Here is a 57,671-nt window from a genome sequence, read left to right as displayed (position 1 = left end):
AATGGTGGTTTTCGGAACGCCGGTCAAAGCATTTCCTGAAAAGTCAGTAGTTCCCTGGACATAATTTTTAAATTTAAAATCATAAATGCTACCCGAAAATCTGAATTTGAAATGGCTTAAAACATTATTCTTCAAATCAAATCTTTTCGATTCCAAGAGAAATTCCCAACCTTTCTGAACCGTGTTTCCTTGGTTCACAAAATATTCCTGTCCAGCTTCATTCTGCCTTCTCACAATCGCATCTTTCATTCGGAAATCAAAATAATTCAATTCCAAAAAAACGGTATTTCCAAATTGTTTCCGCACACCAATTTCCTTGTTCCAGCCATATTCCGGAACTAGATTGAAATTGAATTCCTGATTGGAAGAACGAATCTCCTCATTCGTTGGCGCCGAATTTCCTTTCCCGATTTTCCCTCGCACAGAAAATCCTTTATCCAAAACATAGGTCATCCCAAAATTGGGCAACCATTGGTTTTTGAACTTTACATTTCCCGTTTCAGAAGTTGGAAAAATCTTTTCCCATTTGTAAGCATTTGAATTTAAACTAATGGAAATATCAGTAAATAACCGCTCATTAAAATTCAATTTTTGCGACAGAAAATAGAATCCGGAATTGTTTCTCAGCTTATCAAAATTCTGTGGATTGCCTTCTGTTCCGCGATTATTATCAAAGTTTTTAATGAAGATTGGATTGGTTGCACCTTCGTAACCCAATCGCCATTCGGCAGAAACTCTGTCCCAATTTTTCTCATAATTCAAATGCGTTCTCAAGGCATAATTACTTTCAAAACGGTTTTCAAAATTGGTAATAAAAGGATTCTCAAAATCCACATAAGAACCCTGAACCAAAACGAAATGCGAAAGTCCATTTGTCAATTGATATTGATTGGAAAGTCCAGCCAAAACCATTTTATTTCGGATTCCTGCATTTTGTTCTTTCGCCCCGGGAAGCGTTGCGGTAGCTGGTCTGGCTTGTTTTCTGTTGGCGTCCATTTGTGCCAAAGTCAGTCCGCCAGGCGTTTCATAATCCAAATCGGAGAAGAGTAGCATCGCCTTCAGTTCGCCTTTGTCAGAATATTTGAAATTGTCCTTAATGAAAATCTGTTTTCGCTCCACCGCCGATTGTTCACGGTAAGAATCTGTTCTGTAATAATTTTGATAAACGTGGAAAAAGTGCTTCCCAAATTGCTTTGAGTAATTAATACTTTCATTAAAAGTCCCGTAACTTCCAGACGAAAGATTCAAAGACAAATCATCAGCATTCTTAGTTTGAAGCAACAAAGTTCCGCCCGTCACCGCGCCAAAATCGCCACTTTCCGGACCTTTGTAAATCTCGATTTTATGAATTAAATCCGGCGAAATCTGATTAAAATAAGTATTTCCCGAAGCATCAGACAAAATAAAATCATCCAAATAAACTTTCACATTCCGCACGCCAAACGGTGAACGCAAAGAACTGCCTCGCACCGCAATTCGGTAACTTCCAGGCGAACGTTCTTCCATCCTCGCACCAGCGATTTGATTCACAGACTCCAGCAAACGGTCTGGCGGATTCTGAGAAAGCAGATTTTCTGAAACTACAGAAACGGATTTGGTAGAAGCAATAAATGAAACCGGTTTTTTATAAGCATCAATTTTAACTTCCGAAATTAAAGCCACAGAATCGCTCTTCTGGGAAAAATAAAACACACTGGAAAGTAGGAATAAAAAGGAAAGTTTTTTCATTGTTCTCATCACAGAAATCATTGTGCCGAAACAAGACAATCGTTAAAAAATTCACAAAAAAGTAATTCTTAACTTACATCAATGTGAGGCGGAGCTCGGCGCTATAAATTTGCACTATAATTAATCAACAAAATATTAAAAATTATGGCAACTAAATGGTTATTAGACCCAACGCATAGCGAGATCACTTTCAAAGTAAAACACTTGATGATCTCCAACGTGAAGGGAGAATTCACAACTTTCAACGCAGAGATCGACGCAGAAGATGACACGTTCGCAAGTGCAAAAGTTTCCGCTTTCATTGACACAGATTCTATATTCACCAACAATACAGACAGAGACAATCACCTGAAATCAGCAGATTTCTTCAACGCAGAAGCTAACCCGAAAATCACTTTCGAAGCTTCCACTTTGAACGGTAACGTGACTGGAAACCTAACATTGAACGGCATTACCAAAGAAATTACTTTGGACGTGGACTTCGGAGGAATTAATTCTGATCCTTGGGGCAACACCAAAGCAGGTTTCTCATTCGAAGGGAAAATCAAAAGATCAGACTTCGGTCTTACTTGGAACGCAGCTTTGGAAACAGGCGGTGTGATGGTGAGCGAAGAAGTGAAAATTGCAGGAGAACTGCAGTTCGTAAAACAATAATACATCATAGTATTTTTATAGTTTGAGTTTTTTAAAGTGTGAACAAGGGCAACTTTGTTCACGCTTTTTTGATTTTATGAATTAGAATTATTATAATTTTGGCAGCTTAATCCGCCTTCCGTTCCCAATCTTTTTTGCCAGAGGATTTCAGTCTAAATAGAACTTGAGAAGACGCAAAAAAGGATTTCCACTCAAGTCGGGCTGCGGATTCTACATAAAAACAAGCTTTGTCAAAAACACGGAATGACAATATTGTGTCAATAAAAATCTGCTTAATCAGCCAAATCTGCGAGAAAAATTTCATTAAAATTATTTCCCCAACCCTCAAGGGAGTAATTTTAATAAAATTTTCAAATAATTTTCTCCCTTTAGGGTTGGGGTAAAAAATGGTTTGAAAATACATTTTACATCAATACATTTTACTTTTTACAAAACAAAAATGAACCTCAACGACCTTTCCAACATCTCCGATAACTTCAAAACCACACAAAAAATGCCCGTCCTTTTCCTGGGACACGGCTCTCCGATGAACGCCATCGAAGAAAATATTTTTGTGCAGGGTTTCCGAAACATCAGCAAAGAGATTCCAAAACCGAATGCCATCATTTGTATTTCTGCGCATTGGTTTACCAACGGCACATTCGTCACAGCGATGGAACTTCCGAAAACCATTCACGATTTTGGCGGTTTTCCGCAAGCCTTGTTTGATGTTCAATATCCCGCAAAAGGAAATCCAGAATTGGCAAAGGAAACTGCAGAATTATTATCTCCTATTTTGGTGGAAGAAGACCACAATTGGGGATTGGACCACGGCGCGTGGTCGGTTCTTCGGCATCTTTATCCCGATGCAGATATTCCGGTCATTCAGTTGAGTATTGATTACACAAAACCACCACAATATCATTTTGAGTTGGCGAAGAAATTATCCAAACTACGAGAAAAAGGAATCTTAATTATCGGAAGTGGAAACATCGTTCATAACCTCAGATTGATCGACTGGAAAAATATTGACACAGTTGGTGCCGGCTGGGATTGGGCGATAGAAGCGAGAGAAAAAACCAACAATTGGCTTCTGGATGGTGATTTCCAAAAACTCATCGATTATCAAAAACAAGGCACATTTTTGCAATACGCCGTTCCAACGCCCGACCATTATCTGCCATTGATCTATAATCTCGGATTGAAAGAAAAATCAGAAGAATTATCCTTGTTCAACGATTCGTTGATTGGCGGTTCATTGAGTATGACTTCGATAAAAATAGGATAAGTATTAAGAAAATTCGAAAAACCATTCCGATAAGACACGAAACCGTTTTGTTAGGGTTTTCAACCTGTTGGTTATGACAAGCAAGCATTTTGTTTATAGGAACAAGCGTTTAGTTGAGGCGTTCAACCATTTAGTTGGGGCAATCAAGTACTTAGTTGAAGCAATCAACCACTCAGTGAAGACGAACAACCGCTCCGTGAAGGTAATCAAGTACAATTTGTTAAATTTCAGTACTTTATGGATAGTTTTACATAGTAGCGAAAAGGGAAATTTTCCTTATTTAAACTTTCGAATGACTTAAAACGCACGACAACTTTTGTGACTATTGTGGTTTAATGCATATTTCGACGAAATCCTTTTTTTATTTATTAAATTCGGAGTTCAAAATATATCACGTGAGGTTTTTACAATTCTTAATATTCTTCTTCGGAACTTTTTTTCTGTATTCCCAAACCATTTCGGGGAAAATACAAACGGAAAGTGGTGCAGCCATTTCGAATGTGAATGTGTATCTGGATGGAACAAAGGTATCGTCCGTTTCCAATGGCGACGGAAGTTTTCAGTTGGATGTACAGGGACAGAAAAGTGGAAATATCATCTTTCAAAAAGATAATTATGAGACCAGTATCTTTCCATTAGAAAAGGCAATTGGGAAATCTGTGAAAGTCATCATCAATCCCGTCAGTGAAATCGAGGAAGTCGTTATCATTCCATATACAGAGCAGGCTTACAAAGATTTTATTAATTATTTCCTAGACCAGTTTATTGGATTTGATAGGGATGATGTGAGAATCAAAAACCAACGGACGCTTAAGTTTTCTTACGACAAGAAAAATCAATTTCTGAAAGTGAAAGCACCGCAAACGTTGGTCATCGAAAATAAGAAATTGGGTTATACGATCCAATATAATCTGATCAATTTCCAGGCTGATTTCAAAGCAAAAAGTACAAGTTATCTGGGGACATCATTCTTCAAAGAGACCAGTTTCAGAAAGGAGATCACTCTCAATCGGATGAATGCTTACAAAGGTAGTGTGATGCATTTTTTGAGAAGTCTCTATCAAAATGAGCTGGAAAAGGAAGGTTTCATCGTGAATCACGCCAAGCGGATCCCAAACCCAGAATATCCTTCTGAAGCCGAATTGCAGAAACTGAACGACCATTTTGCCATTAAGAAAACACAAAACTCGACCTTGCCTTGGACCGATGAGTTGGAAGCGATTGCGCAAAAGAAAAGTAGAAACTCCGAATTTCTGATGGCCATCCTGAAAACCAAAATGAAAGAGTCTGAATTTACGAAGCGTCAAGATGAACGCTTGTTCTTAGACTTTGAAGATCTGCTTCAGGTCAATTTTCAGAAATATTATTACGAGATCAAGAAAGGCGAATTTGTGAGATCTTCTGGCGTGGTGACGCAATCATCATTCGTGCATCCGGAAGCTATGCAATTCGAGATCTTTCCGGAAGGCAATATTTCTGAACCTGATCTGTTGATCTTGGAAGGCGATTTCTCCAGGCAGAATATTTCAAAAATGTTGCCTTTGGACTATCAGTTGGGGAATTGATTATAGGGTTTTCTCAAAACAAACGCTGTTTTCCACGCCTGCATATTGTCCGTAATTTGGGATAACTTTATAACCGCATTTTTGATAAAGTGCAACCGCTTCGGTTTGTCTTTTCCCCGTTTCGAGGATTGTTTTCTCGTAACCTAATTCCTTAGTCCAAGTTTCTAATTCTTTTAAAATAGCAGAAGCCAAACCTTTTCCTCGTTCCTCCGGAAGCGTGAACATTCTTTTGACTTCCATCGATTTTTCATCAAAAGCTTTTATTGCGCCACAAGCAAGGCCTCATCATTATCATAAATGACGATACAGTTTTTTAGCGAATCGATTTTGTTGTATTGATCATAAAAACCGTGTTCATCACCATCTATTATAGCGAGATAAGCGTCCAGTTGTTTTACGAGATTTTGGAAATCTTGGTTTTCGGAAGTCGTGCGGAGGATGTTCATTAATGATTATTTTGATGGCAGTGGAGGCGGCGGGTCTTGTAGATAATTTTCTTCTTTTAGCTTTTTAATTACTTTTTCAGCGATCTTTGATCCCCATTGCTTTCCAGCTTCTTGACTTTCTAGCATAATTTGCGGTAATATTTTCGTAGTTTTGATTCCAACGGGACTTTTGTAGAAGACAATTAAGTCATCAATATCTTTTTCTGTATAATATTTGTGATAAAGTGGCAAAATCAAATCTTCCAGATCTGAAGCTTTGATCTCATTAGAAAAATCAATCCAGACTTTCTCAGGTACCGATGGGTAAGCGGATTTGAAATGTGTCAAAATTTGTTTTGCATATGTAGCTCCCAAATTTCCTGCGCCAGTAAGTGTCAATAATTCTCTGATTTTTTCATTTTTTGCTTGTGCAAAAGATAATGAATACAAAAATAAGCTACCTATTAATAATAATTTTTTCATTGAATGATTTTTAATTGACAATTAGTTTTCTTTCTTTGATCAACTCGGCAATTTTCAAAATATCCTCACCAATCAATCTATCATTTTCCAACTTCGGAACCACAGAACGGATAATTGCATAATTCTTCTCAACAATTTCCGAGCAAACTGCAGGTCTTCTGAATTCCAGACCTTGAGCGCCAAACATCAATTCAATCGCCAAAATATTTTCAAGATTTCCAAGGATTTGATTGAATTTTCTTCCCGAAATACTTCCCATAGAAACGTGGTCTTCCTGACCTAAACTTGTCGGTATAGAATCTGCAGAAGCTGGAAAACAAAGCGTTTTGTTCTCTGTAACCAATGCTGCACTTGTGTATTGCGGGATCATAAAGCCGGAATTAAGGCCAGAACTTTCGATTAATAATTTAGGCAAACCATATTTTCCTTCCAGCAAGAGATAACTTCTTCGGTCAGAGATATTTCCAAGTTCAGCTGCTGCCAATGCACAATAATCTAAAGGCAAAGCCATTAATTGTCCGTGGAAATTCCCGCCTGAGATGGATTCTTCTGCACTTAGAATGATTGGATTGTCGGTTACAGAATTCAATTCTGTGTCTGCCATTTGTTTCAAATGTTCAAAAGCATTTCTGCTAGCGCCGTGAACTTGCGGTACACATCTCATAGAATATGGATCCTGAACGCGGTCGCAGAATTCGTGGGACTTCAGATTGTCAGAATCTTTCAGGAAGTTTCGCATTCTTTCTGCCACTTTTCGGCTTCCGTCAAACGGGCGAATGTCGTGCAATTCTTTTTTGAAAGGACTTGCAGAACCTCGATAAGCTTCAAGGCTCATTGCCGCAGTCAGGTCTGCTAAATCTAAAAGATATTCGAATTTTGATAATCCAATGATGGCGTGAGCGAGGATGAATTGCGTGCCATTGATCAATCCCAAACCTTCTTTTGGACCAAGTTTTAATGGCTGAATATTATGCTTTTCGAGAACTATAGATGTCTCAACCGTTTTATCATTTTCCCAAACCTGACCTAGTCCTAAAAGTGGCAAAACCAAATGTGCCAAAGGCGCCAGATCTCCAGAAGCTCCAACAGAACCTTGCTCTGGAACAACAGGAATGATGTCTTTCTCCAACATCATTATCAATCGCTCAATCACATCTAATGAAACACCCGAAAATCCTTTTGACAAAGCGTGCACCTTGGCAATCATCATTATTTTTGAAATATTCTTATCAATCGGTTTTCCAACACCAACGGCGTGAGAAATAATCAAATTGTGCTGAAGTTGCGCTGTTTCCGATTCTGATATTTTGGTGTCGCAAAGTGGTCCGAATCCTGTATTGATACCGTAAACCGTCCTGTCAGAAGCTACAATTTCTTGAACATTCTTTTGCGACTTTATAATTTGTTCTTTTGATTTTTCACTGAGTTTTGCAAGCGATGGATTTTTTGCTATTGCCAAAACATCCTGATATCCGAGCGTATCGATTCCGTAGATCATTACTAAAAAATTTTGCCTAAAAATACACTTTTCGGGAAGAATATGAGCGGGGTTCGAAAATAAAGAATTTGTCTGTAGATGATTTAGGAAACTTATAATATTTTGACCTCATCTGTTTTAGAATTGTATCTCATTTTTAAATGTCTATCCCAATTTAAAAATTCGTCACAGCTGAAATTTAGAAAGTTCCCATCCCACAACTCAAATTTAATCACGTCCATTTGAATTGGACTTTCAATGTGTTTTGTATTGCTTAATTTATCCAAGATTTTGGTAATATTATAGTAATCTGACACAAGAAAATTTCCATCATTAATGGCAATCAAATTTATATATCCAGGACTGTTATCAAATTCAATTAAATCACCATTATTTAAATCAATTGAAAATAAATAATCTGAAGTCAAAATTAAAACCCTTTTTGAAATTTCTGAAATTGCTACTCTTTTTCTTTCTCCCCGGAATTGTCCACACCATTGCTCATAATTCTCATCTGTAAATCTAACGAATGTCCAGGACTGTGAATTCCAGGCACTTTCAACATCATATATCCTTTCCATATATTCTCCAGAATCTGGTCGACTAATAATTTCTGCATTTATAATCATTAAATCAATTTTAGAAAATCAATAATCAAACTGCTCATCATATTCTTTAAGCTGTAAAGCCCTTTCCTTCACAATCTCCAATTTTTTATTTTCCGCGATGACGTAGAATAATGTTCCTTTCTTCACACCAAAATAATACTTGTCAATCAATTTGAATTCAGAATCTCGGAACTTCATCCAATTTCTCTGCGCTTCTACCAATTCGCTCTTTCCGGTTTTTGAAAGTTTTTGACTTAATGATAAATAAGATTTGTTAAGTTCCTTATCCCAAGAATCCCGAGCAGAAGAAACACAACTTACTTGACCAGCGGTAGAATTTCTCTGGCTTAGACATTTTTCCAGGTCTTGGTCAATTTTATTTTGAGCAAATGAAAAGGTAGTTGTGACGAGCAAAAACAAAATGGAAATAGACTGTTTCATAATTTCATTTAAAAAGTTTTTAATTAAATCTCAATTCCTTCGCTTGACGAATATGCGCCAAATGATGCTGACAATGCCAACTGTAAATTAAAATATTCTCTTTGAGCGAAATCTTTTCTGGCTGTTCAGGATGGATAAATTCTTTGTTCAAATCTTCCTCCGACAAACTCTTCAAAATAAAAACCCATCTTTCGTGCAACGCTTCCAGTAACTTCAAAGAAACAAAAGGCGAAAGTTTGCTATCCGGAAGTTCCGCCCAAAGACTTTCTTCATAAGGTTTTATCGTTGGAAGATTTTCCGTCAACGCCAATTTGAATCGCACATAACTGTTGATATGACTATCGGCACAATGGTGAACGACTTGAGTGATGGTCCAGCCTTCTGGTCTGTATTTTAACTTCAAATCGTTTTCATCCAAATTTTCAATTTCAGCTTTCACAAGATTTGGAAAGTTTTCAATTTCAGAAATAGCAGAATCGATGATTTCTTTGGTGATGGTTTCTGGTTTTACGAATTTTCCGACTGGGAATTTTAGTGCTTCAAGATTCATTACTTCAAATTTTTCAATAGAATTGCTTCCATTTTCTCATAACCCAATTTGTTCGGGTGGATTCCGTCTTCTGCGATTTCTTTAGGCAAACCATTTTTGTCGTCTTTCAATGGCGTGTGATAATCGATGTAGGTGATTTTGTTTTTCTGAGCGTAATCTTTTATCATTTGATTCAGTGCAATCACTTTGTCAGCGGGCATCATTCCTTTTCGCCAAGGGAAATCAGAAGCGGGAAGCGCCGAACACAAAACCACTTTGATGTTATTAGCTTTCGCCAGTTCAACCATCGAAACAATATTCCCGAAAATTTTATCCATCGAAATCGGACCTTGATTTTCCGCAATATCATTTGTTCCGGCGAGGATAATCACGCGTTTTGGTTTCAATAAAATCACATCTTCCCGAAATCTCAAAAGCATTTGAGAAGTCACCTGACCCCCAATTCCTCTCCCGACGAAATTGTTTTTGGTGAAAAATTCCGGGTCTGTGGCAAACCAGCCTTCTGTGATAGAATCGCCCATCAATACAGAGTTTGGTGTTGTGTTTTTGGATTTTACTTCTTGATTTTGTTTTTGATATCTGCCGAAATTGGCGAAGTCCTGAGCGTGAGACATTGTAGAAAATAAAAGGATAATAAAAGTTAGGATTTTCATTTTTTCTGATTTATAATCAAATATATGAAATAAGGAGAATTAAATGTTTGTACTTTTAATAATACTTAGCTGAGCGAAGCGCCTTTGCGAACCTTAAAAATATTTTCAATAATTATAAAGAAATCTTTGCGCGCTTTGCGTTCAAAATTATATTAAAATCAATAATTTTACAAAATGGAACAAACTTCGAAAGACCCTTTACACGGCAAAAGACTCGACGCGATTTTGGAAGAATTGGTGGATTATTACAATGGTTTCGAAGAATTGGGAAAGCAAATCAACATCCGATGTTTCAACGCCGACAATCCAAGTATTAATTCCTCACTGAAATTCCTTAGAAAAACCGACTGGGCAAGAGCGAAAGTCGAAAGTTTGTACCTCTATGTTTTGAGACAAAAAAAGAAAAGAGGTTTGCTTTAAATTTCTTAATCCAAAAATACTCCGCTCACATAATACCAACGATTCTGAATCGTCTTGAAGGTCGATAACTCGTGATGAACTTGCGGATTTCCATCTTCATCCGTATAAAACGCTTTGAATTCCACCTTGTTCATTGATGGTGTATCCACGATTTCCAACTTCGTCCAATCATTGATTTCGCCCCATTCTTGAAGACTTTTCTTACTATGAAATTTCCGTTTTCCAGGCGACGTGGTTTCCCAAAGATATTCACCGTTCGGAATCGCAAACGCCGAAAATCTGGAACGCATCAAAGCTTCCGAAGTCGGCGGGAATTTTTCTTTTGTGTGATAAGGTTGACAGCAATCTTCGTAGGATTTTCCGGAACAGCAGGGACAAGTCATTGCTTAAAATTATAAATTATAAGGTTATTTAGTTTTTTTCAGATTGCCATTTTCATCATAATATTTCCATTCTCCTGTCTTTTCACCATCTTTTATTATTCCAACTGCTCCAATCTTTCCGTTCTTATGATATAATTTCCATTCGCCGACCATCATTCCTTTTTCATCGTGACTGCCAGTTTTTTCCAAGTTTCCGTTTTCGTGATAATATTTCCATTCACCAACGCGATTGTTGTCTCTTTGGGTTCCAACGTGTCTTAGTTGTCCATTGGCGTAATATTCTTTCCATTCGCCAATGGTTTTTCCAGCTTCATCGTAGCTTCCAATCATTTTTGGTTTTCCATTTTCGTGGTACCATTGGTGTTCGCCCATTCTGTTCTCGCCATCGTACAAGCCAATTTCATAGAGTTGTCCATTATCATAATATTCCTTCCACTCACCAGTTTGCTTTCCATTTTCGAATCGACCAACTGTTCTTAATTTTCCATTGCGATAATAGGTTTTCCATTCACCGACTGGTTTTCCATTGTTGTATTTTCCGATTTGGAAGAGTTCGCCATTTTTCCCAAACCATTTCCATTCGCCCGTTCGCTCTCCATTTTTGTCCGTTTGTCCGGTTAGCTTCGCATCATTTTCAAATAATGTTGTGGGCTTCGTTTGAGCTTTTACAAAGATTGAAAAACAGACCAGTATTAAAATTAAGTTTAAGTGACTTTTCAATATTTTAATTTTTAGCTAATATAATATTAAGCTCCAAATGCTCTCTTCAGCAAACTCTCCACTTTCGGCTCGCTTCCACGGAACGCTTTGAACAATTCCATCGGGTCTTTGGTTCCGCCGGAAGAAAGAAGGATTTTATATTTTGAAGCGATTTCCGGATTGAAAATACCATTCTCTTTGAAATATTGAAACGCATCCGCATCCAAAACTTCCGCCCATTTGTAAGAATAATAACCAGCCGAATATCCACCTTGGAAAATATGAGAAAAACTCGGTGCAGTCGCCGTTTCTGGATTTGAAGGGTAGATACTTGTAGCCTCAGTTTTTTCAACTTCGTACTCTTTCACGCTCAAACGCTCCAACTCTTCAACTTCCGAATGAAACGCCATATCCAACAATCCAAGACCAACTTGTCTCATTGTTTGATAGCCTTCCATAAACGATTTGCTTTGAGATAACTTCTCGATTTTTTCGTCTGGTAAGATTTCTCCGGTTTGATAATGTTTAGCGAAAGTTTTCAGAAATTCTGGTTCGTAGCAAAAATTTTCTAAGAATTGGGAAGGCAATTCCACAAAATCCCATTTTACAGAAGTTCCTGATAGATTCGGATATTGCGTGTCTGCCAAAACGCCGTGAAGTGCGTGTCCAAACTCGTGGAAGAGAGTTGTCACTTCCTGGAAAGTCAGTAAACTTGGTGTGTCTTTCGTAGGCTTTGTGAAATTACAAACCACGGAAATATGCGGACGGGAATTTTCGCCGTCTTTTTTATATTGATTTTTATAGCTCGTCATCCAGGCTCCGGCACGTTTTCCTTTTCGAGGATGATAATCGGCGTAGAGTAGGGCTTTTACGTCTCCATTTTCTGTGATTTCGTAGGTTTTGACGTCATCGTGGTATTTCTGAACATCATTAATTTCTTTGAATTCTAATCCAAATAATTTTCCGGCTAAACCAAAAACTGCTTCCTGAACTTTCTCCAATTGGAAATAAGGTTTCAGTTCTTCATCATCAATATCGAATTTTTGTTTTCTTAATTTTTCGGCGTAGAAAGCGTGGTCATAACTTTGGATTTCTTCTATTCCGTCGGCTTTTGCTAAGGTTTTTAATTCCTCGATTTCCTTTTGAGCGAAAGGTTTTGCTTTGTCCAAAAGTTCGTTAAGGAATTCAAACACTTTTTCTGGCGATTTTGCCATTCTTTCCTCCAAGACGAAATTTGCGTAATTTTTATAACCCAATAATTCCGCTTTTTCCTGACGAAGTTTTACGATTTCTTTGATGAGGTTTTGATTGTCAAATTCGCCTCCGTCAAAGGATTTTTTCCCATTAGCCAAAGCCAATTCTTTTCTCAATTCACGGTTTTCGGCGTAAGTCAGAGCAGGAAGATAACTCGGATATTGAAGTGTAATAACGTAACCTTCCAAACCTTTTTCCTTGGCATCTTCGTGATATTGCTCAAGGATTGCTTCGGGAATTCCTTTCAATTGTTCTTTGTCTGTGATGTGTTTGAAATAAGCGTTGGTCGATGCCAAAGCATTTTGTCCGAATTGAAGGGACTTGATGGACAAATCCATATTGATTTTTTCCAGTTTCTTTTTGTCTTCGTCGTTCAAAAGTGCACCGCTTCTCACAAAACCTTTGTAAGTTTCGTTAAGCAACATTTTTTGTTCGTCGTTCAATGACAAAGTGTCTTTCTGGTCGTAAACGTTTTTGATTCTTTCGAATAGTTTTTCGTTTTGCGAAATTTTTGAAGAGAATTCGGTCAACAGTGGAGAAACATCTTGCGCGATTTTCTGGATTTCGTCGTTGGTTTCGGCAGAATTTAGATTGAAGAAAATGCTCGAAACTCTGTCCAATTGTTCGCCGGAAAAAGCCATTGCTTCAATCGTATTTTCGAAAGTTGGCGTTTCTGGATTGTTGGTGATTTCGTCGATTTCTTTTTCTGCGGTCTTTACCAATTCCTGAAATGCTGGAAGATAATGTTCTTCTTTGATGTCGCTGAAGGGTGATGAGGTATATTTTGTATTGAATTTTTCTAATAGTGGATTCATAATTTTGTTGATAGTTGATAGTTGATAGTTGATAGTTGATGGTTAGCCTTGTCCTTGTCAGGCTGAGGCTCTCGAAGCCTTTTCTAATTTTGTTGAAATCACAAATTTAGTACCTAAAGTTGAAACTATGACAAAATTGCGCCCCGACTTGAGTGGAAATCCTTTTTTGCTTGTCGTCGAATTCAATTTAACTGAAATGTCGAGCAAAAAAGATTGGGAACGGAAGGCGGATAAAGGCGCCCAAATAAATATTGTCTTAGGAAAAGTTTTTGTGTTTAAATTATTTTTAGATTTGTTTTGAACTTAAACTATACTTATTATGAAAAAATTTCTGAAAATCTTAGGTGTCATTTTGGGCATTTTTGTGGCGTATTGTCTTATCGCAATCTTGTTTTTTGACAGCCATTATCACGGTGAAAAATCAATTGTGATAAATGCAACGCAGGAGAAGGTCTGGCAGAATGTGAACTCGATGCGCGCCATCAATTCCTGGAGTCCGTGGATGAAACTGGATAAGAATCTGGTGAAAACGTATAAGGGAAATAGCGGTGTTGTCGGTGATTTTTTCGCTTGGAAAGGTAATGATGAAGTGGGCGAAGGCGAGCAGGAAATCACGAGAATCGAGCCGAATCAGCTGGTGACGACGAAGATGCATTTCATCAAACCTTTTGAGGATTATGCGACTTCGAATATCAAATTGGAACCTGCTGGCAATGATACGAAGGTGACCTGGGATATCGATTTTGATTGTACGACCATTATGAAACCGATGAAACCGGTGCTCGACAGACAAATGATGAGTACGTTTGATGAAGGCCTGAATGACTTGAAAACCTTATCTGAAAAATAAAAAAATCGCCCCGAAATTATCGGGGCGATTTTGGATTGTTAAAAATTGTTTTGACTTATTTCACAATCAATTTTGAAACTGCCAAACCTTCGTCTGATTTCAACTGAACCATGTAAACGCCGGAAGTCAATCCGTTTACAGAGAATGTTTCGTCTCCTTTTGCAGATTTCAATCCGAATGATTTAACTAGTTTTCCATTGATGTCGTACACGTTGATCTGTCCGTTTTTCGCCTTGTTGTATCTGATTTTCAAAACGCCTTCTGTCGCTGGATTCTGTACGATTTGAAGCGATGTCTTGTTGGTGTCGATCTTCGCATCGTCAGTCGCCAAAACGGTTTGGTTACCATAGATCCTGAATTCTCCTGGCTGAAGAACGACAGTCGTAGCAGCACTTGCAGACATTGAAGTGTTGTCCATCAAATTGTACCAAGTAGCGGCGTACGGGAAGTTAGGTGTTACAGTTTGTGCTGTTGTGGTAAAGTTGGCCACTACGATGACATTCTTCAAACTGTTTGCAGGCAATGCATCTTTCCAAATGTATATCTTAGGCAAAAGATTCCCAGACTCTACAGTGAAAGTGGTCGTGTCAAAAACTGGGCTTGACAATCTGATTTGCAAGATTTTTGACCATACATCGTAGATTGATTTTCTAGCCACATCTGTATCATAGCCTAATGTGAAAGCTACTGGTTTTGGAGAAAGTCTACAATCGTTGCTGATGGTTCCATTTTCACATCTGTTGATACTGAATTCATATCCAAGTTCTCCAAACTGCCAAATCATTTTAGGACCAGGAACGGTCAAAAAAACGGCACCGAAAGCTTTTTGTCTTTCTAATGCTGTTGCCAGAGTTTTTACGGGGCCATTTCCGTAGTTCAGGTTTCTGAACATCAATCTTTCTTCATCGTGGCTTTCACCGTAAGTTACATTTCTTCTTTCGCTGAAACCGTGGTTTTCGAAATCAACTCTGCTGAAGTTGCTGTTGGCATCGTAACCCATTGTGTTTTGACCGTAAGGACCAATCAAATTGTCCCACATCATCACACCTTTACCTTCGCCAACTTTGTAGTTTGCCCATTGTTGCTCTTCCTGATCTGAACCCAAATGTTCGAAGATGATGTAAGAAGTAGGGTCGTAAGACCATTGATAGTCCGAGTATAGTTTCAAAACATCCACTCTGTCCTGCTGATAAGAACCAGTACAACCTTCATCTGAAGCTGTACAGTTTTGTGTAAATCCTTTGGTAAGGTCCCAACGGAATCCATCCACTTTGTATTCTTTGATCCATTGTTCCAAAACTCTGTTCACGTAATATCTGGTGTCAGCTTTTGAATGGTTGAAATCATAGAAAACGTTGTAAGCGTGCGTCGGTAACAGGTTGAAGTATGGATTGTTGGAAGCCACGCCGCCATAACCTCCGTCTGTACTGGTGGACCACAATCTTTCTAATGGTGATCTTCCAGTCGCGTGATTCAACGCCACATCCAAGATCACGGCAATTCCATTTTGGTGACATTTATCAATGAATTCTTTGAATTTTTCCGGCGTTCCGTAAGCTTTGTCCAAAGCCAGGTGGAAGCCAGGATTGTAACCCCAAGAGTTGTTTCCATCAAATTCCATTACAGGCATTAGTTCAATCGCGTTTACGTTCAGTCCTTTGATGTACGGGATCTTGTCAATCATCGCCTGCCAGTTTTTTCCTTCTGTAAAATCTCTTACAAGCGCTTCATAAACGATAAGGTTTTGCTTTGCAGGTTTTTGGAAATTGGTCACCGTCCAGTTATAGGCAGGTTTAGCCGTTTGGATCACTGAAACATCATATTGCTGTCCGGCTGGATAAGCTGGCAATCCTGGATAGGTGCTAGCACTGATGAATGGGTCATCATCCGGAGAAAGTACCAAAGTGGAATAAGGATCTGCTACTTTCACGCCATCACTTGTTCTGTACTGGAAAGTGTAAACCTGCTGAGGCGTAAGGCCAGAGATCTCTAACCAGAAAAGATTGGTATTGTTCGTATCTCTCTTCATGATATAATTAGAAGAGATCTGCCAGTTGTTGAAGCTTCCAATGACATGAACATAACTTTTGAAAGGCGCATAAAGTGCCAATCCAACTTTTGTTGGGTCATTCGGGTCATAGGAAATCCCTTGTCTCATGTAAGATGGAATGGCTGCGCTCTGGGTACTAGGCGTTGGTGAAATGCTAAACTTTGAAGTTTGTACGGATCCGTCTGCCGTACTTGTAGCAGTCACTTCGATCTGATTGTCAGTCGTAATGTTGTACGCTGTGAAGATAGAAGAGACATTGTTTGCTGTGTAGATCGTGTTTCCATTTGCTTTTACCACGTAATTTGCAGGTAAAGATGTGCTGTAGGAAATAGGATAGTTGTTTCCTGAAGCTGTGAAGTTCACAGAGCCATTTCTTGGCGTTGTATTTACAAACTGAAATTTACCAACTTCAGAGTAAATGTCTTGAGACTGCCCGTTTCCAGTTTTGGTTTTCAAGAGGAAACCGATTCTTCCCAATCCTGTTCTGTTGTAGAACGTCTTAGGCACGAAGGTCATCGTGTAAGTATCGTTACCAGAATTGTAAGTCAACTTGTTGGTTTCACTGGAAGCTCCCCAGGTTCCATTGGTAGGGCAATCCATACTGTTCGCATCATTGCTGTCGTAGGACCATGCCCACAAGTACAAAGCGTTGTTGGTAACGCCCCAGGTAGATTCGTTGATGCTACTTCCATTCACAGTGATGGTAATGGATTCATCCTCGTTGAAGGCAGAGGGACTGATCGAGTAGGTGACCGTCTGCGTCTGCGCATAGCTAATGATTGCAATAAAAACTGCAATCAGGTTGTAAAATTTTTTCATTGGTCTATATATGAGGTTTTAAATATATCATTTTTTCAGTATTCAAAATTATTTTTTATTTTGATGTGATTTTTTATTTTAATTAATTGAAAATAAGGTTTTTATATTTTTAATTTAGAAATTGTATTCACTTAATTTAAATATTGGTTTAACTAAATATTAACATTAAATACACATTTGGGTAAAATTTGGTTTATATGATTTTTATTGATATTTGAAAAAAATAACATGGTTTATTTTTATATTTCATATTATTTTCTATAATTTTACCATCAAATAAAAAACAATAAACATTTATTTTAACTAAATATTAAGTTTGACAACAAATTGTTGTTTCAAAAATGGGTTAAAATTATTCGTTCGTTTAAAATATTTTGTTCTATATTTAAAAATCAAAAAAATCCATAGTAAATTATGAAAAGTGCACCTGAATCTGGTTATCATTTAGACGGAGTTGATAAGGAGATTGTCTATATGTTGATGGATAATGCAAAAACTTCTCTTGCACACATATCCAAACATGTTGGTATTTCTACGACCGCTGTTCACCAAAGAATAAAAAAGCTGGAGCAAGCTGGCGTTATCGAGAATTCGATTTCTTTTCTTAACCCACGAAAGATCGGCTACAAAGTGGTTTCGTACATTGGTGTTTTCTTGGATCAGCCAAGTCACTATCAGGACGCGATCAAGAATCTGAATTTGGTAAATGAAGTGGTAGAGGCACATTACACAACAGGAAACTACACAATATTCCTAAAGGTTCTTTGTAAGGACAATGACCACTTGATGGAGATCCTTAATAAGATCCAAAAACTGAAAGGCGTGACTAGAACGGAGACGATTCTTTCTCTTGAACAAAGCATCAGCAGACAGTTGAAAGTCTAAAGAAAATTGATATTATAAATAAAAGGATGCAAGTTATTTGTATCCTTTTTTTATTTTTGTACAAATAGAATTGGCCGTTGTAAGGCTTTAAAAATAAAAATCTGATTATGGAAATCAATCAATATTTAGACTCGACATATCTTAAAACGCCAGCTCAATCTGGACTTACAGAAGAACAAACCTTCGAGAAGGTAAGAGAACTGACAGATGAGGCCATTGCTCATAATTTCAAAGAAGTCATGATACGTCCAAATTATGTCAAATTAATTAAAGACTATCTCAAAGCTCAGAATTCCGAAGTTTTGGTAGGAACGGTCATCGGTTTCCATGAAGGCACTTATTCTGTGGAAGAAAAATTGGCAGAAGCAAATCAGGCTGTTTTGGATGGCGTGGACGAGTTGGATTATGTCATCAATTATGAAGCTTTCAAAGCTGGAGATCTAGACTTGGTGAAAAAAGAATTTGTGGAAGGAACAAAATTGGGTTTGCACTTCGACAAAACTGTAAAATGGATCATCGAGATCGCTGCACTTACGGATTCTCAAATTGCGGATCTGACAGCAAGCATCTGGAATTGGGCACAAGAAAACTTTGAAGAGAAAGACTTTTCAAAGATCTTCGTCAAATCTTCAACCGGTTTTTATGTGACCGAAGGCGGAAAACCAAACGGAGCGACTTTTGAAGGTGTAAAAATCATGTTGGACAACGCCGGCAAACTTCCCGTGAAAGCGGCAGGCGGTGTGAAAACGCCTGAAGATGCAGAAAAAATGATAAATTTAGGAATCCAAAGAATCGGAACTTCTGCTGCAAAAGCACTTCTTGGCGAAGGCTCAAGCGAAGGAGGATATTAATTCAATTCTTATTATAAAAAATATAAACCTCTCAGAAATAATTTCCGAGAGGTTTTTTTTATTGTGTTTGCTAAGAATGTCTTAATTATCAGTCGGTTCCCAAAGCTCCAACTTATTTCCATCAGAATCCAGGATATGAACAAATTTCCCATGATCAGACTCCTCGATTTCATCAAGGATAGTGACGCCATTTTCTCTTAGATTTTTCACCAATTCTTCGATATTCTGAACGCGATAATTGACCATGAATTCCTTTTTGGAAGGCTCAAAATAACTGCTCCCTTTTTTGAACGGACTCCATTGTAATTGATTCACTTCGTCTGGGTCATTGACGTTTCTGGATTCGAAGGTTGAGCCCCATTCGGTCATATCCAGACCAAGGTTTTTCGAGTACCAATCTCGGGTTTCCTTTGGGTCATCGGACAAAAAGAAAATACCACCGATTCCAGTTACTTTTGGAGGTTTATTTGAGTTTTCCATTGGGATAATTAATTATAAATCAAATATAATATTAATTTCAGTAATCTATTCCGCCACCCAAACACTCACATTCCCCGCAGGACAAGGAAAATCTGCCCAGCCATTTTCGTCAATCGTGATTTTATCTTCCAAATGTCCGGTGTAATCATAGAAAGTTTGCCCAGCGTATCGTTTCCCTATTTCCATTGGTTTGTGGTACGCCTCTTTGTTGCTCAGAACCACGGCACAACCAGAATGTTCATCATCACCTTCACGAATCCAGCCTAGGCAATTTGCATCTTCAAAATAATCTCTCTGTTCGCCATAGGCAAAATCTCTTCTCGCTCTGATGAGTTCTTCTATCGCATCCACTTTCTCGAGATGGATTTCATATTCGTTCCCATCACTCCCGTTGTCCTTGTAGCTCGCGCCATAAAGGTCTGGATAGAAAACACAAGGATAACCATCTTTCCTCAACAAAATCAAAGCATAAGCTAACGGTTTGAACCAAGTCTCCACCGGCGCTTCCAAAGCCTGAAGCGGTTGCGTATCGTGATTGTCCACCACAGTAACGGATTTGTCCGGATGAGAACCCACCAAAGTTTTGCTGAATATCTTTCTCAAATCATAATCTGGCGTTTTCGAAGCGGTATGGAAATTATGTTGAAGCGACGAGTCGAAAAGACTCATACAACCTTCCGTAGAATCGATGTACGCTTCCAAATGTGGCAACAATCCCGGCGCCCAATATTCACCAACGGCAAAGATGTCTTTTCCCGTGTTGGAGCGCAAAAGCGTGAGCCATTCTCTGTAAAATCCAGGCGAAATATGCTTCACAGCGTCCAATCTCACGCCATCAAATCCAGTCTCATCGTGAAACCATTTTCCCCAATGGTTCAGTTCTTCGCGCACAAACGGACTGCGATGCTCGATGTCATTGTACATCAGGTAATCGTAATTTCCTTTTTCCGTATCCACAATCTCGTCCCAGCCTTCACCGTGGTCGTTGAAGATTTGAAAAATCGCCTGGTCCAAGCCTTCAGCATAATCCACGCCAGAGAAACAAGTGAAATCCCATTTGAAATTAGAATATTTGTCACCTCTTCCTGGAAACGTAAATTTGGTGTAAGATTCGATTTCCATCACATCAGAAATAACCTTGTCGCGGTCATTTTCGTCCACTTTCACCACACGGAATTTCTCCAGTTCGTCACCACCAGCTTTGTGATTCAAAACCACATCGGCAATCACTTGGATTTTATTTTCTTTGAGCGCTTTCACGGCTTCCAGATATTGTTCCTTCGTTCCATATTTCGTAGCAACGCCACCTTTCTGGTCAAATTCCCCCAAGTCGAACAAATCGTAAGGGTCGTACCCAACAGAGAAACCTGCGTTCGTACTTTTATAAGCCGGCGGAAGCCAAGCCGAAGTAATCCCAAGGTCCGACAAATATGTTGCTTGGTCTTTTGTGTGTTTCCAAAGGAATGAGTCGCCATCGGTGTACCAATGGAAAAACTGTATCATCGTTCCGTTCATAAGAATGTAGATTTTTTCAGATTATTTAATTAGATATTCCGTTCTATGAAAATATCAAGCCAAGGAAAATCGCGGAGAAACAACAGAAAAATAAAAGGAATCAAGAAAGAAAGCTTGTAGTCATCAAAACAAATTATTTGGGCGCCTTTATCCGTCTTCCGCTCCCAATCTTTTTGCCATCGCTAATTCCAGCCACAAAAAAGGATTTCCGCTCAAGCCGGGGCGCGCTTCGCAAGGTTCAAACGTTCCCGAATCAAAACAACTTTTGTCACTTCGATAGGTTTCCTCTGATTAACAATAATGTTATTAAATCTGCCTAATCCGCCCAATCTGCGAGAAATAATTATTCCCAATCTCTTAGCTGAGCGTAAGCGTCCTTGCGAATCTTAAAATGTTTTCAAATAATTCAAAAAAATATTTGCGGACTTTGTGTTTTTAAGCTAATCATCAAACTCAGCAAAAGGAATCTTCAACTGAACAGAAACCTGCTTTTTCTCGTCTGTATTAAGATTGGACAAAGAAAGTCCAAGCAGTCGAATTGCCTTGTCAAAAGGTCGCAGTTCCCAAAGTTGTTTCGCCGTGTTGTAGAACTTTTCCGCATTTTCGAAATAAAGTTCCTGCGTTTTGCTTCTCGTATAAAGCGTGAAATCTTTGTATTTGATTTTCAAAGTCAAGGTCTTCCCTTTGATTTCTTTTTTGCCAAGCCGTTCTTCCAGTTCCAGACTTAATGACTTTAATTTCTGGTCCACTTCATCATCTTCATTGATGTCGTCCCAAAATGTTCTTTCCACCGCCACACTTTTCTGGATTCTATTCGGTTTCACTTCTCCATTGTGAATTCCGCGGACCACATTATAATAATATCGTCCTGATTTTCCGAAGAGTTTTTCCAGTTCGTCCAGAGATTTCGCCTTCAAATCAGAACCTTTGAAGATGTGCAACGTGTGCATCCTGTTCGCAGTCACTTTTCCAACACCGTAGAATTTCTCAATCGGAAGATTTTCCAAAAACTCATCTATCTTGGTTGGATGAATCGTTTTCTGTCCGTTTGGTTTATTGATGTCGGAAGCCACTTTCGCCAAAAACTTATTGACAGAAATTCCAGCCGAAGCCGTCAATCCCGTTTCCTCAAAAATCCGTTTTCTTATTTCCCTTGCAATGTCATTCGCCGACTCGATGTCTTTTTTGTTTTCGGTAACATCTAGGTAAGCCTCGTCCAGAGAAAGCGGTTCTACCAAGTCTGTGTATTCGTGGAAGATGCTTCTGATTTTGCTGGATATCTCTTTGTATCGGGCAAATCTCGGTTTTACAAAAATGAGATGCGGACATCTTTCTCTCGCCGTTTTACTTGGCATCGCAGACCGAACTCCAAATTTCCGAGCTTCATAACTTGCTGCTGATACTACACCACGATGTCCACCACCAACAGCAATGGCTTTTCCACGCAGACTCGGGTCATCGAGCTGTTCTACGGAAGCATAGAAGGCGTCCATATCTACGTGGATTATTTTGCGTTGAGGTTGCATTCGTTAATTTATTGTAGAAAGTTTGTTATTATGACAAATCTCGCAGCCCGACTTGAGTGGAAATCCTTTTTTGTGGCTGGAAAAGCCAAGGCAAAAAGATTGGGAACGGAAGGCGGAAATAGCTGCCATAAAAATTACTATAAAAATGTGGGATATTTTACGACAAATTTAATCAAAAAAAAATCCCGAAAATTTTCGGGAAGTTGATGTTATTTGGTAAGCTTGTCAATCGTGGTTTGAATCTCCGGATCTTCGGGCGAGATCGCGTAATATTTTGCAATGTCGGATTTTTGATCCACGACGATATATCTTGGGATCCAGTTGAGGTCGATGTAATTGTTGAAATCATTCTTCCAGCCAGACGCGAACCAATAATTTTCTTTGTTGGTCATCTCGTGCTTGTCAAGGCTTTTCAAAAAACCATCTTTAGAGCGCTCCAATGAAAGAAAAACGAAGTTGACGTTGGGATTCTTTTCTTCCAATTCCTTGGCTTTCGGAAATGCTTTGAGGCAATCTCTGCACCAGCCAGCCCAGAAATCCAGAATGACAACTTTGCCTTTGTGTTGCTTCAGGATTTCGGTCATAGAGATCTCTTTCCCGTTTGTATCTTATAATTTTTGAGCTAAAGCTTCTTTGGAAAATTTGGTTTTCAGAACTTTTGGAACTTCCTGAGAAAATCCAAATTGGAAAACCATTAGTAACAGATAAATTAAAATCCTCTTCATTATTTTTAAATTTTGATGAACGAAGTTATGAATATTATGTTAAATGAAATTAAAAAGACAGCGAAAAAAGCTGTCTTGATGATTTACATTTTGAATAAAGTTAGTAATTCCTTACCAGACCTTTTACAATCTTGATGACATTTGGCATCGCCTTGTTGGCGGCTTCCAGAACTTCCTCGTGAGAAACTGCGAAAGCAATATCAGGTCCACCTAGATCCGTGATGATCGATAGACAGAAGCAATCCATTCCTTGATGTTTTGCAACAATCACTTCCGGAACGGTGCTCATTCCAACCGCGTCACCGCCGATGGCTTTGATCATGCCGTATTCTGCTGGTGTTTCAAAGGTTGGTCCTGTCAAAGCGACGTACACACCTTCTTTGACATCAATGTTTTCGTCAACTGCTACAGATTTTGCGATTTCGATCATTTTGCGGTTGTACGGTTCGCTCATATCTACGAAACGAGGTCCGAACTCGTCGAGGTTTTTTCCTCTCAATGGATGTTCTGGCAACATATTGATGTGATCGGTCAGGATCATAATATCAGCCACTTTGAAGTCTGGATTCACGCCACCACAAGCATTGGAAAGAATCAAATTCTTGATTCCCAACAAATGGAAAACGCGGAAAGGAAAGGTGACAGTTTCGATGGAATGACCTTCGTAATAATGAAAACGGCCGCTCATCATCAATACTTTTTTACCTTCCAAAATCCCGTAAATCAACTTTCCGCCGTGACCCACAACTGTGGTCTGTGGGAAGTTCGGAATATCTTTGTAATCTAAAGTGTGAATCGCCTCAACCTCGTGCTGAAGTTTTCCTAAACCAGAACCCAACACGATTGCAAAATCTGGAGTTTCTCCGATGATGTTCTTGATGAATTCTGCTGTCTCTTTATACTTTTCTAACATAATTTTGAATGATCTGGTTAAAGTCCTCGCGCTTGTCGATCTCTACATTGATCGGCCAGTAGAAAATCTTATTTCGAAGATAATCAAAAGTCTTGAGGCGCACATAATCTTTTTCGGTCGTCAAGATGACCTTGTATTCACCAAGTTTTTTGTACTCAGCTGAGATTTTCTTGATGTCATCATCTGTGAAATTGTGATGATCTTTGTATTGAAGATGCTTGACTTTTTTGTTGTATTTCGCAAGCTCCTTTAATAATTGAGAAGGATTTGCAATTCCGGTAATCAACAATACATCATAATAATCCAGATTTTTCACGGGCATCATGCTATCGAGTCCCATGATGTTCTCATCATAAGCAATTGCGGAGAAGAATACCTTTTGGTAATGCTGCGGTCTGATTCTCGAAATGTAATATTGTTTTTTCTCCTCGGTAAGGTCGTCCGGACATTTGGTTACCATGATGATATTGGCGCGACCCATTCCGTTTCGGCTTTCTCTCAGATCGCCAGCTGGCAGGATGAAGTCTTTGAAGTAAGGATCATTGTAATCCGTCAAAAGAAGATTCATGCCAGGTTTGATTGCACGATGCTGGTAGCTGTCGTCCAAAAGCAGAACTTCCAGATCCATATCTTCGATGATTTTCTTGGCACCAAAAACACGGTCTTCGCAAACGCCGATCACAAAACGATTTCGGAAACGTTCGAATAGTTGCATCGGCTCATCACCAACGAATTTGTAATTGCTGTCGTAGTTTACAATGCCATAGCCTTTTGTTACCCTTCCGTATCCGCGAGATAAAACACCTGTTCTGTAATATTTGGAGAGATATTCTGCCAAATACATTACCATCGGTGATTTTCCACTGCCGCCAACGGACAGATTACCAACACCAATGATTGGTGTTCGGAATTTCGAAGAAGAAAATAATCCCCAATCATACATCCGGTTTCTGATCGAAGTTCCGAGATGATAACCTAGGGAAAAGGGGTAGAGATACCATCTTTTCATAGATTGCAAAAATAAGGATTTCTATGAAAACTAAAGCATGATAAGACACATAAGAAAAGGGCGAATGTAACTTTTATTTGTCGATGATCAATTTGAAACTTTGCTTGATGCCAGCATCAGATTTTATATTCAAAATGTAATTACCATTGGGGATATTACCGATGTAAAGGCTTTGGTCCATTTGGTTTTGAGTAACGGACCTTACTTTTCGTCCTGCAATCGTGTAGATATCTATGTCAAGGAAAGTGTTTTCAGCTTTGACATTTTTATTGGTGAAATAGATGTAGTTCTTTGCCGGATTTGGATAGAACTGGAATTTGGAATCGTTTTTATTAATTTCTTCTGTTGGAGGAATAACTGTTGTTTTTTCAAACAAAAAGGTCTTATCCAGATAGGCGATCCTTTCTGTCAGCCATTTTCTGATGTATAGAAATTCCTCGTATTCGGATGATATCGTGCTTCCCGAATTGGCAATCTGGTCTCTTTCCAAAGCACCATTGGACTTGAGATAATCAAAGTTATCTATCAGGATCTGCATGATATGGTCAACAGTGATGGTGTTGGATCTCAACTCTGTCCATCTTTTGTCGAGGTCAGAACGGAAACCATCGTCTCTTGAATCATTTAGAAGACGGGTATAAAGACCATTTGTCAAAATATCAGCGGTTACATTTTCCACAGAACTGTCCCAAACCCTTCCTAATACGCCATCTAAATCCCAAGGAATGAAGAAATATTTACCATTCTTATCATATCTTGCAGTGTAGACGTTTTTTCCAGTATTATCTGAGGCTCGCATTAGATTTAGAAAAATGAAATAATCTATAAGATTTTTGTTGTCATACTTTTCTTTATATTGAGAATAGAAGGTTTCATCATCGCTGTTGATCACAAAACTATGCAGATTATAAAGATTGCTCCAGTCTCTCAGGTCTTTTGGATACTTGTACTCAAAACCGCCCCAAGTTTCTGAGGTATTGTCAAACGGCGGCAAATCGTAATATGCAGTTGTTTCCCAACTATCAGCTTTGTATAGCTCACCGCGAATCTCGGTTTCATTATTTTTTTTAAGTTTCAATTGCTTCCGGTCTATTTTTTCTGCAATGGCGTAAATGCCTTGATAGGAATTGTTGACGAAGACTTCTGCAAATTTTGAGTCGACTCCAGATTTTGCTTTAGATTCTTGTTCTATATAATAAAGTGTACTTATTCTTTTCCAAACTTCCCAGGCGGTTGAACTTGTTATTTTCAACGGCTCATTGTAGATGGCCTGCAAGTTCCAGTCTTTGTCTTCTCTCATTCCCAGAAGTGAAATATCTAGCGTCTCACTCCCTGCGTTGTCTTTCCAAAATTCTATCTCAAAAGATTTTTTTGGGTAATTTTGGGAGGTTGCACCTCGATATTCTATTCCTGCATTGGATGTTGTGATCGTCCCATTGTTTTCTATAAGACTTATTTTTGATAAGACTTTAGGTGAATCTGATATTTGTGAATCTGATTCTACATATAGCAAAGGCAATTCTGTGAAGTATATTGAGTATCTTTCGAAACTTTGATTCAATACAATCGTATATCTGATTCCAATTTTTAGAATGGTAACCTGATCCAGGACTTTGTATTCAGAATTTTCCATCTTTAATTTGATGGACTCCGTATCGAATTTTAAAGTACTCAAATTTGTATTGCATACAATCAATCTTTTTACTTTATCAATTCGGTAACTTTCTTTCGGGATTTCAATTGTGGAAGCAAATATTTGAGTGCTAATTGCTATTAAAATAAAAGATAAATACTTATACATAGGTTATTTTTTTTTTTTTTTCGGGCGCAAAGATAATGTTTCTAGTTTACTGGGATGGTAAAACTCTGCAAATCTTGGAAAACACGACCAAAGTCATTTTCATCCCGACAATAGTTTTTTAATTATCTTTGCAATCTTATAAATATTAAATATGATATTATCTATGACAGGTTTTGGGAGAGCCGAAACTGTTTATGAAGGCACAAAAATAACGGTGGACATCAAATCGCTGAACAGCAAGAACTTCGATCTGAATGTGAAGACGCCGCTTAGATATAAAGAAAAAGAATTCGAGATCAGAAAACTTCTCAATGATAAGATCCTTCGTGGAAAAGTAGATTGCTACATCAATTGCGAAAGTTTGGAAGTCAGTAATGATGTGAAGATCAATGAGGATATCGTTAAAAACTACATGGATCAGCTAAGAGCTGTTGCTTCTGACGCGCCAGAATTTGAATATCTAAAAATGGCTGTGAGAATGCCAGACGTTCTATCCACAAAAAACTCTGACCTGGACGAAAACGAATGGAAGTCACTTCTCACAGTGGTGCAGGATTCAGTGAGCAAATTCATAGAATTCCGTCAAACAGAAGGGAATAATTTGGCTGAGGAAATTGAGAAGATCGTTCAGAACATCGAGCATAATTTGAATCAGGTCGGTCAATATGAGGAAGAAAGAATCCAGCCGATCAAAGACCGTTATCAATCTGCGCTTAAGAATTTTGAAAATATCGATGAGACCAGATATTACCAGGAAATGGTCTATTTTGTTGAGAAATTGGATATTTCTGAAGAGAAAGTTCGTCTTTCACAGCACATCAAATATTATCTTGAAGTGATGAGAAACGAGGACTTCAATGGAAAAAAATTAGGTTTCATTGCTCAGGAAATGGGACGTGAGATCAATACTTTAGGTTCGAAAGCCAACCATTCCGAGATTCAGAAATTGGTGGTGGAGATGAAGGATGATTTAGAAAAGATTAAAGAGCAAACGTTGAACGTTTTGTAAGAGGCAATACTGTCATATAACATGCGTTTCTTTTTAATATTTTCATCGCTTTTCCTGTTCACATTTCTAAAATCACAAAATGTAGATTCGTTAGCGAATATTCCACCAGAGCTTAAAGAAACTGAAATCAGAATTTATAAAGACAGAGGAATAACAAACAGCGGACATATTTTCAGAATCTATCAAGAAGATAAAATCTGGAAAGCAGAACTAATCCAATGGTTTTTTCCTAGAGAAATCAGCAAAGATGAGTTTGAACCGATAAACCCAAAACTTACAAATCTAAAATCTGAAAAATCTTTAGAACAATCATTCCTAAATATCAAAGCGAGAAATATCGGTTTTCTTCCTAACGAAGAATGTTTTCAATATAAAAAGGATCAAAGTCAAGTTGTTTACGATGAAGAGGAAAAAGATTGGGTTTTTGAAATTAAAAATGCAATTATGGTTTTAGACGGAACTGGATATTTAGTAAAGTACAAATCTGGACAACAACAAAACGAATTTAATTATAGTAATCCTGAGTCTTATTTGAAACATTATCCAGACATTGACGAACTCAATTATTTCGTGGATATTTTGAAATATATCAGAAAAGAATTTAATATAGAATTTTAAAGACTGATTCATTATTATAGTTTGAATTAGAAATTAGAAAACTCAAAAAGAATGAAACAAAAAGTCATCATATTCTCCGCACCATCCGGAAGTGGAAAAACAACGTTGGTGAAACACGGTTTGTTGGTTGTGCCAGAACTCTGTTTCTCAATTTCTGCAACTACAAGACAACCGCGAGGCGAAGAAAAACACGCCGAAGATTATTATTTCCTGACGCCAGAAGAATTCAGGTCCAAAATATCGGAAGATGGATTCGTGGAGTTCGAAGAAGTTTACACAGACAAATACTACGGAACTTTAAAGTCCGAAGTCGAAAGGATCTGGAGCCAAGGCAAAGTTGTGATCTTCGATGTCGATGTCAAAGGTGGAATCAAGCTGAAGGAGATCTTCGGAGACAAAGCGCTATCGATTTTTGTGATGCCGCCAAGCATTGCCGAGTTGGAACAGAGATTGATAAAAAGAAATACCGATTGCGCAGAAACCATCAAAACCAGAGTGGAAAAAGCAGGCGAGGAAATGACCTATCAAAAACATTTCGATAAAATTATTATCAACACAGATCTTGATGTGGCAAAAGCCGAAGTCGAGAAAATAATTAATAACTTTATCAACGAATAAAATCTGACACAAAATCATGGAAAATACTTTAAACACAGCGATAAATAATATGCCCGTCAAAGGCTTTCTAGACCTTAAGGAATTTGCGATTCCCACCGGAGACGATCTAGTGCAAGCAATCCTTGACCTTAAAAAAGAGAAGAATGCCGTGATCTTGGCGCATTATTATCAGCCAGGACCAATTCAGGACATCGCGGATTTCCTAGGTGATTCTCTACAATTGGCAAGACAAGCCAAAGAAACCGATGCCGATATGATCGCATTTTGTGGTGTTCACTTCATGGCAGAAGCTGCGAAGATCCTTAATCCAACCAAAAAAGTAGTGTTGCCAGATACGCTTGCGGGTTGTTCTTTGGCAGACGGTTGTTCCGCAGAAGGACTCAACAAAATGCGCGAGCAACATCCAAATGCTTTGGTCGCCACTTACATCAACTGTAATGCAGAAACCAAGGCCGCTTCGGACATCATCGTGACAAGTTCCAATGCAGAACAGATCATCGAGGCTTTACCAAAAGACCGTCCGATCATCTTCGCGCCGGACAAGAATCTTGGGCGTTATCTGAGCAAAAAAACGGGTCGCGACATGATCCTTTGGGACGGAAGCTGCATCGTGCACGAGGCATTTTCCATGGAGCGCATCGCACAACAGCTGGCCGACCATCCGAATGCAAAACTGATCGCGCATCCGGAAAGCGAAACGCCGGTTTTGGAATTGGCACATTTCATCGGCTCCACTTCAGCGCTTCTGAATTATGTAGAACAGGACGATTGTCAGCAGTTCATCATCGCAACAGAGGAAGGAATTCTTCACGAGATGAGGAAGCGCGCGCCGCACAAGGAACTTATTCCAGCTCTTGTTTTCGACGAAAGCTGCAACTGCTCCGAATGTTTTTACATGAAACGAAATACGCTGGAAAAACTTTATCTGTGCATGAAATACGAACTTCCCGAGATCAAAATGGACGAAGAGATTCGCCTGAAAGCTTTGAAACCGATAGAAGCCATGTTGGAACTTTCCAAAAGCATCAAATAAAAATACAAACCTTGTCCTAGTGATGGGGTTTTTTTGTGCACTAATTTGGGCAATCCCCTCGCCAAATCTCAGCCACCACTCGGGTCGGGCTATCCGCTGCAATCTTTTTTTCTGCTGCCTCAGCGGAGTCGAAGGCAGCAGAAAAAAAGGATTTCCACTACTATCCCTATTGCAGCTTCGCGGAGATCACAGTTTTACCAAAACAACTGGATTTTCCCCAAAATAGTTGCAAATTCTAGAGGAAACCCAACGCCGTATTCAAGGAAGTCAATCTTAAATTACTGAGATTCTTCTTGAATTAAAAAACTGTATATTTTTGTATTTATCTCTTTTCTGAGCGAAGCGCCTTTGTGAGCCTAAAATTTTTCAATAAAATAGAAAAAGCTTTGTGGACTTTGTGTTCAATTTTTTTTCTATTTTTAAACAATGAAATCAAAAATCATTTTAGAAGACATAAAGATCTACGCCTATCACGGCGTTCTGCCCGAAGAAGCCATCATTGGAAATCATTACGTCGTGAATCTGGAAGTGCATGCCGATCTGGAAAAAGCATCGCAATCGGATAATCTTCATGACACCATCAATTACGCTGAAATCAATGACATCATTCATCAGGAGATGAAAGTGCGTTCAGAACTTCTGGAACACGTTATTGGAAGGATCATCAATAAAATCGAAAGTCAATTTCCACAGATCACATTCATTAAAATAAAATTGACCAAGATCATTCCACCAATGCCAGGCGAAATGAAAGGCGTCAGCTTGGAATTTGAAAAGGAAATTAATTAATGAAAAGGCTTCGAGAGCCTCAGCCTGACGATGTGTAAAATTCATGATGAGTTGCAAAGTGTCACTTTTAGGTTCTCAGAATATTTTAAATTTAAAATGTTAATGAAATCTTAAAATTTGGTATTGCGTTTGCTGCAAAAGATTCAAATTCAAAATCATATGAAGACTTATCTTGCAGTGGCCATTGCGGCGCTCGGATTCATTATTGCGGCAGCTTTTTTAGGGAGTGCAATTAAAAATCGGAACAAATCCGAGAACACGGTTTCCGTAACAGGACTAGGTTCGAAAACTTTTACTTCTGATCTGATCTCCTGGTCGGGTAGTTTTTCCAAAAACAGCTTCGAGCTGAAAACAGCTTACGATGATCTTGCGATTGACAGAAAAGTCATTTACGATTATCTGAGATCCAAAGGCGTTAAGGAAAACGAAATGATTTTTTCCGCGGTCGATATTCAGAAACAATTCAGAAGTTTTACGGATTCCAACGGCACCTACCAGCAAGGAGAATTCTCAGGTTATAATTTGACCCAAAGTGTTTCCATCAAATCAAAAGAAGTTTCTAAGATCGAGAATATCTCCAGAAACATCACAGAGATCATCAACCGTGGCATCGAGTTTACGTCCTCGTCGCCCCAATATTTCTACACCAAATTGGCGAATGTAAAACAGGAAATGATTGCCAATGCGACAAAAGATGCCAAAGAACGCGCAGAGAAAATCGCTGAGAATGCTGGAAGTGATTTAGGAAATTTGAAGAAAGCAACAATGGGTGTGATCCAGATTACAGCACCCAATTCCAACGAAGATTATTCCTACGGCGGCACTTACAACACAACTTCCAAAGATAAAGAAGCCAGCATCACCATAAAACTCGAGTACGAGGTCGATTAATAAAAAGGGAGCACTTTAAAATGCTCCTTTTTGTTTTTGATAACTGTTGATCTCTATTGTTTCGTTTTGCTGTCAAAAACCAGCGTGACTGGACCATCGTTGATGAGCGAAACTTTCATGTCTGCACCGAAAATGCCACTTTCTATCTTCAAACCAGATTTTTTGATCTCTGCTTTAAAGTGTTCAAATAATGGAATGGCTTTGTCTGGTTTTGCAGCTTTGATGTAAGAAGGACGATTGCCTTTCTTGTAATCCGAGATCAAGGTGAATTGGCTGATGCAAAGGATCTCACCATTGATGTCTCGTACAGAATGATTCATTTTGCCTTCTTCATCCGAGAAAACCCTCACATCCAATACTTTTTTGACAAGCCAATCTGCATCGGAAATTTCGTCGGTTTCATCAACGCCGATGAGCAACATCAATCCTTTTTCTACTTTTCCGACGATCTCGTCATCAACTTTCACATGGGCTTCGGAAACGCGTTGGAGAACAACTTTCATTTGAAAAGAAATATTAGACTTTAAAGTTAATTATAGATTGATAAAATATTGGAATTGGAATCGAAACTGTAGCCATAGATCTTAGGCGCTATCTTTGCGACTGCGGTTGGCTGTCCTGTTATGAGGATCCATTCAGCGCCATCATTTGGGCAATGGAGAGACGTTCCATTTTTTACTTCCAAAGTGGTGTCTGCTTCTGGACAGATGTGTGGCGCATTCCTATCATAAACTTTGAAACCGCTGGTGGTCCTTACCACGATCAATCCTCTGGTTCCTGATCCCACTTCGTTGACATAGACCCAGCCTCCAACATTTTGAAGTGCATAATAAGATGGCAAACCAAGATTGAGCTGTACAGAAACGGTTGCGTTAGGAAAGCAACTGACTGTTTCGTTGCGCTCACTGCAAGAGCTGCTGAAAGTTAATAAACTGAAAGTCAGTAATGATATAAAAAGAGATAGGTTTTTTTTGATTTTCATTTCAAAATTAATTATATATTTGTAAACTCAATCTGAGACAAAATAGTATCCGGCAAAGGTCGGATTATTTTTTTATACAAACGATAAATTTTATTGTTATGAACTACGTAACCAAAGAAGGTTTGGACAAAATGAAGGCCGAACTGGAACAACTCGAAACCATAGAAAGACCAAAAATAACACAGCAAATCGCTGAAGCTAGAGATAAAGGCGACTTGTCCGAGAATGCGGAATACGATGCTGCAAAAGAAGCGCAAGGAATGCTGGAAATGAGAATTTCAAAGATCAAAGATATTGTTTCGACTTCCAAGATAATAGACGTTACTCAGTTAGATCTTAGCAAAGTATCAATCCTTACAACCGTGAGATTGAAAAATAATGCGACAAAAGGTGAGCAAAAATTCACTTTGGTGCCAGACAATGAGAGTGATATCAAAACAGGAAGGATCTCTGTGAATACACCAATTGCAAAAGGGCTTTTGGGTAAAGTTGTAGGGGAAACCGCTGACATCATTTTGCCAAATGGCAACAAACTTTCTTTCGAAGTTTTAGAAATCTCATTGTAGGGAGTAAAGTTTTTGTTGGTTTAATAATTGCTGAAAAATTTAACTAGATCAATCAATTAAAAAATTATGAGCAGTATTTTTTCAAAGATCATCAGCGGAGAGATCGACAGCTATATAATTGCGGAAGACGAGAAGCATATTGCTTTTCTGGATGCAATGCCACTGGTGAAAGGTCACACCTTGGTCGTTCCGAAAAAGGAAACCGATTTGATATTTGATCTGGAGTCTGAGGATTACAAAAATCTTTGGGCATTCACACAAAATATTGCCAAACAGATCAAGAAAGCAGTTCCATGCAAGAGAGTGGGTGTAGCGGTTGTAGGATTGGAAGTTCCACATGCGCATATTCACCTTGTTCCGCTCAATACGATCGATGACCTAAACTTTAAAAATGCGCGGCTCACATTGTCAGCTGACGAATACAAAGAAATTCAACAATCCATAATAAATGCATAAAAGAAGTTTCGGCTTCTTTTTTTAATTAAATAGAATTCAAGATATTTATGAATCCAAATCAATGTTCATTTTGCGGTAGAAAAAAGAGTGAAGTTCAAATTTTGATCTCTGGTCAAAATGGCTTTATCTGCGAAAACTGTATCGAACAAGCGCACGCTATCGTGAAAGATAGTGCCACCGCAACGCCAGAAACATCGATGGCGTCATCTCTGGAGGAACTCAAAAAACCTCGTGAGATAAAAACTTTCCTTGATGAGTACGTTATCGGACAGGATCAAGCAAAAAAACAGCTATCCATAGCCGTTTACAATCATTACAAAAGAATCCTTCATGCTCAGGACGAGAATCGTGAAGTAGAAATAGAAAAATCCAACATCATCATGATCGGTGAGACCGGAACTGGAAAAACATTATTGGCAAAGACCATTGCTAAGCAACTTAATGTTCCGTTCTGTATCGTAGATGCTACGATTCTTACGGAAGCAGGATACGTAGGGGAAGATGTAGAAAGTATTCTTTCCAGATTGCTGATGGTGGCAGATTATGATGTCGAAAAAGCAGAAAAAGGAATCGTCTTCATCGACGAGATCGACAAGATCGCCAGAAAATCTGATAACCCAAGCATTACAAGAGATGTTTCGGGAGAAGGTGTTCAGCAAGGTCTTCTGAAACTTTTGGAAGGAAGCATCGTGAATGTACCGCCACAAGGAGGTCGTAAACATCCAGATCAAAAATATATCCAGGTGAATACGCAGAATATCCTCTTCATTGCAGGTGGCGCATTTGACGGAATGACAGAGATTATAGAAAGAAGACTTAATAAGCAAGCCATTGGATTCTCTAAAGATAAATTGAAAAAGACAGACGATGCAGATTACATCCTAAGTCAGATCAATGCTATCGATCTAAAAAGTTTTGGATTGATCCCAGAGCTTCTGGGAAGATTTCCAATCATCACGTATCTGGAAAAATTGACAAAAGAAGTTCTAGTGAGAATTATGAAAGAACCGAAGAATTCTATCGTCAACCAATTTACAGAGCTTTTCAAAATGGATAATGTGAAGCTTGAATTTACAGATAAGGCTATTTCAGAAATTGTAGAAGATACCATGAACAAAGGACTTGGAGCTCGAGGATTGCGAGGGACAACCGAAAAGGTATTGGAGGATTATATGTTTAATATTGAAAATAATGAAGAGGTGAGAATAGATTCAATATTATAAAATCTTTAAATATTGGAAGAAAATTTCCGATTATTTAAAAAATTAATATCTTTGCAAGATAAACACACAAATAAATATGATCAAGATGATAAAAAAATTATTCTTACTAAATTGTGGATTCCTCTCTAGTTTGGGCTTTTCTCAGGTCCTTACTTATGTGGGAAGTTCTGCATTGGTCACCATTCAGCCTCAGACTTTGGTGTACAACGGTGGAGGTTTGGAAACTGCTGCTTCAGCTACTATTAATAATGCTGGGAACATCATGCTTAGAGGGACTGCGACAGGAAATACAACGACAGAACCCAGGCTGACCATAAATACTGCATCGAATTTCAGAATCGTAGCTTCTACAACCAATGCAGCAACAGATTACGGTCAATTGTATATTACTGGGATAAGCCAAGGTAATATTTCCGGAAAAGTCCAGAAACAATACAGGTCTGAGTATATCAATGGAAATACGACAGACAATACCGGAAGACAACAGATTGGACTTCCTTTCTATAATTTCACAATTCCAGAACTTGAAAGTGTTTTCGGCGCAGGGAAGCTAAACGTAACAAATACTGCAAATAATTCTGCTGGACGTTTCAATGTGGCTTCTGCTTTCTGGTGGAACAACGCAAGAGCACGTTTTGACCAGATTGCAAACGGCGGAACTGCTTATGATGCTTCAGGTAATCCAAACCCTAGCTTTATCAATCCGATGACCTACTACATCCTTCCTAGAAGGACAGCAGCAAACGCAACTGCATTTTGGAATCCTAGTGGGGAAACAAAGACATTCGTAGGAACTCCAGTTTCAGATATGACCACATCTAACGTACAATTAAGTTTGTCAGGAGGATATACCGGTGGTTTTGGAGTAAATGGTAATGGAGCCAACTTTTTTGGAGAAAGATATTATTCATATTTAGATGATCCTTTTGAAAGTAAAACATCTGGCTGGTCAGCAAATTATGGATTGAATCTATATCAGATGTCAAATCCATTCTTGACAAATTTAGATCTTAAATATATTGCCCAAAATGAAGCTACGAATTTGAGCGATGGTAATTACATTACCAATCTTACTGGAATAGCTTATTATAGATCTGGGAATGTTTCTTGGGCTATTAGAACAGGTTCTTCATATTCCACCACTGCTACATTGATGCTGGCATCAGGCGTATTCCAAGCTGGTGATGTGAATGCAACAGTGATCAGACCTTTAGGAGCGTTTATGGTCAAGTTAAGTTCAAATGCGGCTCAGACTATTAATTTTAGCGGGACACGTAGATTCAAATATTCTTCTCGTGCAAGTAATGTTGATTACTCTGTAGCTGCTGCTCGAAACGGTTCAGCTTCTACACAAGAAGAGGGTGAGCCAAATGCATTGGTTGATATTCCGGCGGACAAAGTTGTGAAACAAGTAGCTGTGGTAATGTACGATTCTGAAGGTGATGAGCTGGATAGAACCTATTACGCTGTTTCGCCATCTGCTGTTACAGGACATAGCACTTTGACTAGCCTTCAAGCTTTTAATACAGACAAAAAGATCTTTACCAAGGAAGAAAAATCTGATGGAGGATTGGATGCAAATTATAGCGATAAGCTTTACATCAATGAAGCGAATGAGATAGATTTCAAATCAAAACAAATTCCTCTTTACATCGATTATGCCGATGAGCCTTACCAATTGAAGTTCGAAGTATATGAAAGAGGAGAAAGAGTGGAAGGTGGATTATCCAACGGGAACAGTTTTTACTTTAAAAATGAACAAGGCCAATTTGTGAAAATCGTAGATGGCGGTTCTGTTGCGATGAATGGGTCTCAACAAAACTTAGGATTATATTATGAGATACCTGCAAATGGCACGTTGGATGCTAATAATGCAATTAAATCTCAAACTGTTATCGCTAAGAAGGATTCACAATGGGTAGTTAGATTTGCTAAAGATTGGAAAAATGCTTCAGTTGAAGTTTATTCTGCTGCAGGCCAACTTCTGAACTCAAAATCGCAGATTTCTACTGGATCTGATTATACGATTCCACTTAATTATCAAGCAAAAAGTATTTTCGTTGTAAAAGCTATTTCTGATAAAGGAGAAGTTGTTATTAAAAAAATTGTTAACTAAGACAAACACACTACAGATATATGATGAATCTACTATCAAAAAAAACTTATGCTTTCTTATTACTAATGGTAAGTATATTGAGTTTTGCGCAATCAGTTCCACCACCACCTGATAATCCCGAATCTGGAGATATTGGAGGTTATCCAGCCTCTCCGATAGATGCTTATACTGTTATTTTGTTTCTTCTAGCAATCACAATGATCATATTTTTTGCTTTGAAACAAAAACAAAGAATTTTAGAATAAATTATATTTTTTTAATATTTTAAAACCCACTTTTTTGGTGGGTTTTTTTTATTTTTACTCTATGAAAAAATTATTATTAGCTAGTAGTATTTTATTGTCAACATATTCTTTTTCTCAGTTTAATGTGAAAGTAGAAATACCATCTTATTTGGCAGATTCCGAGGTCTATTTGTATGGATTCAATGGTTCCAAGGAGATTTTATATTCCAAGGCGAAGATCTCAAATAACATCGCCTCTTTTAAGGTGGACAAACAATATGTTGGGATGATGAGAGCTTTTTTCAAGAAAGTTAATTCATCGGTCAATATGGTTTCTGAGAATAAGGATATCATGTTCAAGATGGACTTGGATAGTAATAACAAGATTTCGAATATTACTTTTCAGGACCAGACCAATCAGCTGTTCAGTAATGATGTAGAGTTGCAAAAAAAGCAGGAACTCATATTACCAGCGCTTATCCAGATCAAGGATTATTACAAGCCGTCCGAGAGTTTTTACAAGTCTTTGGATAGCGAGATCAATGCTCTGTCAAGCAAAAATCTGGTAGCGTACGAAGGTCATCCTTTCCTGGAGTTTTATAACAAGAATCAAAAATATTCCAATCAGGAAAAAGTTGCAGAATTGAAGCCGGAGGATTTTATCAACTTCTATTCTAAGTCTGGTGAATATTTGGAAACGTCAACGATTTTAAAACCATCTCTCATCAACTTCCTGAATGTCTCTAAGGCGAATGTGGAAGGAAACGTAGATAAACTTCTAGATGCTGTCAATTTAGAGACGCCGAGAGGGCAAACCATTCTATCTGAACTTATCGAGATTTTCAGCACTTATGGGATGGATAAGCTAAAGGATAAGTATCTTACCCAAGCCAATAATCTCAAATGCACCATCAATGACAGATTGGCTTCAACTATCAAGGCCAATAAGAATACCGAGATTGGTGCCAAGATGCCAAACAATACATTCGTCAACGCCATCCATACCAAAGCTAAATCTCTGTATGATATCAAAGCTTCGAAAAAGATTGTCGTTTTCTGGTCGTCCACGTGTTCTCATTGCGAAGCTGAGTTACCTAAACTTCTCGAGAAATATGATAAGCTAAAAGCGCAAAATATAGAAATTGTAGGTTTTTCCCTGGATAGCAGTTTAGAAGACTTCAAAGCGAAGGCAAATCTTTATCCTTGGGTCAATGATTCCGAAGGAAAAGGATGGTACAGCTCATATGGCGATACTTATAACATTGTGGCGACACCAACTTATTTTGTCTTAGATGCTGACAATAAAATCGTTAGCAAACCAAATCACGTGGGTGATGTATTAGATTACTTAAAAGTTAATTAAAAATTTGTGGAAATGCAAAATATCCCTATATTTGCACCACAAAAATGGCGAGGTAGCTCAGTTGGTTAGAGCGCAGGATTCATAACCCTGAGGTCACGGGTTCAATTCCCGTCTTCGCTACTCATAAAACTCTCTTCTTTATTAAAAGAAGAGAGTTTTTTTTTGTTTCAAATTTTAAAATGCTTCATATTGAAGCATTTTATGTAAAGAATAATATTTGTATTCTTTTGATTCTTAGAAGTTTTGAATCTTATTTGAATTATTTTCTAAAAACATTTGGAGGTTATGTTGGAATGTTGTACTTTTACAGGGCTTTTGAGACAATCACTCAGGAGCAATAAATTTTTTTTCATCATTTGTGTTTTTAGAATCGTACCTCGTGTACGATTCTTTTTTTATGCTTCATAGAAAGCAACAAGGGTGATGAAGTAAGAATAAGTAATGCTGCCATCTTGCTGATTGGATTTTAGGAACAGGTCGTTTGTAAATCCAAAAACATCGGCCAATACACTTTCGTGATTTTTCAAAAACTCGAGTTCGCTGTTTCTATCCTTTTTCATTTTGTCGGAATAATTGGATAGAATATTTTTGACAAACGATTCATCTTTGATGGACAGATTTCTCAATAAACTTTTTAAAACATAAAGCTGGATACTGTACTTCAAATCTTGATTCTTGGAATTTTTAGCACACAGATAAGCAATGAAACTGGCTTCCTGTTCGCGCGCAAATCCCAGCTGATGCGACATCTCGTGAGCAAGCGTAAAAGGAAGTTGTGTAGAAGGTAAATTTGGGTTGAATTGTGATTCCGCGGTGAAAGGATTATAGTAGCCTAAAATGCCCGTATAGTTCATCGCCTGATTGTACAGACTTGGTTTGACAGACAAGATTGCAACGGAAGTTTTTGAAGTAATATTTCGCGGCAAATTCTTTTGTTGAGACAATATCTCTCTCTCAATTTTCTTTAAATCATTAATGATAAAAATTCCGCTTTTGTCTTCAGAAACTTGCTCTCTTGTTTCTTTGCAAAGTGCGAGATATTTGATGGTCAGGTTTTTTAAATCTTGTTCAGTAATATCTTTTTTAGGAAGTTTTTTAATGATTGGAGTTTGGAAATAAAGCATTCCCCAAAAACATTGATAGATGACATAAGCAACATTAGTAAAAATAAATAGTTGTTTTAGTGTCTCACTCTTTTTCTTTCTAATAAGATTAATGATTGCAAAGACCAAATACAGTGAAACAAGCGTATAAATAACATCACCAACAGAAAATCCAAACTTCGAAAATAGAAGTACGTGAAAGTTCTTTTTCCACTCAAATAGATGAGAAAAGAAGTCAACGGCGAAATTTATTTTCGATAGGATATAGAATAACCAAAATTGGGCAACCAGAATGATTGCCCAAAATTTATTTTTAAGAAAGATGTTCTTATTAGTGTCCACCTGAAGCTTTTTTATCAAAACTAATACCTTGGTTTCTTAAGATTCCACTCACTTTCCAAGCATAGAAAGCCAAATAGGCAAAACACAAAATCCCAACAATATAACTGTGCTGAATTCCGATGCTTTCAGAAACCACACCTTGCAGCCAGCTTACAATTCCACCGCCCATAATCATCATAATCAGGAAACTGCTTCCTTGACTTGTGTGTTTTCCAAGACCGCTCACCGCCAATGTGAAAATACAAGGCCAAAGCGTACTGCAGAACAATCCAACACTGGTGAAAGCGTAAATACTCACGATGCCGTCTGTAAACATTCCAATAGTGATTGCAATAATTCCAAGTGCTGAGAATATCAATAGCATTCTAGCAGGATTTCCCTTGCTTGCCATATCAGCACCAATCAATACCAAAATGATTAGTCCATAAACATAGAAAGGTGAAAGGTCGTGCTTAGCAACTGCATTTACCAAAAGGAAAACTCCGAAAGCTAAATATGGTGCAACGAAACGTAAGATTTTCTGCAAACTCATATTGTCCGTGAAAGCCTCCACAGCACCTGTCCAACGGCCAATCATCAAACTCGCCCAATAAAGCGAAATGAATGGAGAAACTTCTTGCAAAGTATAAAGAACGCCTGTTTGAGAATTCACGATAGTTTCCATATACGCCGGTAAATTACTTGCAGTAGAAACTTCTACACCTACATAGATGAAGATGGCCAGCATTCCCAATAGCAATTGAGGATACTTCAAAGCGGAATTTTTTGCGCCGCCTTCTTCTGTTGCCGTTTCTTCTATGGTAGCTGGATGTTCTGGCAAAGAAGATAATTTAAGCAAAATCGCTACTGCTAAAAATGCTACACCCAAAACCAAGTAAGGGATTTTCACACTTTCGATACTCATATTGGTATTCTCGGAAGCAGCAGAACCAAAGATGGCAAAACTCACAATCAGTGGGCCAATCGTGGTTCCAAGATTGTTGATTCCTCCCGCCAAGGTCAATCGCTGAGAACCTGTTGTAATAGGTCCAAGCGCAATTGCCAATGGATTCGCCACAGTTTGTTGTAGTGAGAATCCTAATGCCACGGTAAACAATCCGGCAAGCATCAAAGGAAAGGATTGAAGATTTGCAGCAGGGTAGAACAATAATGTTCCCAAAGCCGAAATCGTAAGTCCTAATGCCAATCCGTTTTTATAACCAATCTTATTGACCAAATCTTTTCCGATGGCTAATGAAATCAACATATAAATGATGGAACCAACCGTGTAGGCAATGTAGAATGCGACGGACACGAGCTGACTTTGACCTTGTGTCAAATCGAATGCTTTTTTGAAAACTGGAATCAAGATGTCGTTACTTGCCGCGACAAATCCCCAGAAGAAAAAAACGGTGACGAGCGGGATAAACTGTGCCCAATTGGTTTTTTGTGTTTCCATTATTTATTTAATGTTAATTTAAGGTTAATATTCAAAAACAAATGTAAGTAAAAAGTCTTATTGGTAGAATAATTATTTTAATTTCTCAATAAGGGACAATCGCATTTCCTCGTGCGCTTTTTCTTTGAGTTCTTTCAGAGGAGCGTCCGGCGTCAAGATATCGTTGAAGAAAATATCAACACGGCCAGGATATCCTTTTTTATTATCAAAAGGAAACATTTCCTTAAGTCCAACAAAAGTGTAAACGGCAATCGGAAACTGATGTTTGGTAGAAAGAATAAAAGCACCGTCTTTGAAATCATCAAGAATAATACTTGTGTCATCCGGAACGCCACCTTCTGGGAAGATGACAACGCTTTGTCCGTCCTGCATTCTCTCCGCGCATCTTCTGTAAACGTCGGCGCGGCTTCTCGCACTTTTCCGGTCCACCATTACGCAGACTCTTCTGTACACACTTCCGAAAACCGGAATCTTCTCAAGTTCTTTTTTACCGACGTAGCATAGTGGATGATTTGGGAAAAGGATGCAGGGAATCATCACATCCATCAAAGAAGTATGATTGGAAATGATAACGTACGGCTGATTTTTATCGATTTTTTTATCGGTCTTATTAATGATTCGGTAGCGAAAACCGGTGCCGTAGAAAATCCCCATCGCCCAGATGCGGATAAAGAAGTAGCAGGCTTTGTAATCTTCCTTGCGGATGGATAAGAGATAAACTGGGAGGAAAAAAATCAACGTGAAAATAGTCGCCACAACTATCATCCAAAACCGCCAGGCATAAACCAACAAAACCTTCATTTAATAATCTATTTGGTTCAAAAATATGATTTTATCCGTTAAATATCACTTTTTTCTTTACAGAATAATTGAGGAGTGAAACAATCAAGATAGAACTTATTTTACTCATCATCTCCTGAGACAATACATAGAAACCTAAATCCACTGCATCTTTGAAAACATAATGGTAAAGAATCTGGAACAAAATCAAACTGATGAATGTGGAAACCACCGAAACAGAAATGAAATAAGCGAACTCTTTCCGCTTGGAATGTTTCCCCCGTTCAAACACAAACCAGATGCTCAGAAAATAATTCGTGATGATTCCGCAACTTGTAGATAAGATATTGCTAAACGGATATTTGATTCCGTACAAATTATATTCACTTGCAAACATTTTTGGAAGATAAACGCTTAGGATTTTGAAGCTCCCGATTTCTACAATGGCGCTCAATCCACCAGCGATGATGAAGAGTAGGACTTGTTTGTGACGAAGTAGTAATTGTTTCATTTCGTTTGCAAATTTATACGATTTGTTAAATCTTTTTAAATAATAGTTAAATTATTTTTTTATATCAATATTATTTTTACATTTATTTAATATTAAGGTTTTAGAAAATATCATTGCATATTTAATTATTTTTAGTCTAATTATTTACGGAAATCTTAATATTAATCGATGTTATATTGTACTCCTGGCTCTAGAAATTCAGCCGGGACATTTTTTCATCAGTAGTCAAGGCACCACACTCACAAAATAATTATTACAAAAAATGAAAAATTCTAACAGACCGTACAGAAAATTTCTGCCTCAACAAAAAAAAATTGAGGAATTGGAAAAAAGCAGCTCCAGGTTCAAAAGAATCTATTCAGAATACGAATGGATGTCCGATGAACTCTGGGATATGGAAAGCAACGAGACTGCAGAGAGCATTCCCGACGATTTCATCAATGCCATCAAACTTCAGACTTCCTACCTGGAAGATGAGATAGAAGATTGGTTGGTACAAGACGGCAAATCCACATAATTCTCACAAAATCTTCCCAAAAAATATTACATTAGCGTTTTAAAACATATTTATATGATTGCTATTGTTGATGGAGGGTCTACCAAATGCGACTGGGTTATCCTGGAAAATGATGGTACAGAAGTACTCAAGACCGAGACCATCGGTTTCAATCCTAATATTATAAAAGCAGAATTGATTGCGCCAGAAATAGAAAACAATCAGGCACTTTCCAAATTCCACGATTACATAGAAAACATCTTCTTCTACGGCTCTGGCTGCGGAACACCAGAAAATAGATTGATTGTCGAGCGAGAGATTCAAAAGGTTTTCCTCAATGCACAAGTCAATATCAAAGAAGACCTTTTGGCAGCGGCGTATGCGGCTTACAGAGGTGTTCCGGCGATTGTCTGCATTCTGGGAACTGGCTCCAATGCGTGCTACTTCGATGGCGAAAAAGTCAAAACAGAATTGCCTTCGTTAGGATTTCTAATTGGTGACGAAGGCAGCGGTAGTGCACTCGGAAAGCAATTGGTGCGTCATTATTTTATGAAGAAATTACCGCCAGATTTGCACCAGCAGTTTACTGAGATTTATCAGTTGAACATCGATGATCTGCTCAAAAATATGTACCACAATCCACGGGCGAACGCTTATATGGCAGATTTTACACGCTTCATTGTGGACCGGAAAACGCACCCGTATTTTCAGAATTTCATCTACAAAGAACTCAAGAACTTCCTTGAGTTTCAGGTGATGCCGTACGAAGAGTGCCGCAGCAGCGAGGTCAATTTCATAGGTTCCATTGCCTACTTTTTCGAAGATATTCTTCGTGCGGCAGCCTCGGATTTCCATTTGAAAATTGGGACCGTTGTTCAAAAACCGATAGAAAGTCTGGTGAATTATCATCGTGACTATATCATTCCAAAGCTTTAACTTTGCACAAATATTTGGGCGTATCCCTTTGTTTTTGCTGATCACGCGGCGTCTTTAAAACGACATTTTCGGTCCAGCAAAAAACAAGCGGGCCGGTCTACGGGCAGTCGCTTTTTTCTGTTTTTATCAACCTGAGGTTCTCAAACGACGCTTGTAGAAAAACAGAAAAAGAGCTCCAACAATGCCCTCCGCCCTTACGCAGCAGAGTCATAATAAAAACCTGTGGGTCATATTCAACCAATTGATCCACTCAAAAGAAATTAAAAATGTCAAAAAATTCAAGAGATCAGATTGCTTTCGATAAGGCCGCTTTAGATTATCACAGTCAGGAACCAAAAGGTAAGATCGAAGTCATTCCTTCAAAACCGCATTCATCACAAAGAGATCTTTCGCTGGCTTATTCTCCAGGTGTTGCTGTGCCTTGTATGGCGATCCACGATGATCCTCAAAAAGTTTACGAATATACATCCAAAGGAAATCTAGTTGCCGTGATCTCCAACGGAACAGCCGTTCTAGGTCTAGGCGACATCGGTCCCGAAGCTTCAAAACCAGTAATGGAAGGAAAAGGTTTGCTTTTCAAGATCTTCGCAGGCATCAATGTTTTTGATATTGAGATCAACGAAAAAGACCCGGACAAATTCATCGAAACGGTAAAAGCGATCGCGCCAACATTCGGAGGAATTAATCTTGAAGATATCAAAGCACCAGAAGCGTTCTATATTGAACAAAGACTGAAAGAAGAATTGGATATTCCTTTGATGCACGATGATCAGCACGGAACCGCGATTATCTCCGCAGCCGCTTTGATCAACGCTTTGGAAATTGCAGGAAAGAAAATCGGGGAAGTGAAAATGGTGATCAATGGAGCTGGAGCTGCTGCAGTAGCTTGTGCGAAATTATACATTTCATTAGGCCTTGATCCAAAAAATATCTTGATGTGTGACAGCAAAGGTGTTATCAATCAAAGAAGAGAAAACTTAACACCCGAGAAACTGGATTTCATAGCTCAAACCGATATCGATACTTTGGAAGACGCTATCAAAGGTTCTGATGTTTTCATCGGTTTGTCAAAAGGAAATGTGATGTCTGCAGAGATGTTGCTTTCGATGTCAGAAAATCCGATCGTTTTTGCTTTGGCAAATCCAGATCCAGAGATCAGTTATGATCTGGCATTGGCAACAAGACCAGACGTGATGATGGCAACCGGAAGAAGTGACTATCCTAATCAGGTGAACAACGTTCTTGGTTTCCCGTATATTTTCCGTGGTGCACTGGACGTTCAGGCAAGAGGAATCAACGAAGCAATGAAGTTGGCAGCAGTCTATGCGTTGGCTGAAATCGCAAAAGAACCAGTTCCTGAAATGGTAAAACTGGCCTACAACGTAACGAATATGAGTTTCGGGAAAGAGTATTTCATCCCAAAACCATTTGATAATAGATTGATCACCAAAGTTTCTATTGCTGTTGCAAAAGCGGCTATGGAAAGTGGGATTGCTGGAAAACCGATCGAGGATTTCGAAGCTTACGAAAATCAATTGCTGGACAGAATGGGACGAGATGAAAAACTTGTCCGAATGATGCAAAACCGCGCCAAAGCAAATCCAAAAAGAGTGACGCTTGGAAACGGAGAAGAATACAACATTTTGAAAGCAGCCCAAATTCTACAGGAGGAAGGCATTGCTTATCCAAGTCTTTTAGGAAACAAAAAACTCATCAAAGAAAGAATGGCAGAGTTCGGGATGGATCTTGACATTCCAATCATCGATCCGAATGATGATGAGAACAAAGAAACACGTAAGAAATATAGAGAAACCCTTTGGAACAAGAGAAACAGAAAAGGAATCAATGAGTACAAAGCAAAACGTTACGTAAGACAACGCGATTACTTCGGACCATTGATGTTGGAGCACGGTGATACAGATGCTTTGATCGTTGGATTCTCGAAAAGTTATGCATCGATCCTGAAACCAGTTCTAGAGATCATCTCCAAAAAACCAGGTGTGAACAAAGTGGCGGCGATGATGATGATCTTGACAGAAAAGAAACCATTGTTCTTCGCAGATACTTCCATTAATAAAAATCCTTCCGCGGAAGATCTGGTTGATATTGCAAAAATGGCAGAGATCACGGTGAAGTCTTTCGCCATCGAACCAAGAATCGCCATGTTGGGTTACGAGAACTTCTCCGCAAAAGGAGAATCTTCCAAAAAAGTAGCTGCAGCAGTGAAAATTCTTCACGAGAAGTATCCGAAAATGGTCGTAGACGGAGAGATCCAACCAGATTTTGCTTTGAACAGCGATCACCTGGCAGATTATCCATTCTCTAAATTAGGAACAAACCCGGCCAACGTTTTGGTTTTCCCAAATCTTGAAAGTGCAAACCTTTCTTATAAAATCATCAGAGGAATGAAGGCGGCTCAAACCATCGGACCCATTTTGATGGGATTGGATCAGCCAGTTCACGTTCTTCAAATGAGATCGAGTGTGGACGAGATTGTGAATCTTGCTACGATTGCAGTTTTGGACGCACAGACGAAAGAGAAAAAATAAAATAATTTAATACAGAATAAAAAAGCCATTTTAGTTTACTAAGATGGCTTTTTTGTTTTAGTATTTCTATCTTAGTCTTTTCGATATTCATTTTTAAAATTGAAATATGAGTAAGACCAGATTTATTTTCTTGATGTTTATTTTGATGAGTAGTTTTTTCAACGCTCAGAAAAAATTCTATGGATCTTTGGAAGAGGCATTCAAAGATCCTCTAAAGGTGAAACAATTATCAATTTCTGATGATGAAAATATTGTAGAACTTCCCGAATCTATTGATCAATTGGTGAATTTGGAAACTCTGATTATTGCCTTTAATCCAAAATTAAAAAGACTTCCAGAGTCAATTGGTCGTTTGCAAAATTTGAGAACGCTCAAAATCGTGGATAATAGATCACTTTCCAAAATTCCCAACTCCATTACTGATTTAAAAAATCTTGAAGAACTCGCCTTCGACCGCTGTCGATTTACAGAATTACCTAAAGATATTGGAAAACTGACCAATTTGAACGATGTTTATTTCACCGGAAACAATTTGACAAAGTTACCTGCTTCTTTCTCAAACCTAAAAAATTTGGAAGACCTGTTTCTCAATCATAATCAGTTTGAGGAAATACCTGCTGAAATTGAAAACCTTAAAAAATTGAAGCGAATCAACCTTAATAATAACAAGGTCAAGACGCTTCCAAATTTTATTTATGACCTTCCAAACTTGTGGGGTTTGTTTTTGGAAAATAATCAGATCGAGAAAATTGCTCCAGAATTAAATCGACTGAAGAGTTTGAAAGTGCTTGGCTTGGAAAACAACAAGATTTCTTCGTTCAATTTAGACCTTTCTAATTTGGTTTTATTAGAAGTAATCGACCTAACCAAAAACCCTATTTCGAAAGAAGAGCTGGAAGTTGCCAGAGCAAAATTGGTTTCTGGGAAAATATACTTTAATGAAAAATAAGACAAGTCTATATTGAATTTTAACATTTAAGTATTTTCACTTTTTGTTCAAATATCTTAAAAAAGCTTAATTCAAAATATGGACGGTCGCAAAAGAATAAAATTATTAAAGAAATATTGATAAAAAGCCATTTTAGTTGTTAAGATGGCTTTTTTCTTTGAGTTAATTTATATCTTCGCAAAACCCTAATTTTTGTATTTCAATGATTTATTCTTTAAGAGGTTTGGTTCAGGAACTCACGCCTACTTTTGTCGTCGTGGAGGTTAATGGAATCGGATATTATGTAAGTCTTAGCTTGCAGACTTCCCAAAATTTAAAATTGAATTCTGAAGCTTTTCTATTCATTCAACAGATCGTTCGCGAAGATGCGCATCTTCTTTTCGGCTTTTATAGCAAGGAGGAAAAGGAAATGTTCAACCTGTTAATAAGTGTTAACGGCGTTGGTCCTGTGTCAGCGTTAATATTGCTATCTTCGCTCAGCTTGTCCGAGGCTGCAAATGCCATACTTTCTGGCAACAGTGCAGTCATTCAAAAGGTGAAAGGGATAGGTGTGAAAACGGCCGAGCGGATCATCATCGATCTGCGTGATAAGGTTGGCGGATTCAGTATTTCTGAGGAGAAACTTTCTAATTTGGTAAACAATAAAATAAAGAATGAGGCGTTATCTGCTTTAGAAGTTTTAGGGATTTCCAGAAAAGTGAGCGAGAAGATCGCAGACAGGATTTTGAAGCGCGATCCGGAGGTTTCTATAGAAGAATTAGTGAAAGAGATTTTAAAAAACATTTAACATTTGATGGTGGTTTATCATCAATTTCTTAAAAAAAATATAAGTGAAGAAAAATATTTACCTTTATAAATTAACCCTCCTTTTTTTAGTATTTGTAGGTTTTACAAACGTTTTCGCGCAAGAAGTACCATCCGATAGTTTAGTTAGCATTAGAAAGGATTTCAGTCTGTCTGATCCTATTCGCTATGATGCTTTCTATGATATCGGTTCGGGAATGTACTATCTCTATCCAAAAGTTGGGAACACTGTTGTAGGCTCTCCAATCGTAATGACGTTTGAAGAATACAAAAACTACACCATGCAGAATAATTTGAGGTCTTACTACGAAGAAAAATCACTTTTGAATGATCTTTCGAAAAGAAAAGACCAGACCGATGCCAAGAAAAAAGGCTTGATCCCTGCGATCACGATCAAAAATAAAATGTTCGAAAATATTTTTGGTAGTAATAAGATCGAGTTGATCCCACAAGGTTTTGCTTCTTTCGATTTGGGAATCCTCTATCAAAAAATTGATAATCCATTGATCCTTCCTCAAAACAGAACTAGTTTTGCCATCAATATCCAGCAGAGGATCCAGTTGGGAATTACAGGTAAAGTAGGGGAAAATCTACAATTGAAGGCCAATTACGATACCCAAAGTGGTTTTGCATTTGAGAACCGTATGAATATGGTGTGGCAAGCCAAAGGTTCTTGGAAAGATCTGCAATCCAAAGGTCTTAATGAAAAAGGACAGGATCCGGAAGACAAGATCATCAAAAGGGTAGAGGTCGGTAACATCAGCATGCCACTTTCTACAAGTTTGATCAGAGGTTCACAATCATTGTTCGGTCTCAAAACAGAATTCCAGTTGGGTAAAACAACCGGAACTTTGGTGTTTTCTCAACAACAAGGTGAGGCAAAAACAATTGTTGCACAAGGTGGGGGAACGATGAGTACTTTCAAAGTGAATGCCTTTGATTATGAAGACAATCAACACTACTATTTAGGACATTACTTTTTAGATAACTATGATAATTCACTAGCCAATTATCCATTGATCAATTCCAGGATCAACATTACCAGAATGGAAGTTTGGGTCCTAGACCAAGGTGGTGCAAATCTGGAAACGCAGAAACCGATCATTGGAATTAGGGATTTGGGAGATCAGCAAGGTGTTGCGCCAAGCAATGCTAATAACAACTTATACAATCAGATCGCATCTACAGTGGGCACGACCCGTGATGTCACAGCCGCTTACAATTTGTTGAGTGGAAGGTCATTTCCAAATTCACAAGGCATAGCAGAGCCATATTCTTCTACGGAACATTACATTACCAATGCCAAGGCAAGAAAGCTTAACACATCAGAATACAAGTTCAATACACAGCTTGGTTACATGTCTTTGAATCAGAGACTTAATGATAATCAGTTCTTGGCCGTTTCATATTCTTATACGATCAATGGATCCAGTACGGTTTATAAAGTAGGAGAGTTTTCTGAGGAGAATCCGGTTCTGATCACCAAACTTTTGAAGATCAATACAACCGTCAAAACGACATCTCCTATGTGGGATTTGATGATGAAGAACATTTATTCTCTTAATTCAAATCAAGTTCAACCTCAGGATTTCTTGCTGAATATCAATTTCAGGGATCCAAGTTCAGGAGGTAAGGTCAACTATTTGCCAGGCGCTGTTTATGGTAATCCACTTGCTCCCTTCCCACCAGACACCAACTTACTGAGATTATTCAATTTGGACCGTTTGAATGTCAATAATGACACACAAACCAATGCAGATGGTACAAGAGGAGACGGTATTTTCGATTTTGTAAATGGGATCACCGTAGATGCGGAAAACGGAAAGATCATCTTCACCAAGGCAAAACCTTTTGGTGCCTATTTGGATAGAATATTGACCAATGCTGATAAGACGCCTTACGTTTTCAATGATCTATATAACAAGCAAAAAGCACAGGCTTCTGAAAGCGCATTAGCGCAGCGGTGCACGATTGAAGGTCGCTATAAAGGAACCCAAGGACAAGGCATCTCTCTTGGAGCCATCAACGTGCCGCAAGGTTCTGTAAAGGTGACTGCAAACGGAGCGCAGTTGGTAGAAGGTGTAGATTACACCGTGGATTATATGCTTGGAACAGTGACCATCATCAATGAAACTGTAAAGCAATCCGGACAGGCGATCAACATCTCATTAGAAAATCAATTGACATTCAACACCCAGAGAAAAAGTTTCTGGGGACTTAATCTTGAGAGAAGATTCAATGAGCATTTGACCGTTGGTGCAACCGTTGTTAACTATTCTGAAAGACCATTGACCCAAAAGGTAAATTATGGTCAAGAAGCTGTGAGCAATACCATGGCTGGATTCAATATGATGTACAACAATGAGTTGCCATTCCTTACAAGACTGACGGATAAGATACCATTCATCAATACAGAAGCACCTTCGAACTTGAACTTCAAAGCAGAAGGCGCGTATCTTATTCCTGGACAAAGTAAAGGGATCAATGACCAATCATACATTGATGATTTTGAACAGACAACCTCCAAGATCTCTTTGAAGGAGCCGTCCATGTGGAGTCTAGCTTCGCGTCCGGAGAAAAATAAAGATGACGCCGTTGTCTTCCCTCAAACGTTGAACAACGATGATCTGACAAGTGGTTACGGAAGAGGACTTGTGTCTTGGTACACCATTGATCCAAGATTCTACGGTGTTGGTGGTAATGCGCCGAACGGAATTAATGCGGCGGCACTTTCAAATTTTGCCTCCAGAAGGGTTCAAATGAAGGAGCTTTACAACAACAGAGATTATGTTGCAGGTGAGCAAACGCTTCTTAACACTTTTGATATTACTTATTATCCTAATCAAAGAGGTCCATACAACGTTAATCCAGGCAATGAATCCGTTTCCCAAAGATGGGCTGGTTTGATGCGACCAATTTCTGTGACCAACTTCGTGACCTCCAACATCGACTATGTGGAGTTCTGGTTGCAAGATCCGCATGCAGATGGAAGCACTTTGGGGAATGACCCAAAACTTTTGTTACAATTAGGAAACGTTTCTGAAGATGTTTTGAAAGATGGTAAGTTGCAATACGAAAATGGATTGCCTACTGCAAGTGTCGCTTCCAATACATCAACAACAAATTGGGGAACTCAGCCAAATCAATTTCCTATTCTATATGCATTTTCATCCGAAGGTGACGAAAGAGCACAGCAGGATCTGGGTTATGATGGGCTTAATGCATCTCAGGAAGAAGAAAAATTCGGGGTTAGTTTTGTGAATCCGGTGACCAATGAGTTGGATCCGGCCTCTGATAACTTTGTATTTTATTTGTCAGACCAATTCCAGGGAGATCTTGCATCATCTTTGACAGAGCGTTACAAATATTTCCGTGGACCGGAAGGAAACTCAGCTGCCAACACTTTGGAAGTGGCAACTCAGACGCCAGATGCAGAAGATGTGAACAGAGATTATAATCTGGACCAAACGGAAAATTACAACCAATATACAATCGACCTTTCTCCTACAAGCATGATCCTGGGACAAAACAAGATCGTAGATGTGAAGGAAGTAGATGTTAAATTTGAAAACGGACAATCCGAAAAAGTAAAATGGTACCTATTCCGAATTCCAGTTGCGCAATATGACGGCGTTGGTACAGGAGACACGAATCCAATTGTTGAAGGGTCGGACGAATCTGTCCTTAATAATGTAAGATTTGCCAGATTGTTGATGAAAGGTTTCGATCAGACTTCTACTTTGAGGTTTGGATCTTTTGACCTTGTGAGATCAGATTGGAGAAAATATTCAAACAAGATCTTCAGTCCAGTCGTTCCTGTAAACGACGAAGGAAATAGTGCCGATGCAAACGTGAACGCTAATTTTGATGTTGGAAGTGTGAACCTTGAGGAGAATGCATTAGGAACACCACCTTATGTTTTGCCTCCAGGAATCGACAGACAGGTATTGAGCGGAAATGCTGGTGCACAAAGACAGAACGAGTCTTCTCTATACTTGAAAGTGACCGATCTGAAAGGTGAATCTAGAGGTGTATTCAAAAATACAAGTCTTGATATGCGTCGTTACAAAAAACTACAATTGTTTGTGCACGCAGAGGATTTAAAAAATACAGGTCCTATTGCAACAGATAAAGCTGCCAAATTCTTTATCCGTTTTGGTAGTGATGCATCGGATAACTACTATGAGTATGAATCAACACTTAATTATACTGCTAAGAACGCAACTTCACCATTGGATATCTGGCCAGCAGATAATGAGGTGAATCTGGAAATTGAGAATTTTGTCAATGGAAAACTAAAGCGCGATGAGCTTTTAAGAGCAGGAACATATAATATTGATAATAGATATTTGTACGAAGAATATGGCGCAATAGACGCTGAAAAGAAAATATATATCAAAGGTCGACCAAGTATTGGTAACATCACCACGATCATGATCGGTGTGAGAAATACCAATCCTGTAACTACAGCTGGAAAGGATTTGATACTTTGGGTCAATGAGATCCGTCTTTCTGAAATTGAAAACAAAGGTGGCTACGCCGGTAACGCAAGTCTTAACTTCAACCTTGGGGATTTTGCAATGGTGAATGCCAATGCATCTTACGCTTCGGTAGGATTTGGCGCGATCGACCAAAAACCATCAGAAAGATCTCAGGATGACAATTCTGCATTCAGCATCAACACCACTGTGAATGTCGATAAGTTCTTGCCAGAAAAGGTCGGGATGAAGATTCCTGTCAATTATTCTTACACACAGACGATGACAAATCCGAAGTACAATCCGTTGGATAATGATGTGGAACTTACAAAAGCGCCAAATGAGGCGGAACTGAAAAAAGTGGTGAGCACTTACACACAGCAACGTAGCATCGGAGTTGTGAATATGAGAAAGGATAGAATGAACCCGGACAAAAAACCGAAGTTCTATGATGTAGAAAACTTGAGTGTAACCGCGATCTACAACGATGATTTCTATCGTGATGTTTATACCAAAAGAAACTACAGACAATATCTGAAAGGTTACGTGGAGTACAACTATACCTTCAAACCATATGTTCTGAAGCCATTTAACAAAATGGTCAGCGATACTGCCAAATCATACAAATATCTGAGATGGATCAAGGAGTTCAACTTCAATCCGGTTCCTACAAGATTATCTTTCAGAACAATCTTGGACAGAAATTACAATGAGTTGGAGTATAGAAATGTGGACGCTTTGCTTTCAGGAAGTACAGGTCAGGATTTTGATGTCATCAGAAACAGAAATTTCTTCTTCGGATGGCAGTACAGTTTAGGATTTAATTTCACCAAATCTTTGAAATTGGAGATCAACTCCGAAACCAAAACTTTGAATGACCAGATAGATGTGAACGCGATGAACAACCGTTCGATCTTTGGAAATCCATTCCGCGCTGGTCGTCCTGTATTGTACAACCACAGAGCACAGTTGAACTACAGATTGCCGTTTGAATATTTCCCATATTTGGATTTCATCAATGCAGAATTGAGCTACCAGTTCCAATACAACTGGAATGCAAGATCGACGGCTGTAAGAAATTTCACAAATCCAATTACAGGAGATCCAGAAAGTCTTGGAAATATTTCCCAGAATACCAACGCTATCGTTGCAACATCTACGGTTGATATTCCTAAGTTCTTCAACAAGTTCGGATACTTCAAGAAGATCAACGAGACCATGCAGAAACGTCGTCAGGAGATAGATTCTCTAAACAATGTTTATAATACGGCGTTCACCAAGAAGAACAGCAGGTTCAAATTCAAAACCTACAAGTTCAAAAACAAACTGAAACCACTTCAGGCAGTAGCTTATGCATTGACATCTTTCAAACAGTTGGACTTCAATTACAATGAGAACAATGGGATCATGTTGCCAGGTCTTTTGTCTGCACCTAACTTCTACGGTTATGGCCAGACACTTGGCGGACCAACCATTGGATTCTTATTGGGATCACAAGCTGACATCCGAAGAACTGTGATAGAAAATGGCTGGGTTTCTAACTCAGAATTAATGAGTGATGCTTACTCAGAGCTCAACAACAGAGATATCACAGGAAATCTCCAGATCATGCCAGCGAACGACCTTAGAATAGATTTCAATGTAATGCAGAGATACAGTAGGAACTATATCCAAGGTGGTTACAATGTCGTGAATGATCTGACAGATTATCGTGGATATAGAGATGCCTTTGGAACAGAATTGATCACTTACTCCAACACAGCTTGGACTTTCAATACGGCTTTCAAAGATGGAGCAGCGCTTTATCAGTCGATCAAGGAAAATGCATTGGCAATCTCTCAAATGTACGATGGCATCAGAGACCGAGAAGGATTTACTGCAGGTTACACGAAAAGCAACACCTATGTTTTGATTCCAGCCTTCAAAGCTGCGGTCGAAGGTAAGTCGCCGAAGCAATTAGGCAATCCTACAAAAGCGGGAACACCTCTGCCAAACTGGAAGTTGGTTTACTCAGGACTAAGAAATCTACCAATAGTGAACAGCCAGTTCTCCAAGTTTGACATCTTGCACTCTTACGTTTCTACATTCACAATGTCGGGCGTTCAGTCAAGCATCGATTTCTACAATAGAGATCTTAATAATGCAGAAACGGCTTATGATTCCAATGGAAATAGATACAATCCTTACACCTTCTCACAGGTTGGCTACGTGGAGTCATTCTATCCATTGATTGGTTTCGATGTGACCATGAGAAACAACATGCAGTTCCGATTCAATTACAACAGGGACAGAACTTATATGTTAGGCTTGGTTAATACAACCTTGACGGAGGAACTTGGAAACGAATTTGTAGTTGGATACGGTTATATCTTGAAAGACCTTAAGATTCGTCTAAACTACCAAGGGAAAACCAGAAATGTGAAAAGTGACCTGAATATGAGAGCAGACCTATCCATGAGAGATAGTAAGACCACGATCACCAATATTTTGATTGATGACTCTCAGATCACAGGTGGTCAAAAGATCTTCAGTCTTAAGTTATCGGCAGACTATAACATGTCTCAAAATCTGAACCTGAAATTCTTCTACGATCAAATGATGACCAAGTATAAGATCTCTACAGCATTCCCACTTTCAACGATACGAGCAGGTATCACAGCCACACTCACATTTGGCGGAACAGGAAACTAAAAATGAATCGATGATTTATCATTAATCAATTATCATTCGTCAATTATAAAAAAGGGTAAACAATTTGTTTACTCTTTTTTTTGTAATTTATTTTTATTCTATTGTTATATCTTAATTATATAATTAAATTTGCCAAAACCTAATCAAAAGAAATGAACACACCATCAGAATTAAAGTACACCAAAGACCACGAGTGGATCAAAGTTGAAGGCGACACTGCAACCATCGGAATTACAGATTATGCTCAAGGCGAACTGGGTGACATCGTTTTCGTAGATGTTGACACCGTGGACGACGATTTGAACGAAGGCGACGTTTTCGGAAGTGTAGAAGCGGTGAAAACTGTTTCCGACCTTTTCTTACCAATTCCAGGAACAGTTTTGGAAGTGAACGCAGAGTTGGAAGATCAGCCAGAATTGCTGAATACAGATCCATACGGAAAAGGCTGGATCATCAAATTGAAAGTTGCCGAAGATGCAGACTTCACCAAATTATTATCCGCAGAAGAATACCAAGAAGTTGTTGGATAATCTCATAAACAAATACAGTAAGATCACATTGCCCATTTATTGGGCATTTCTTACTTATATGCTTTTGCGTCCCGGCGTAGAGAACAAGGAGTATTTCTTCATGTTCCCACATTTGGACAAGCTCATTCATTTTACCATTTTTTTTCTACTCGGATTTTTCTTCCGCGTCCGATTTCCAAGAGTATCCTTACTTTATTACTTTCTCATTCTTATTTCCTACGCATTACTCACGGAGATTCTGCAGGACGTCATGAAGTGGGGCCGCTCACTCGAGTTTTTGGATGCTATTGCTGACACACTAGGTTTATCACTCGCATACTATATATATAATAGGTATGTGAAATTCCAAAACAAGATCTAAAATTATTTCCTTACATATTCAAATCAGCAAGAGCCGCTCGATCTGCCAGAATTTGTATTTAGGTTTAAACATTTAATTACCAATTCCCGTAATTTGGGCAACTGCCAAAAAGCCATTTCTATCTCCGCGCTATTTTTGTCACCGGGCTAGTAGTTTATCCTGAGCCTGTCGAAGGGCTACTATCTTTTTCTTTTTTTGACATAGTACCAATATACTATATATAAAGAAGCATCTTCATCCAATCATATTTCTCCGTTCCATCAACGAAAAAAGCAAAAGGATAACCGCTACTATGCCTGTCGCAATCCCATAGATTCGAGCTTCCTCATCCGTTTAACGCTATTTAACATAATGTGGATAACTTTAAAACCTATTTTATCTTACTGTTTTACAGTTGGTTAATTACGGTTGTTTTACACAATTGTAAACATTATGTTAAATCCATTTGCAAGTACAGCTTTTTCCATCCTATATTTGCAGAACCAAAACGAGAGAATTGGTAGCGCAGAAGACCAAGCAGATTTAAAATTACTACAAGTTAATATTTAGAAACAGAAATTAATTTTTGTAAATAAATTTGCAGGATAAAAAAATGATACTTACTTTTGCAATCCCAAATCGAGAGAATTGGGAAGCGCAGGAGAGTGGTTTAGGGAACATCGGGATGGCCTTCGGGTCGAGAAAAAAAACTTCAAAAAAGTTTTGGTGGTTCGGAAACATTTTCATACTTTTGCACTCGCAAATCGGGAACAATGACAGAACAAGATTCCTGAGGATGCGGAAAGAACGCAGTTCATTGACATAACATATAACAACCAAATTAAGAAAACCAAAGCGTCAATTTTAAATTGAGTTTGAGTATAGGGACGAACAAACATACAATGGAGAGTTTGATCCTGGCTCAGGATGAACGCTAGCGGGAGGCCTAACACATGCAAGCCGAGCGGTATTTGTCCTTCGGGACAGAGA

General features: G+C 38.5%; 52 protein-coding genes, 1 tRNA gene, 1 rRNA gene and 2 pseudogenes (1 of these 56 running past the window's edge). 30 read left to right on the top strand and 26 right to left on the bottom strand.

Annotated features, from left to right (window positions below; translation table 11 throughout):
- Positions 1–1,728: the 5' portion of a TonB-dependent receptor gene (locus BMW39_RS05410; RefSeq protein WP_034974152.1), read on the bottom strand. Its footprint begins 300 nt before the window's first position; 1,728 of the gene's 2,028 nt are visible here — the first part of the coding sequence; the start codon lies at positions 1,726–1,728; the stop codon falls past the left edge of the window.
- A 144-nt stretch (positions 1,729–1,872) separates the two neighbouring features.
- On the opposite strand from BMW39_RS05410, the gene BMW39_RS05405 reads away from it, so the two are divergent.
- The gene (locus tag BMW39_RS05405; RefSeq protein WP_034972931.1) at positions 1,873–2,382 is read left to right on the top strand and encodes a YceI family protein; all 510 of its coding nucleotides are present in this window, start codon (positions 1,873–1,875) and stop codon (positions 2,380–2,382) included.
- A gap of 106 nt (positions 2,383–2,488) precedes the next feature.
- Here the strand turns inward: BMW39_RS05405 and BMW39_RS19300 are convergent, their stop codons facing one another.
- On the bottom strand, positions 2,489–2,785 hold the full coding sequence (locus BMW39_RS19300) for a hypothetical protein (protein ID WP_034972929.1): 297 nt from the start codon (positions 2,783–2,785) through the stop codon (positions 2,489–2,491).
- Positions 2,786–2,821: 36 nt separating this feature from the next.
- Between BMW39_RS19300 and ygiD the strand changes: the two genes are divergently transcribed.
- Together ygiD and BMW39_RS05390 are read left to right on the top strand one after the other, a co-directional pair.
- The gene (gene ygiD, locus BMW39_RS05395; protein WP_034972927.1) at positions 2,822–3,649 is read left to right on the top strand and encodes a 4,5-DOPA-extradiol-dioxygenase; all 828 of its coding nucleotides are present in this window, start codon (positions 2,822–2,824) and stop codon (positions 3,647–3,649) included.
- 395 nt (positions 3,650–4,044) lie between these two features.
- Positions 4,045–5,214, top strand: a complete 1,170-nt coding sequence (locus BMW39_RS05390) for a peptidase associated/transthyretin-like domain-containing protein (RefSeq protein ID WP_131474265.1) — start codon at positions 4,045–4,047, stop codon at positions 5,212–5,214.
- Here BMW39_RS05390 and BMW39_RS05385 read toward each other — a convergent pair.
- The 7 genes and pseudogenes from BMW39_RS05385 to BMW39_RS05355 form a co-directional block, all read right to left on the bottom strand.
- A pseudogene (locus BMW39_RS05385) lies at positions 5,215–5,660 on the bottom strand (GNAT family N-acetyltransferase).
- Between the two features lie 6 nt (positions 5,661–5,666).
- Complete coding sequence (locus BMW39_RS05380; protein ID WP_034974148.1) at positions 5,667–6,122, bottom strand: DUF2059 domain-containing protein; 456 nt, start codon at positions 6,120–6,122, stop codon at positions 5,667–5,669.
- Positions 6,123–6,132: 10 nt separating this feature from the next.
- On the bottom strand, positions 6,133–7,620 hold the full coding sequence (gene hutH / locus BMW39_RS05375; RefSeq protein WP_034972925.1) for a histidine ammonia-lyase: 1,488 nt from the start codon (positions 7,618–7,620) through the stop codon (positions 6,133–6,135).
- 92 nt (positions 7,621–7,712) lie between these two features.
- Positions 7,713–8,228, bottom strand: coding sequence for a hypothetical protein (locus BMW39_RS05370; RefSeq protein WP_034972923.1), 516 nt, complete (start codon positions 8,226–8,228; stop codon positions 7,713–7,715).
- Positions 8,229–8,246: 18 nt separating this feature from the next.
- The gene (locus BMW39_RS05365; protein WP_034972921.1) at positions 8,247–8,648 is read right to left on the bottom strand and encodes a lysozyme inhibitor LprI family protein; all 402 of its coding nucleotides are present in this window, start codon (positions 8,646–8,648) and stop codon (positions 8,247–8,249) included.
- Positions 8,649–8,667: 19 nt separating this feature from the next.
- Positions 8,668–9,198 (bottom strand): YfiT family bacillithiol transferase, encoded by a 531-nt coding sequence (locus BMW39_RS05360; protein ID WP_034972919.1) that lies wholly within the window; start codon positions 9,196–9,198, stop codon positions 8,668–8,670.
- Positions 9,198–9,851, bottom strand: a complete 654-nt coding sequence (locus tag BMW39_RS05355; protein WP_034972917.1) for an SGNH/GDSL hydrolase family protein — start codon at positions 9,849–9,851, stop codon at positions 9,198–9,200. The genes BMW39_RS05360 and BMW39_RS05355 overlap by 1 nt, the downstream gene beginning before the upstream one ends.
- Before the next feature lie 174 nt (positions 9,852–10,025).
- On the opposite strand from BMW39_RS05355, the gene BMW39_RS05350 reads away from it, so the two are divergent.
- The gene (locus tag BMW39_RS05350; RefSeq protein ID WP_034972915.1) at positions 10,026–10,271 is read left to right on the top strand and encodes a VF530 family protein; all 246 of its coding nucleotides are present in this window, start codon (positions 10,026–10,028) and stop codon (positions 10,269–10,271) included.
- 5 nt (positions 10,272–10,276) lie between these two features.
- Here BMW39_RS05350 and BMW39_RS05345 read toward each other — a convergent pair whose 3' ends face one another.
- Genes BMW39_RS05345 through BMW39_RS05335 form a run of 3 tightly spaced genes read right to left on the bottom strand, consistent with a single transcriptional unit; the run spans position 10,277 to position 13,422 of the window.
- On the bottom strand, positions 10,277–10,654 hold the full coding sequence (locus BMW39_RS05345) for a YchJ family protein (RefSeq protein ID WP_034972913.1): 378 nt from the start codon (positions 10,652–10,654) through the stop codon (positions 10,277–10,279).
- A 24-nt stretch (positions 10,655–10,678) separates the two neighbouring features.
- Positions 10,679–11,374: a toxin-antitoxin system YwqK family antitoxin gene (locus tag BMW39_RS05340; RefSeq protein ID WP_034972911.1), complete on the bottom strand. Its 696-nt coding sequence runs from the start codon at positions 11,372–11,374 to the stop codon at positions 10,679–10,681.
- A 26-nt stretch (positions 11,375–11,400) separates the two neighbouring features.
- Complete coding sequence (locus BMW39_RS05335; RefSeq protein WP_034972909.1) at positions 11,401–13,422, bottom strand: M3 family metallopeptidase; 2,022 nt, start codon at positions 13,420–13,422, stop codon at positions 11,401–11,403.
- Between the two features lie 319 nt (positions 13,423–13,741).
- Between BMW39_RS05335 and BMW39_RS05330 the strand changes: the two genes are divergently transcribed.
- Positions 13,742–14,272 carry an SRPBCC family protein gene (locus BMW39_RS05330; protein ID WP_034972907.1) on the top strand — a complete coding sequence of 177 codons (531 nt, stop codon included), beginning with the start codon at positions 13,742–13,744 and terminating at the stop codon, positions 14,270–14,272.
- Positions 14,273–14,327: 55 nt separating this feature from the next.
- Here BMW39_RS05330 and BMW39_RS05325 read toward each other — a convergent pair whose 3' ends face one another.
- Positions 14,328–17,141: an alpha-amylase family glycosyl hydrolase gene (locus BMW39_RS05325; protein ID WP_034972905.1), complete on the bottom strand. Its 2,814-nt coding sequence runs from the start codon at positions 17,139–17,141 to the stop codon at positions 14,328–14,330.
- Between the two features lie 414 nt (positions 17,142–17,555).
- Between BMW39_RS05325 and BMW39_RS05320 the strand changes: the two genes are divergently transcribed.
- Together BMW39_RS05320 and deoC are read left to right on the top strand one after the other, a co-directional pair.
- Positions 17,556–18,026 (top strand): Lrp/AsnC ligand binding domain-containing protein, encoded by a 471-nt coding sequence (locus BMW39_RS05320; RefSeq protein ID WP_034972903.1) that lies wholly within the window; start codon positions 17,556–17,558, stop codon positions 18,024–18,026.
- Between the two features lie 104 nt (positions 18,027–18,130).
- A complete protein-coding gene (gene deoC / locus BMW39_RS05315; RefSeq protein WP_083391894.1) occupies positions 18,131–18,877 on the top strand; it encodes a deoxyribose-phosphate aldolase in 747 nt (248 codons plus the stop codon).
- An 81-nt stretch (positions 18,878–18,958) separates the two neighbouring features.
- Here deoC and BMW39_RS05310 read toward each other — a convergent pair whose 3' ends face one another.
- The 7 genes and pseudogenes from BMW39_RS05310 to BMW39_RS05280 all read right to left on the bottom strand — a co-directional run bounded on the left by BMW39_RS05310 (position 18,959) and on the right by BMW39_RS05280 (position 26,678).
- Positions 18,959–19,357 carry a VOC family protein gene (locus BMW39_RS05310; RefSeq protein WP_034972899.1) on the bottom strand — a complete coding sequence of 133 codons (399 nt, stop codon included), beginning with the start codon at positions 19,355–19,357 and terminating at the stop codon, positions 18,959–18,961.
- A 45-nt stretch (positions 19,358–19,402) separates the two neighbouring features.
- Positions 19,403–20,872, bottom strand: a complete 1,470-nt coding sequence (locus BMW39_RS05305; protein WP_034972896.1) for an alpha-amylase — start codon at positions 20,870–20,872, stop codon at positions 19,403–19,405.
- A 440-nt stretch (positions 20,873–21,312) separates the two neighbouring features.
- A complete protein-coding gene (dinB, locus tag BMW39_RS05300) occupies positions 21,313–22,398 on the bottom strand; it encodes a DNA polymerase IV (protein WP_034972894.1) in 1,086 nt (361 codons plus the stop codon).
- Positions 22,399–22,607: 209 nt separating this feature from the next.
- Positions 22,608–23,123, bottom strand: a pseudogene (locus tag BMW39_RS05295) (TlpA family protein disulfide reductase).
- Between the two features lie 100 nt (positions 23,124–23,223).
- The gene (locus tag BMW39_RS05290; protein ID WP_034972893.1) at positions 23,224–24,036 is read right to left on the bottom strand and encodes a purine-nucleoside phosphorylase; all 813 of its coding nucleotides are present in this window, start codon (positions 24,034–24,036) and stop codon (positions 23,224–23,226) included.
- On the bottom strand, positions 24,020–25,045 hold the full coding sequence (lpxK, locus tag BMW39_RS05285) for a tetraacyldisaccharide 4'-kinase (protein WP_034972891.1): 1,026 nt from the start codon (positions 25,043–25,045) through the stop codon (positions 24,020–24,022). The genes BMW39_RS05290 and lpxK overlap by 17 nt, the downstream gene beginning before the upstream one ends.
- A gap of 73 nt (positions 25,046–25,118) precedes the next feature.
- On the bottom strand, positions 25,119–26,678 hold the full coding sequence (locus tag BMW39_RS05280) for a CotH kinase family protein (protein WP_165569330.1): 1,560 nt from the start codon (positions 26,676–26,678) through the stop codon (positions 25,119–25,121).
- A 319-nt stretch (positions 26,679–26,997) separates the two neighbouring features.
- Here BMW39_RS05280 and BMW39_RS05275 point away from each other — a divergent pair, with 319 nt between their 5' ends.
- The 6 genes from BMW39_RS05275 (at position 26,998) to BMW39_RS05250 (ending at position 31,804) form a co-directional block, all read left to right on the top strand.
- On the top strand, positions 26,998–27,855 hold the full coding sequence (locus tag BMW39_RS05275; RefSeq protein WP_034972887.1) for a YicC/YloC family endoribonuclease: 858 nt from the start codon (positions 26,998–27,000) through the stop codon (positions 27,853–27,855).
- A 21-nt stretch (positions 27,856–27,876) separates the two neighbouring features.
- A complete protein-coding gene (locus BMW39_RS05270; RefSeq protein ID WP_034972886.1) occupies positions 27,877–28,473 on the top strand; it encodes a hypothetical protein in 597 nt (198 codons plus the stop codon).
- A 51-nt stretch (positions 28,474–28,524) separates the two neighbouring features.
- Positions 28,525–29,091, top strand: coding sequence for a guanylate kinase (gmk, locus tag BMW39_RS05265; protein ID WP_034972885.1), 567 nt, complete (start codon positions 28,525–28,527; stop codon positions 29,089–29,091).
- Positions 29,092–29,107: 16 nt separating this feature from the next.
- Positions 29,108–30,124, top strand: coding sequence for a quinolinate synthase NadA (nadA, locus tag BMW39_RS05260; protein ID WP_034972884.1), 1,017 nt, complete (start codon positions 29,108–29,110; stop codon positions 30,122–30,124).
- Between the two features lie 426 nt (positions 30,125–30,550).
- The gene (gene folB / locus BMW39_RS05255) at positions 30,551–30,913 is read left to right on the top strand and encodes a dihydroneopterin aldolase (protein ID WP_034972883.1); all 363 of its coding nucleotides are present in this window, start codon (positions 30,551–30,553) and stop codon (positions 30,911–30,913) included.
- 159 nt (positions 30,914–31,072) lie between these two features.
- The gene (locus BMW39_RS05250; protein WP_034972882.1) at positions 31,073–31,804 is read left to right on the top strand and encodes an SIMPL domain-containing protein; all 732 of its coding nucleotides are present in this window, start codon (positions 31,073–31,075) and stop codon (positions 31,802–31,804) included.
- A 53-nt stretch (positions 31,805–31,857) separates the two neighbouring features.
- On the opposite strand, the gene dtd is transcribed toward BMW39_RS05250, so the two are convergent.
- Together dtd and BMW39_RS05240 are read right to left on the bottom strand one after the other, a co-directional pair.
- Positions 31,858–32,307, bottom strand: coding sequence for a D-aminoacyl-tRNA deacylase (dtd, locus tag BMW39_RS05245; protein ID WP_034972881.1), 450 nt, complete (start codon positions 32,305–32,307; stop codon positions 31,858–31,860).
- 26 nt (positions 32,308–32,333) lie between these two features.
- Positions 32,334–32,786, bottom strand: coding sequence for a hypothetical protein (locus BMW39_RS05240; protein ID WP_034972880.1), 453 nt, complete (start codon positions 32,784–32,786; stop codon positions 32,334–32,336).
- A gap of 98 nt (positions 32,787–32,884) precedes the next feature.
- Between BMW39_RS05240 and greA the strand changes: the two genes are divergently transcribed.
- From greA to BMW39_RS05205, 7 genes are all read left to right on the top strand, one after another.
- A complete protein-coding gene (gene greA, locus BMW39_RS05235) occupies positions 32,885–33,352 on the top strand; it encodes a transcription elongation factor GreA (RefSeq protein WP_034972879.1) in 468 nt (155 codons plus the stop codon).
- A gap of 66 nt (positions 33,353–33,418) precedes the next feature.
- A complete protein-coding gene (locus BMW39_RS05230) occupies positions 33,419–33,808 on the top strand; it encodes an HIT family protein (protein ID WP_034972877.1) in 390 nt (129 codons plus the stop codon).
- A gap of 47 nt (positions 33,809–33,855) precedes the next feature.
- On the top strand, positions 33,856–35,031 hold the full coding sequence (gene clpX, locus BMW39_RS05225; RefSeq protein WP_034972875.1) for an ATP-dependent Clp protease ATP-binding subunit ClpX: 1,176 nt from the start codon (positions 33,856–33,858) through the stop codon (positions 35,029–35,031).
- Between the two features lie 85 nt (positions 35,032–35,116).
- Positions 35,117–37,147 (top strand): hypothetical protein, encoded by a 2,031-nt coding sequence (locus BMW39_RS05220; protein ID WP_131474264.1) that lies wholly within the window; start codon positions 35,117–35,119, stop codon positions 37,145–37,147.
- 20 nt (positions 37,148–37,167) lie between these two features.
- A complete protein-coding gene (locus BMW39_RS05215; protein WP_034972874.1) occupies positions 37,168–37,392 on the top strand; it encodes a hypothetical protein in 225 nt (74 codons plus the stop codon).
- Positions 37,393–37,453: 61 nt separating this feature from the next.
- Positions 37,454–38,734, top strand: coding sequence for a peroxiredoxin family protein (locus tag BMW39_RS05210; protein WP_051879780.1), 1,281 nt, complete (start codon positions 37,454–37,456; stop codon positions 38,732–38,734).
- Between the two features lie 46 nt (positions 38,735–38,780).
- Positions 38,781–38,854 (top strand) — tRNA-Met (locus BMW39_RS05205).
- A 275-nt stretch (positions 38,855–39,129) separates the two neighbouring features.
- Here BMW39_RS05205 and BMW39_RS05200 read toward each other — a convergent pair.
- The 4 genes from BMW39_RS05200 to BMW39_RS05185 form a co-directional block, all read right to left on the bottom strand.
- Positions 39,130–40,179: a DUF3810 domain-containing protein gene (locus BMW39_RS05200; RefSeq protein ID WP_034972872.1), complete on the bottom strand. Its 1,050-nt coding sequence runs from the start codon at positions 40,177–40,179 to the stop codon at positions 39,130–39,132.
- Positions 40,169–41,617 (bottom strand): MFS transporter, encoded by a 1,449-nt coding sequence (locus tag BMW39_RS05195; protein WP_034972870.1) that lies wholly within the window; start codon positions 41,615–41,617, stop codon positions 40,169–40,171. Before BMW39_RS05195 ends, BMW39_RS05200 begins: the two co-directional genes overlap by 11 nt.
- Before the next feature lie 72 nt (positions 41,618–41,689).
- Positions 41,690–42,418, bottom strand: coding sequence for a lysophospholipid acyltransferase family protein (locus BMW39_RS05190; protein WP_034972868.1), 729 nt, complete (start codon positions 42,416–42,418; stop codon positions 41,690–41,692).
- Between the two features lie 31 nt (positions 42,419–42,449).
- A complete protein-coding gene (locus tag BMW39_RS05185; RefSeq protein ID WP_034972866.1) occupies positions 42,450–42,908 on the bottom strand; it encodes a GtrA family protein in 459 nt (152 codons plus the stop codon).
- A gap of 262 nt (positions 42,909–43,170) precedes the next feature.
- On the opposite strand from BMW39_RS05185, the gene BMW39_RS05180 reads away from it, so the two are divergent.
- From BMW39_RS05180 to BMW39_RS05135, 10 genes are all read left to right on the top strand, one after another.
- Positions 43,171–43,425 (top strand): hypothetical protein, encoded by a 255-nt coding sequence (locus tag BMW39_RS05180; RefSeq protein WP_034972864.1) that lies wholly within the window; start codon positions 43,171–43,173, stop codon positions 43,423–43,425.
- Between the two features lie 54 nt (positions 43,426–43,479).
- Entirely contained in the window at positions 43,480–44,340 is an 861-nt protein-coding gene (locus tag BMW39_RS05175) for a BadF/BadG/BcrA/BcrD ATPase family protein (RefSeq protein ID WP_034972862.1), read from the top strand.
- A gap of 266 nt (positions 44,341–44,606) precedes the next feature.
- Positions 44,607–46,889 carry an NADP-dependent malic enzyme gene (locus BMW39_RS05170; RefSeq protein ID WP_034972860.1) on the top strand — a complete coding sequence of 761 codons (2,283 nt, stop codon included), beginning with the start codon at positions 44,607–44,609 and terminating at the stop codon, positions 46,887–46,889.
- 106 nt (positions 46,890–46,995) lie between these two features.
- Positions 46,996–47,838, top strand: coding sequence for a leucine-rich repeat domain-containing protein (locus tag BMW39_RS05165; RefSeq protein WP_051879779.1), 843 nt, complete (start codon positions 46,996–46,998; stop codon positions 47,836–47,838).
- A gap of 202 nt (positions 47,839–48,040) precedes the next feature.
- The gene (gene ruvA, locus BMW39_RS05160; RefSeq protein ID WP_034972858.1) at positions 48,041–48,625 is read left to right on the top strand and encodes a Holliday junction branch migration protein RuvA; all 585 of its coding nucleotides are present in this window, start codon (positions 48,041–48,043) and stop codon (positions 48,623–48,625) included.
- A 43-nt stretch (positions 48,626–48,668) separates the two neighbouring features.
- Positions 48,669–55,811 carry a T9SS outer membrane translocon Sov/SprA gene (gene sov / locus BMW39_RS05155; RefSeq protein WP_051879778.1) on the top strand — a complete coding sequence of 2,381 codons (7,143 nt, stop codon included), beginning with the start codon at positions 48,669–48,671 and terminating at the stop codon, positions 55,809–55,811.
- Positions 55,812–55,963: 152 nt separating this feature from the next.
- Positions 55,964–56,341, top strand: a complete 378-nt coding sequence (gene gcvH, locus BMW39_RS05150; protein WP_034972856.1) for a glycine cleavage system protein GcvH — start codon at positions 55,964–55,966, stop codon at positions 56,339–56,341.
- Positions 56,286–56,702 (top strand): VanZ family protein, encoded by a 417-nt coding sequence (locus BMW39_RS05145; RefSeq protein ID WP_086045753.1) that lies wholly within the window; start codon positions 56,286–56,288, stop codon positions 56,700–56,702. Before gcvH ends, BMW39_RS05145 begins: the two co-directional genes overlap by 56 nt.
- A gap of 592 nt (positions 56,703–57,294) precedes the next feature.
- Positions 57,295–57,507: a hypothetical protein gene (locus tag BMW39_RS05140; RefSeq protein ID WP_034972853.1), complete on the top strand. Its 213-nt coding sequence runs from the start codon at positions 57,295–57,297 to the stop codon at positions 57,505–57,507.
- A gap of 73 nt (positions 57,508–57,580) precedes the next feature.
- Positions 57,581–57,671, top strand: a 16S ribosomal RNA gene (locus BMW39_RS05135); the annotation flags it as partial.

Origin of the sequence: Epilithonimonas lactis (genome assembly GCF_900110605.1) — a bacterium.
GTDB lineage: Bacteria > Bacteroidota > Bacteroidia > Flavobacteriales > Weeksellaceae > Epilithonimonas > Epilithonimonas lactis.
The sequence above is the reverse complement of the archived record's forward strand: the minus strand, read 5'-3'. Positions and strand labels throughout refer to the sequence as shown.

Bases quoted from the DNA above. Each gene is read 5' to 3' on its own strand.
- BMW39_RS05350 (WP_034972915.1), top strand. From the start codon at position 10,026: ATGGAACAAACTTCGAAAGACCCTTTACACGGCAAAAGACTCGACGCG.
- folB (WP_034972883.1), top strand. From the start codon at position 30,551: ATGAAATCAAAAATCATTTTAGAAGACATAAAGATCTACGCCTATCAC.
- ygiD (WP_034972927.1), top strand. From the start codon at position 2,822: ATGAACCTCAACGACCTTTCCAACATCTCCGATAACTTCAAAACCACA.
- BMW39_RS05215 (WP_034972874.1), top strand. From the start codon at position 37,168: ATGATGAATCTACTATCAAAAAAAACTTATGCTTTCTTATTACTAATG.
- BMW39_RS05175 (WP_034972862.1), top strand. From the start codon at position 43,480: ATGATTGCTATTGTTGATGGAGGGTCTACCAAATGCGACTGGGTTATC.
- BMW39_RS05365 (WP_034972921.1), bottom strand. From the start codon at position 8,648: ATGAAACAGTCTATTTCCATTTTGTTTTTGCTCGTCACAACTACCTTT.
- BMW39_RS19300 (WP_034972929.1), bottom strand. From the start codon at position 2,785: ATGTATTTTCAAACCATTTTTTACCCCAACCCTAAAGGGAGAAAATTA.
- BMW39_RS05220 (WP_131474264.1), top strand. From the start codon at position 35,117: ATGATAAAAAAATTATTCTTACTAAATTGTGGATTCCTCTCTAGTTTG.
- BMW39_RS05320 (WP_034972903.1), top strand. From the start codon at position 17,556: ATGAAAAGTGCACCTGAATCTGGTTATCATTTAGACGGAGTTGATAAG.
- BMW39_RS05230 (WP_034972877.1), top strand. From the start codon at position 33,419: ATGAGCAGTATTTTTTCAAAGATCATCAGCGGAGAGATCGACAGCTAT.
- lpxK (WP_034972891.1), bottom strand. From the start codon at position 25,045: ATGAAAAGATGGTATCTCTACCCCTTTTCCCTAGGTTATCATCTCGGA.
- BMW39_RS05195 (WP_034972870.1), bottom strand. From the start codon at position 41,617: ATGGAAACACAAAAAACCAATTGGGCACAGTTTATCCCGCTCGTCACC.
- BMW39_RS05180 (WP_034972864.1), top strand. From the start codon at position 43,171: ATGAAAAATTCTAACAGACCGTACAGAAAATTTCTGCCTCAACAAAAA.
- gcvH (WP_034972856.1), top strand. From the start codon at position 55,964: ATGAACACACCATCAGAATTAAAGTACACCAAAGACCACGAGTGGATC.
- BMW39_RS05170 (WP_034972860.1), top strand. From the start codon at position 44,607: ATGTCAAAAAATTCAAGAGATCAGATTGCTTTCGATAAGGCCGCTTTA.
- ruvA (WP_034972858.1), top strand. From the start codon at position 48,041: ATGATTTATTCTTTAAGAGGTTTGGTTCAGGAACTCACGCCTACTTTT.
- BMW39_RS05360 (WP_034972919.1), bottom strand. From the start codon at position 9,198: ATGAATCTTGAAGCACTAAAATTCCCAGTCGGAAAATTCGTAAAACCA.
- nadA (WP_034972884.1), top strand. From the start codon at position 29,108: ATGGAAAATACTTTAAACACAGCGATAAATAATATGCCCGTCAAAGGC.
- BMW39_RS05280 (WP_165569330.1), bottom strand. From the start codon at position 26,678: ATGGAAAATTCTGAATACAAAGTCCTGGATCAGGTTACCATTCTAAAA.
- dtd (WP_034972881.1), bottom strand. From the start codon at position 32,307: ATGAAAGTTGTTCTCCAACGCGTTTCCGAAGCCCATGTGAAAGTTGAT.
- BMW39_RS05140 (WP_034972853.1), top strand. From the start codon at position 57,295: ATGATACTTACTTTTGCAATCCCAAATCGAGAGAATTGGGAAGCGCAG.
- BMW39_RS05335 (WP_034972909.1), bottom strand. From the start codon at position 13,422: ATGAATCCACTATTAGAAAAATTCAATACAAAATATACCTCATCACCC.
- hutH (WP_034972925.1), bottom strand. From the start codon at position 7,620: ATGATCTACGGAATCGATACGCTCGGATATCAGGATGTTTTGGCAATA.
- BMW39_RS05370 (WP_034972923.1), bottom strand. From the start codon at position 8,228: ATGATTATAAATGCAGAAATTATTAGTCGACCAGATTCTGGAGAATAT.
- BMW39_RS05355 (WP_034972917.1), bottom strand. From the start codon at position 9,851: ATGAAAATCCTAACTTTTATTATCCTTTTATTTTCTACAATGTCTCAC.
- BMW39_RS05210 (WP_051879780.1), top strand. From the start codon at position 37,454: ATGAAAAAATTATTATTAGCTAGTAGTATTTTATTGTCAACATATTCT.
- BMW39_RS05290 (WP_034972893.1), bottom strand. From the start codon at position 24,036: ATGTTAGAAAAGTATAAAGAGACAGCAGAATTCATCAAGAACATCATC.
- BMW39_RS05240 (WP_034972880.1), bottom strand. From the start codon at position 32,786: ATGAAAATCAAAAAAAACCTATCTCTTTTTATATCATTACTGACTTTC.
- greA (WP_034972879.1), top strand. From the start codon at position 32,885: ATGAACTACGTAACCAAAGAAGGTTTGGACAAAATGAAGGCCGAACTG.
- BMW39_RS05405 (WP_034972931.1), top strand. From the start codon at position 1,873: ATGGCAACTAAATGGTTATTAGACCCAACGCATAGCGAGATCACTTTC.
- BMW39_RS05190 (WP_034972868.1), bottom strand. From the start codon at position 42,418: ATGAAGGTTTTGTTGGTTTATGCCTGGCGGTTTTGGATGATAGTTGTG.
- BMW39_RS05325 (WP_034972905.1), bottom strand. From the start codon at position 17,141: ATGAAAAAATTTTACAACCTGATTGCAGTTTTTATTGCAATCATTAGC.
- BMW39_RS05250 (WP_034972882.1), top strand. From the start codon at position 31,073: ATGAAGACTTATCTTGCAGTGGCCATTGCGGCGCTCGGATTCATTATT.
- BMW39_RS05380 (WP_034974148.1), bottom strand. From the start codon at position 6,122: ATGAAAAAATTATTATTAATAGGTAGCTTATTTTTGTATTCATTATCT.
- BMW39_RS05165 (WP_051879779.1), top strand. From the start codon at position 46,996: ATGAGTAAGACCAGATTTATTTTCTTGATGTTTATTTTGATGAGTAGT.
- BMW39_RS05270 (WP_034972886.1), top strand. From the start codon at position 27,877: ATGCGTTTCTTTTTAATATTTTCATCGCTTTTCCTGTTCACATTTCTA.
- BMW39_RS05310 (WP_034972899.1), bottom strand. From the start codon at position 19,357: ATGGAAAACTCAAATAAACCTCCAAAAGTAACTGGAATCGGTGGTATT.
- BMW39_RS05330 (WP_034972907.1), top strand. From the start codon at position 13,742: ATGAAAAAATTTCTGAAAATCTTAGGTGTCATTTTGGGCATTTTTGTG.
- BMW39_RS05185 (WP_034972866.1), bottom strand. From the start codon at position 42,908: ATGAAACAATTACTACTTCGTCACAAACAAGTCCTACTCTTCATCATC.
- gmk (WP_034972885.1), top strand. From the start codon at position 28,525: ATGAAACAAAAAGTCATCATATTCTCCGCACCATCCGGAAGTGGAAAA.
- BMW39_RS05275 (WP_034972887.1), top strand. From the start codon at position 26,998: ATGATATTATCTATGACAGGTTTTGGGAGAGCCGAAACTGTTTATGAA.
- BMW39_RS05145 (WP_086045753.1), top strand. From the start codon at position 56,286: ATGCAGACTTCACCAAATTATTATCCGCAGAAGAATACCAAGAAGTTG.
- BMW39_RS05305 (WP_034972896.1), bottom strand. From the start codon at position 20,872: ATGAACGGAACGATGATACAGTTTTTCCATTGGTACACCGATGGCGAC.
- dinB (WP_034972894.1), bottom strand. From the start codon at position 22,398: ATGCAACCTCAACGCAAAATAATCCACGTAGATATGGACGCCTTCTAT.
- clpX (WP_034972875.1), top strand. From the start codon at position 33,856: ATGAATCCAAATCAATGTTCATTTTGCGGTAGAAAAAAGAGTGAAGTT.
- BMW39_RS05345 (WP_034972913.1), bottom strand. From the start codon at position 10,654: ATGACTTGTCCCTGCTGTTCCGGAAAATCCTACGAAGATTGCTGTCAA.